Annotated in this window: 58 protein-coding genes and 1 tRNA gene; 40 read left to right on the top strand and 19 right to left on the bottom strand. The window is 64.0% G+C overall.

The genetic code is table 11. From position 1 onward, the window contains the following. Positions 1-92 precede the first annotated feature (92 nt). Positions 93-362, top strand: coding sequence for a MoaD/ThiS family protein (locus CBW66_RS18595; protein WP_086139963.1), 270 nt, complete (start codon positions 93-95; stop codon positions 360-362). Between the two features lie 2 nt (positions 363-364). Next, on the top strand, positions 365-1,474 hold the full coding sequence (locus tag CBW66_RS18590; RefSeq protein WP_086139962.1) for a sialidase: 1,110 nt from the start codon (positions 365-367) through the stop codon (positions 1,472-1,474). Here the strand turns inward: CBW66_RS18590 and CBW66_RS18585 are convergent. Next, positions 1,447-2,070, bottom strand: a complete 624-nt coding sequence (locus CBW66_RS18585) for a TetR/AcrR family transcriptional regulator (protein ID WP_086139961.1) — start codon at positions 2,068-2,070, stop codon at positions 1,447-1,449. The genes CBW66_RS18590 and CBW66_RS18585 overlap by 28 nt on opposite strands. Before the next feature lie 151 nt (positions 2,071-2,221). On the opposite strand from CBW66_RS18585, the gene CBW66_RS18580 reads away from it, so the two are divergent. Next, positions 2,222-3,265 (top strand): MBL fold metallo-hydrolase, encoded by a 1,044-nt coding sequence (locus tag CBW66_RS18580; protein ID WP_205701222.1) that lies wholly within the window; start codon positions 2,222-2,224, stop codon positions 3,263-3,265. A 1-nt stretch (position 3,266) separates the two neighbouring features. On the opposite strand, the gene CBW66_RS18575 is transcribed toward CBW66_RS18580, so the two are convergent. Then, complete coding sequence (locus CBW66_RS18575; RefSeq protein WP_139841745.1) at positions 3,267-3,599, bottom strand: hypothetical protein; 333 nt, start codon at positions 3,597-3,599, stop codon at positions 3,267-3,269. Between the two features lie 432 nt (positions 3,600-4,031). On the opposite strand from CBW66_RS18575, the gene CBW66_RS18570 reads away from it, so the two are divergent. Then, on the top strand, positions 4,032-5,042 hold the full coding sequence (locus CBW66_RS18570; RefSeq protein WP_086139958.1) for a substrate-binding domain-containing protein: 1,011 nt from the start codon (positions 4,032-4,034) through the stop codon (positions 5,040-5,042). 37 nt (positions 5,043-5,079) lie between these two features. Here CBW66_RS18570 and CBW66_RS18565 read toward each other — a convergent pair whose 3' ends face one another. Together CBW66_RS18565 and CBW66_RS18560 are read right to left on the bottom strand one after the other, a co-directional pair. Continuing rightward, a complete protein-coding gene (locus tag CBW66_RS18565) occupies positions 5,080-8,676 on the bottom strand; it encodes an indolepyruvate ferredoxin oxidoreductase family protein (RefSeq protein ID WP_086139957.1) in 3,597 nt (1,198 codons plus the stop codon). A 194-nt stretch (positions 8,677-8,870) separates the two neighbouring features. Then, positions 8,871-9,812, bottom strand: coding sequence for a LysR substrate-binding domain-containing protein (locus CBW66_RS18560; RefSeq protein ID WP_086139956.1), 942 nt, complete (start codon positions 9,810-9,812; stop codon positions 8,871-8,873). Positions 9,813-9,949: 137 nt separating this feature from the next. Between CBW66_RS18560 and CBW66_RS18555 the strand changes: the two genes are divergently transcribed. After that, positions 9,950-11,176: an HD-GYP domain-containing protein gene (locus CBW66_RS18555; RefSeq protein ID WP_070289458.1), complete on the top strand. Its 1,227-nt coding sequence runs from the start codon at positions 9,950-9,952 to the stop codon at positions 11,174-11,176. On the opposite strand, the gene CBW66_RS18550 is transcribed toward CBW66_RS18555, so the two are convergent. Further along, entirely contained in the window at positions 11,173-12,219 is a 1,047-nt protein-coding gene (locus CBW66_RS18550; RefSeq protein ID WP_086139955.1) for a GGDEF domain-containing protein, read from the bottom strand. The genes CBW66_RS18555 and CBW66_RS18550 overlap by 4 nt on opposite strands. Positions 12,220-12,700: 481 nt before the next feature. Between CBW66_RS18550 and CBW66_RS18545 the strand changes: the two genes are divergently transcribed. The 14 genes from CBW66_RS18545 to CBW66_RS18485 all read left to right on the top strand — a co-directional run bounded on the left by CBW66_RS18545 (position 12,701) and on the right by CBW66_RS18485 (position 25,740). Beyond that, complete coding sequence (locus tag CBW66_RS18545) at positions 12,701-12,883, top strand: Flp family type IVb pilin (RefSeq protein ID WP_034752975.1); 183 nt, start codon at positions 12,701-12,703, stop codon at positions 12,881-12,883. Between the two features lie 53 nt (positions 12,884-12,936). After that, positions 12,937-13,470 (top strand): prepilin peptidase, encoded by a 534-nt coding sequence (locus CBW66_RS18540; RefSeq protein ID WP_086139954.1) that lies wholly within the window; start codon positions 12,937-12,939, stop codon positions 13,468-13,470. Between the two features lie 93 nt (positions 13,471-13,563). Further along, the gene (locus CBW66_RS18535; protein ID WP_086139953.1) at positions 13,564-14,937 is read left to right on the top strand and encodes an ATP-binding protein; all 1,374 of its coding nucleotides are present in this window, start codon (positions 13,564-13,566) and stop codon (positions 14,935-14,937) included. Further along, the gene (gene cpaB / locus CBW66_RS18530; protein ID WP_086139952.1) at positions 14,934-15,800 is read left to right on the top strand and encodes a Flp pilus assembly protein CpaB; all 867 of its coding nucleotides are present in this window, start codon (positions 14,934-14,936) and stop codon (positions 15,798-15,800) included. Before CBW66_RS18535 ends, cpaB begins: the two co-directional genes overlap by 4 nt. 32 nt (positions 15,801-15,832) lie before the next feature. After that, positions 15,833-17,269, top strand: coding sequence for a type II and III secretion system protein family protein (locus tag CBW66_RS18525; protein ID WP_086139978.1), 1,437 nt, complete (start codon positions 15,833-15,835; stop codon positions 17,267-17,269). 16 nt (positions 17,270-17,285) lie between these two features. Further along, a complete protein-coding gene (locus tag CBW66_RS29045; RefSeq protein WP_086148691.1) occupies positions 17,286-17,591 on the top strand; it encodes a hypothetical protein in 306 nt (101 codons plus the stop codon). Further along, positions 17,581-19,008 (top strand): pilus assembly protein TadG-related protein, encoded by a 1,428-nt coding sequence (locus tag CBW66_RS18520; protein ID WP_172402201.1) that lies wholly within the window; start codon positions 17,581-17,583, stop codon positions 19,006-19,008. Before CBW66_RS29045 ends, CBW66_RS18520 begins: the two co-directional genes overlap by 11 nt. Then, entirely contained in the window at positions 19,005-19,487 is a 483-nt protein-coding gene (locus tag CBW66_RS18515; RefSeq protein ID WP_086139950.1) for a TadE/TadG family type IV pilus assembly protein, read from the top strand. The genes CBW66_RS18520 and CBW66_RS18515 overlap by 4 nt, the downstream gene beginning before the upstream one ends. Further along, the gene (locus CBW66_RS18510) at positions 19,477-20,085 is read left to right on the top strand and encodes a TadE/TadG family type IV pilus assembly protein (RefSeq protein WP_070219070.1); all 609 of its coding nucleotides are present in this window, start codon (positions 19,477-19,479) and stop codon (positions 20,083-20,085) included. Before CBW66_RS18515 ends, CBW66_RS18510 begins: the two co-directional genes overlap by 11 nt. 55 nt (positions 20,086-20,140) lie before the next feature. After that, on the top strand, positions 20,141-21,310 hold the full coding sequence (locus CBW66_RS18505) for an AAA family ATPase (RefSeq protein ID WP_086139949.1): 1,170 nt from the start codon (positions 20,141-20,143) through the stop codon (positions 21,308-21,310). 57 nt (positions 21,311-21,367) lie between these two features. Then, positions 21,368-22,714 (top strand): CpaF family protein, encoded by a 1,347-nt coding sequence (locus tag CBW66_RS18500; RefSeq protein WP_086139977.1) that lies wholly within the window; start codon positions 21,368-21,370, stop codon positions 22,712-22,714. A 12-nt stretch (positions 22,715-22,726) separates the two neighbouring features. After that, positions 22,727-23,704 carry a type II secretion system F family protein gene (locus CBW66_RS18495; protein WP_086139948.1) on the top strand — a complete coding sequence of 326 codons (978 nt, stop codon included), beginning with the start codon at positions 22,727-22,729 and terminating at the stop codon, positions 23,702-23,704. A 15-nt stretch (positions 23,705-23,719) separates the two neighbouring features. Then, the gene (locus CBW66_RS18490; protein ID WP_086139947.1) at positions 23,720-24,658 is read left to right on the top strand and encodes a type II secretion system F family protein; all 939 of its coding nucleotides are present in this window, start codon (positions 23,720-23,722) and stop codon (positions 24,656-24,658) included. 11 nt (positions 24,659-24,669) lie between these two features. Next, entirely contained in the window at positions 24,670-25,740 is a 1,071-nt protein-coding gene (locus CBW66_RS18485; RefSeq protein WP_086139946.1) for a LytR C-terminal domain-containing protein, read from the top strand. 70 nt (positions 25,741-25,810) lie between these two features. Here the strand turns inward: CBW66_RS18485 and CBW66_RS18480 are convergent, their stop codons facing one another. Beyond that, a complete protein-coding gene (locus CBW66_RS18480; protein ID WP_086139945.1) occupies positions 25,811-26,803 on the bottom strand; it encodes an EDSAP-1 family PEP-CTERM protein in 993 nt (330 codons plus the stop codon). A 211-nt stretch (positions 26,804-27,014) separates the two neighbouring features. Continuing rightward, positions 27,015-27,389 (bottom strand): hypothetical protein, encoded by a 375-nt coding sequence (locus CBW66_RS18475; protein WP_086139944.1) that lies wholly within the window; start codon positions 27,387-27,389, stop codon positions 27,015-27,017. A 150-nt stretch (positions 27,390-27,539) separates the two neighbouring features. Between CBW66_RS18475 and CBW66_RS18470 the strand changes: the two genes are divergently transcribed. Beyond that, entirely contained in the window at positions 27,540-27,851 is a 312-nt protein-coding gene (locus CBW66_RS18470; protein ID WP_086139943.1) for a hypothetical protein, read from the top strand. A gap of 15 nt (positions 27,852-27,866) precedes the next feature. Here the strand turns inward: CBW66_RS18470 and CBW66_RS18465 are convergent, their stop codons facing one another. The 7 genes from CBW66_RS18465 to petA form a co-directional block, all read right to left on the bottom strand. Next, positions 27,867-28,073: a dodecin gene (locus CBW66_RS18465; RefSeq protein WP_086139976.1), complete on the bottom strand. Its 207-nt coding sequence runs from the start codon at positions 28,071-28,073 to the stop codon at positions 27,867-27,869. Positions 28,074-28,275: 202 nt separating this feature from the next. Further along, positions 28,276-28,351: transfer RNA gene (locus tag CBW66_RS18455), tRNA-Thr, on the bottom strand. Between the two features lie 26 nt (positions 28,352-28,377). Further along, the gene (locus tag CBW66_RS18450) at positions 28,378-28,890 is read right to left on the bottom strand and encodes a ClpXP protease specificity-enhancing factor (RefSeq protein WP_070223748.1); all 513 of its coding nucleotides are present in this window, start codon (positions 28,888-28,890) and stop codon (positions 28,378-28,380) included. A gap of 236 nt (positions 28,891-29,126) precedes the next feature. Beyond that, on the bottom strand, positions 29,127-29,738 hold the full coding sequence (locus tag CBW66_RS18445) for a glutathione S-transferase N-terminal domain-containing protein (RefSeq protein ID WP_010394154.1): 612 nt from the start codon (positions 29,736-29,738) through the stop codon (positions 29,127-29,129). A gap of 120 nt (positions 29,739-29,858) precedes the next feature. Beyond that, positions 29,859-30,623 carry a cytochrome c1 gene (locus CBW66_RS18440; protein ID WP_086139941.1) on the bottom strand — a complete coding sequence of 255 codons (765 nt, stop codon included), beginning with the start codon at positions 30,621-30,623 and terminating at the stop codon, positions 29,859-29,861. A 36-nt stretch (positions 30,624-30,659) separates the two neighbouring features. Further along, positions 30,660-32,072 carry a cytochrome bc complex cytochrome b subunit gene (locus CBW66_RS18435; RefSeq protein ID WP_086139940.1) on the bottom strand — a complete coding sequence of 471 codons (1,413 nt, stop codon included), beginning with the start codon at positions 32,070-32,072 and terminating at the stop codon, positions 30,660-30,662. 2 nt (positions 32,073-32,074) lie between these two features. After that, positions 32,075-32,683 (bottom strand): ubiquinol-cytochrome c reductase iron-sulfur subunit, encoded by a 609-nt coding sequence (gene petA / locus CBW66_RS18430; RefSeq protein ID WP_086139939.1) that lies wholly within the window; start codon positions 32,681-32,683, stop codon positions 32,075-32,077. Between the two features lie 412 nt (positions 32,684-33,095). Between petA and mscL the strand changes: the two genes are divergently transcribed. The 4 genes from mscL to CBW66_RS18410 are packed head-to-tail and all read left to right on the top strand — an operon-like array spanning position 33,096 to position 35,821. Beyond that, positions 33,096-33,545: a large conductance mechanosensitive channel protein MscL gene (mscL, locus tag CBW66_RS18425; RefSeq protein WP_086139938.1), complete on the top strand. Its 450-nt coding sequence runs from the start codon at positions 33,096-33,098 to the stop codon at positions 33,543-33,545. 41 nt (positions 33,546-33,586) lie between these two features. Further along, positions 33,587-34,747, top strand: a complete 1,161-nt coding sequence (locus CBW66_RS18420; RefSeq protein WP_086139937.1) for a Do family serine endopeptidase — start codon at positions 33,587-33,589, stop codon at positions 34,745-34,747. A gap of 21 nt (positions 34,748-34,768) precedes the next feature. Continuing rightward, positions 34,769-35,461 (top strand): DUF2461 domain-containing protein, encoded by a 693-nt coding sequence (locus CBW66_RS18415; protein WP_086139936.1) that lies wholly within the window; start codon positions 34,769-34,771, stop codon positions 35,459-35,461. Between the two features lie 15 nt (positions 35,462-35,476). Next, positions 35,477-35,821, top strand: a complete 345-nt coding sequence (locus CBW66_RS18410; RefSeq protein WP_230492280.1) for a cupin domain-containing protein — start codon at positions 35,477-35,479, stop codon at positions 35,819-35,821. A gap of 26 nt (positions 35,822-35,847) precedes the next feature. Here CBW66_RS18410 and CBW66_RS18405 read toward each other — a convergent pair whose 3' ends face one another. The 5 genes from CBW66_RS18405 to CBW66_RS18385 form a co-directional block, all read right to left on the bottom strand. Next, entirely contained in the window at positions 35,848-36,888 is a 1,041-nt protein-coding gene (locus CBW66_RS18405) for an NAD(P)H-dependent glycerol-3-phosphate dehydrogenase (protein ID WP_086139935.1), read from the bottom strand. A gap of 68 nt (positions 36,889-36,956) precedes the next feature. Further along, entirely contained in the window at positions 36,957-37,418 is a 462-nt protein-coding gene (locus tag CBW66_RS18400) for an SH3 domain-containing protein (RefSeq protein WP_086139934.1), read from the bottom strand. A gap of 85 nt (positions 37,419-37,503) precedes the next feature. Next, positions 37,504-37,980, bottom strand: a complete 477-nt coding sequence (gene secB / locus CBW66_RS18395; RefSeq protein ID WP_086139933.1) for a protein-export chaperone SecB — start codon at positions 37,978-37,980, stop codon at positions 37,504-37,506. Between the two features lie 160 nt (positions 37,981-38,140). Next, positions 38,141-38,407: a glutaredoxin 3 gene (gene grxC, locus CBW66_RS18390; protein WP_070220900.1), complete on the bottom strand. Its 267-nt coding sequence runs from the start codon at positions 38,405-38,407 to the stop codon at positions 38,141-38,143. A 27-nt stretch (positions 38,408-38,434) separates the two neighbouring features. Continuing rightward, entirely contained in the window at positions 38,435-38,851 is a 417-nt protein-coding gene (locus CBW66_RS18385; RefSeq protein ID WP_086139932.1) for a rhodanese-like domain-containing protein, read from the bottom strand. A 106-nt stretch (positions 38,852-38,957) separates the two neighbouring features. Here CBW66_RS18385 and gpmA point away from each other — a divergent pair, with 106 nt between their 5' ends. The 16 genes from gpmA (at position 38,958) to CBW66_RS18305 (ending at position 54,635) form a co-directional block, all read left to right on the top strand. Continuing rightward, on the top strand, positions 38,958-39,704 hold the full coding sequence (gene gpmA / locus CBW66_RS18380) for a 2,3-diphosphoglycerate-dependent phosphoglycerate mutase (RefSeq protein ID WP_070313039.1): 747 nt from the start codon (positions 38,958-38,960) through the stop codon (positions 39,702-39,704). Positions 39,705-39,780: 76 nt separating this feature from the next. Then, a complete protein-coding gene (locus CBW66_RS18375) occupies positions 39,781-41,244 on the top strand; it encodes a murein hydrolase activator EnvC (protein WP_086139931.1) in 1,464 nt (487 codons plus the stop codon). 47 nt (positions 41,245-41,291) lie between these two features. Next, entirely contained in the window at positions 41,292-42,785 is a 1,494-nt protein-coding gene (locus CBW66_RS18370; RefSeq protein WP_086139930.1) for a S41 family peptidase, read from the top strand. An 8-nt stretch (positions 42,786-42,793) separates the two neighbouring features. After that, positions 42,794-43,555, top strand: coding sequence for a molybdopterin-synthase adenylyltransferase MoeB (locus CBW66_RS18365; protein ID WP_086139929.1), 762 nt, complete (start codon positions 42,794-42,796; stop codon positions 43,553-43,555). A 93-nt stretch (positions 43,556-43,648) separates the two neighbouring features. Continuing rightward, the gene (gene gspG / locus CBW66_RS18360) at positions 43,649-44,101 is read left to right on the top strand and encodes a type II secretion system major pseudopilin GspG (protein WP_070220887.1); all 453 of its coding nucleotides are present in this window, start codon (positions 43,649-43,651) and stop codon (positions 44,099-44,101) included. Between the two features lie 12 nt (positions 44,102-44,113). After that, entirely contained in the window at positions 44,114-44,608 is a 495-nt protein-coding gene (gspH, locus tag CBW66_RS18355) for a type II secretion system minor pseudopilin GspH (protein WP_086139928.1), read from the top strand. Next, complete coding sequence (gene gspI, locus CBW66_RS18350; RefSeq protein WP_086139974.1) at positions 44,608-44,985, top strand: type II secretion system minor pseudopilin GspI; 378 nt, start codon at positions 44,608-44,610, stop codon at positions 44,983-44,985. The genes gspH and gspI overlap by 1 nt, the downstream gene beginning before the upstream one ends. Continuing rightward, complete coding sequence (locus CBW66_RS18345; RefSeq protein WP_086139927.1) at positions 44,985-45,608, top strand: prepilin-type N-terminal cleavage/methylation domain-containing protein; 624 nt, start codon at positions 44,985-44,987, stop codon at positions 45,606-45,608. Before gspI ends, CBW66_RS18345 begins: the two co-directional genes overlap by 1 nt. Then, a complete protein-coding gene (gene gspK, locus CBW66_RS18340) occupies positions 45,605-46,591 on the top strand; it encodes a type II secretion system minor pseudopilin GspK (protein ID WP_086139926.1) in 987 nt (328 codons plus the stop codon). The genes CBW66_RS18345 and gspK overlap by 4 nt, the downstream gene beginning before the upstream one ends. 19 nt (positions 46,592-46,610) lie before the next feature. Beyond that, positions 46,611-47,840, top strand: a complete 1,230-nt coding sequence (gspL, locus tag CBW66_RS18335) for a type II secretion system protein GspL (RefSeq protein WP_230492281.1) — start codon at positions 46,611-46,613, stop codon at positions 47,838-47,840. Then, the gene (gspM, locus tag CBW66_RS18330) at positions 47,837-48,382 is read left to right on the top strand and encodes a type II secretion system protein GspM (protein WP_086139924.1); all 546 of its coding nucleotides are present in this window, start codon (positions 47,837-47,839) and stop codon (positions 48,380-48,382) included. The genes gspL and gspM overlap by 4 nt, the downstream gene beginning before the upstream one ends. Continuing rightward, positions 48,379-49,155, top strand: a complete 777-nt coding sequence (locus CBW66_RS18325; RefSeq protein ID WP_086139923.1) for a type II secretion system protein N — start codon at positions 48,379-48,381, stop codon at positions 49,153-49,155. The genes gspM and CBW66_RS18325 overlap by 4 nt, the downstream gene beginning before the upstream one ends. Beyond that, the gene (gene gspD, locus CBW66_RS18320; RefSeq protein WP_086139922.1) at positions 49,152-51,389 is read left to right on the top strand and encodes a type II secretion system secretin GspD; all 2,238 of its coding nucleotides are present in this window, start codon (positions 49,152-49,154) and stop codon (positions 51,387-51,389) included. The genes CBW66_RS18325 and gspD overlap by 4 nt, the downstream gene beginning before the upstream one ends. Positions 51,390-51,399: 10 nt before the next feature. Then, positions 51,400-52,821, top strand: a complete 1,422-nt coding sequence (gspE, locus tag CBW66_RS18315; RefSeq protein ID WP_086139921.1) for a type II secretion system ATPase GspE — start codon at positions 51,400-51,402, stop codon at positions 52,819-52,821. A gap of 10 nt (positions 52,822-52,831) precedes the next feature. Continuing rightward, entirely contained in the window at positions 52,832-54,052 is a 1,221-nt protein-coding gene (gene gspF, locus CBW66_RS18310) for a type II secretion system inner membrane protein GspF (protein WP_086139920.1), read from the top strand. Between the two features lie 16 nt (positions 54,053-54,068). Further along, positions 54,069-54,635, top strand: a complete 567-nt coding sequence (locus tag CBW66_RS18305) for a type II secretion system protein N (RefSeq protein ID WP_086139919.1) — start codon at positions 54,069-54,071, stop codon at positions 54,633-54,635. Positions 54,636-54,793 lie beyond the last annotated feature (158 nt).

Raw genomic sequence — 54,793 nt, 5'->3', positions numbered from 1 at the left:
GCCTGGCCTCCTTGTGTGCTTGCTCCTATTTTAATTGTATTGGCTGCAAAGCGGACTAGAATGAGTCGAGGCCGACGACGTCGAAGGGCAGCATGGCGCACTTGCATTTTACGCAACAACTGGCACGCTTCCTCCACGTCCCCACGGTGGAGGTCGCCGCGCCGCGCCTGCGCGCCGCCCTCGATGCCGCGTTTGCGCAGCAGCCGCGTCTGCGCGGCTACGTGCTCGACGAGCAGGGCGCGTTGCGCCCGAATGTGGTGATCTTCATCGATGGTGTGCGCTGCCGCGAACGCCGCTACCTTGACGACGCCTTGCTGCCCGACAGTCAAGTGTATATCTTGCAGGCACTTTCCGGAGGTTGATCATGACACCAGGCAAGGCGCAGCGCGCATATCTCGGCACCCGCAAGGGCTTGTTCCAGTTCGATGTCGATGCGGCCGGCGCCTGGCAGCTGGCGCTGGTGCAATTCGCCGGCGACCCCGTCTCCATGCTGCTGCACGATGGCCGCGACGGCAGCCTGTACGCGGCCCTGAACCTGGGCCATTTCGGCGCCAAGCTGCACCGCCGCGACGCGGACAGCGGGGAGTGGCGCGAAATCGCCGTGCCCGCCTATCCCGCCAAACCGGCGGACAGCAGCGATACCATCGACTGGACTTTGCGGCAAATCTGGTCGCTGGCGGCCGGCGGCGCGGACCAGCCCGGCGTACTGTGGGCGGGCACCCTGCCTGGCGGCCTGTTCCGTTCCAGCGACCGCGGCGACAGCTGGCAGCTGGTGGAAGCGTTGTGGAACGTGCCGCAGCGGGCGCAGTGGTTTGGCGGCGGCTATGATGTGCCCGGTATCCACAGCATCTGCGTCGACCCGCGCGACAGCAATACCGTGCTGGTCGGCGTGTCCTGCGGCGGCGTGTGGCAAACGGCTGACGGCGGCGCCAGCTGGGCCTTGAGCGCGACGGGCATGCGCGCCGACTACATGCCGCCCGAGCTCGATGAAAACGAAGCCGTGCAAGACCCGCACCGCATCGTGCGCAGCGCCGGCACGCCGGATGCGCTGTGGTGCCAGCACCATAACGGCATCTGGCGCTCGCAGGACGCCGGCTGGCACTGGCAGGAAGTGACGACGGCGCCGTTGTCGCATTTCGGCTTTGCCGTGGCTGTGCATCCGCGCGATGGCGACACGGCCTGGTTCGTGCCGGCACAGGCGGACGTGCTGCGCATACCCATCGATGGCGCGCTGGCCGTGACGCGCACGCGCGATGGCGGGAAAACGTTCGAGGTTTTGCGCGGGGGATTGCCGCAGCAGCATTGCTACGACCTCATCTACCGCCACGGGCTGGCGCTGGCCGACGACGGGCGCAGTTTAGTGATGGCGTCAACGACGGGCGGCGCCTGGTATTCGGACGACGAGGGCGAGCACTGGCAGACGCTGTCCGCCCACCTGCCGCCCGTTTATGCTGTCTGCTTTGCCACGCCGTAATAGCACAGGAAGATATCGACGGCCAGGTCCGTCACTTCGCGCCGGCGTGCCGGGCTCAGCAGCGGTTCACCGAGGGTGATCTGCGGCCAGAAGGCAAAGGTTTTCAGCGGCGCCATCAGCAGATGCCCCACTTCCAGCGTCTCGCCCGCCTTGATGCGCCCATCCTGCTGCGCCGCGCGGATCCAGATATTCAGGCCCGTTTCCTTTTCATTCAGGCGCGCCACCATCGCTTGCGCGCGCGCGGGCGAGTGGATGGTTTCGCCAAAGATCACGCGCGCCAGGTCGATGAAGGCCGGATCGCACAGCAAGACCATCTTCTGCTCGACCAGGGCCAGCACCTGCGGGCGCAGGGGCTGGTCGGCCACATAGGGCACGGCGGGTTGGGCCACGCTGCTTTCCCACATGCGTTGCAGGATTTCCGCGAACAGCTCGTCCTTGCTGGGGAAATGGTTGTACACGGTGCGCTTGGAAACGGCGGCCGTGGCGGCGATCCTGTCCATGCTGGTCGCATCGAAACCGTGCTCGCGGAACTCGGCGATGGCGGCATCGACGATGGCGACGCGCTTGCGGTCGGTGAGGCGTTGCGGTGCGGCCATGGCGGGAAATCTCCTTTGAAAACAATATTTTACACCTCTTGGTTTACTTTGCTTAAAATAGGAACTACACTGTGTAGTGTAATTTAATCCTTGTATTTTATTGACCGGACCGCACATGCACCGCATCTTATTCCTGGGAGTCCTGATCATCATGAGTTCTTGCACCTTGCGCACCGCGCCTGCCGCGCCAGTTGAATCACCACAACGCCACGAAGGCAAGTTCCGCAACCCCGTGCAAATGCACAAGCTGGGCACGGCGGCAACGCTCAAGCTGATGTGGACCTTCGTCTTCGACAAGCCCGACAGCACGGTGCCGGCTGCTGCTGTGCCCGTGCAAGCGCTGACCCGGGCGCAACTGCTGGCCGCGCCCGACAATAGCCTGTTTCGCCTCGGCCATTCGACCCTGCTGTTGAAACTGAATAATGAATTCTTCCTCACCGACCCCGTGTTTTCCGAGCGCGCCTCGCCCGTGCAATGGGCGGGCCCGAAGCGCTTTCACCAGCCGCCCATCAGCATCGCCGACTTGCCGCCGATCAAGGCCATCATCCTGTCGCACAACCATTACGACCACCTCGACCATGCCGCCGTGCTGGAACTGGCCGCCAAGACCGACCACTTCGTCGCGCCGCTGGGCGTGGGCGACACCCTGATCGAATGGGGCGTGCCGCAGGACAAGGTGCAGCAGTTCGACTGGTGGCAAGGCACAAGGATTGCCGGCGTGAAGCTGGTGGCGACGCCGTCGCAGCATTTCTCGGGACGGGGCTTGTTTGACAGCAATCAAACCCTGTGGGCGTCGTGGGTCATCGACGCGCCGGACGTGCGCGTGTTTTTCAGCGGCGACTCCGGCTATTTCGACGGTTTCAAGCAGATCGGCGACAAGCACGGTCCGTTCGACGTGACCATGATCGAAACGGGCGCCTACGACAAGCTGTGGCCGGACGTGCACATGCAGCCGGAGGAAACCCTGCAAGCGCACCTGGACTTGCGCGGCAAGTGGTTGATGCCCGTGCATAACGGCACCTTCGACCTGGGTCTGCATGCCTGGCACGAACCGTTCGACCGCATCACGGGCCTGGCGGCCAAGCGGGGCGTCAACCTGGCCACGCCGCAGATGGGCGAGGCGGTCGACCTGGCGCAGCCGAAGAAGGGGGAGAAGTGGTGGCTGGCGATGCTGGAAGAAGAGATGGTGCGGTAATTCACGCCATCACGTTGATCAGGCGGCCCAGGGTCTGGCCATAGCCGTTCAGCTGGGGTGTGCTTTTCGATGCGGCAGTGGCCGCTGGCTGCGGCACGGCCACTTTGATCGCCCGGTCCAGTTGCGGCGCCTTGATGGCGGCCGGGGCATCGGCCTGCGCTCGCTGGCTGCTTTGCTGCGTCTGGCTCAGCGATTCCTGTTCCCGCGCCAGCAGCTGGCGGCTTTGCGCCAGCTGTTCGCTGTCGCGCTGCACTTGGTTCTGGCCTTGTTCGACCCGGCGCTGCGCCGTGGCCAGCGAGGCTTGCAGATTGTTGACGGACGTTAGCGATACCACATTGTTCACCTTTGAAAGTATGCCCAGGCGTGCGCGGCAGTGGACGAATGCAGGGCGGCGCGCGACATGACTGCAGGTAATCTTTACCTGAATCAAGAGTAGGACAAATTCTCGCACAGTTCCAGTAAATTATGTTTTCTTGATAATCTTATCGTGCGCGCTTTGCCGTGCCGCAGCCGCATGCCGAACGTGGCGAGATATGGATTGGAGTGAGTGCACGCTGTCGCCAAAGAGTATTGTTTGTGTGCGATGCATCATGTCATGTTGCTGACGCGGCAAACACGCTTGCTTTTCAAAAGTCCCTTTCTAAAGTCTAATATGTTGTTGTTTTTCTACCATGTTGGCACACGGTCATGTGCCGCCTGTTAGGCGCTCTGGGCTATAATGGACGGTCAGAGTTGGTTTCTTTTGCCATACAGACAGGTAGTTAACATGAATCTCAAGAGCCTCGCAATTGCCCTCGGCATGTCGAAAACGACAGTCAGCAGGGCGTTGAACGGCTATCCGGAAGTCAATTCCCGCACCCGTGAAATCGTCCTGGCCGCCGCCAAGAAAGTCGGCTACCGGCCCAACCCCCTGGCGCGCAGCCTGGCGGTCGGCCGCACGAATGTGCTCGGCATGATCTATCCCCTGCTGCCCAGCGACCTGGGCGACAGCGTCTTCCTTTCCGTCGTGAATGGCATGTCGGACGCCGTCGAAGCGTCGAAGATGAGCCTGATCATCGCTCCCGTGTCGCCGCAGAACGAACAGCCGTCATATGAAAACATGGTGCGCGGGCGCCAGGTCGATGGCCTCGTGGTGGGCCGCACCAAGGTGGTCGACGAGCGCATTGCCTACCTGACGAAGGTCGACTTCCCGTTTGTCGCGAACGGCCGCACGCGCATCGACGCGCCCTATGCGTATTTTGACTACGATAACGACACGGGCATCGACCTGGCCGTGTCTTTCCTGGCGGCCCATGGCCACCAGCGCATCGCCTTGCTGAGCGCGCCGCTGGACTTGCACTTTGCTTACGAGCGTAAGGAAAGCTTTATCCGCTGCATGGCGCAGGCGGGCTTGCAGGCCGACCCCCGCTATCTGCTCGACAATAGTCTCGATCGCCGCAGCGGTTACCAGGCCATGCAGCAATTGCTGGCCTGCTCGCCGCGCCCGACGGCCGTCATCGTCGACAACCACCTGTCCGGCGTGGGCGTGGTGCGCGCCCTGATGGATGCGGGCATCGAGATCGGCAAGGAGATCTCCGTCATCGTCTGGGGCAATGTGGAAGATACCTTGATCGGCATCAACGTCACCACCATCGACCAGCCCGACCTGCGCCGCGCCGGCGCCAAGATGGTGGAAATGCTGCAATCGCTGCTGGCCGGCACGCCGCCGGAACGGCTGCAGGAAATCTGGCAGCCCGTGCTGTTGCCGGGGGCGACGGTGGGGCGCTGCCCCGAGTGATGAAAAAAAACGCAGAGCCGAAGCTCTGCGTTGTCTTTTATGCCGCGTGCTTGCTGCCATCGGCCAGCTTGGCCAGCAATCTCGCCTTGTCCTGGCGGTACGTGGCGACGGCCGCTTCCTTGACGTGGCCGAAGCCGCGGATTTTTTCGGGCAGCGACGCCAGTTCCACGCAGGTGCCCAGGTTGTCCGCCGTCAGGTTGACCAGCATGCCAGCCAGCAGTTCGCGGTATTCCACGATCAGCGCGCGCTCCATCTTGCGCTCGGCCGTGTAGCCGAAGACGTCGAAGGTGCCGCCGCGCAAGCCCTTGGCTTTCGCCAGCAATTTAAACGCGCGCCACATCCAGGAACCGAACTCCGCTTTCACCAAATGCCCCTTCGCATCTTTTTTCGCGAACAGCGGCGGCGCCAGGTTGAATTTCACGGAGAAATTACCCTCGAACTGCTGCTGCAACTGCTCCACGAAACGGCCGTCCGTGTACAAACGCGCCACTTCATACTCGTCCTTGTAAGCGAGCAACTTGAAATAGTTCCTGGCGACAGCCGTCGACAGCTTCTGGCCCAGCCCCAAGGTATTTTCGCGGTCGCGCACCTGTTTGACCAGGGTCAAGTAACCATCCGCATACGCGGCGTTTTGATACGCGGTGAGGAACTCCACGCGTTTTTTGATGACGCTATCGAGGCTTTGCGGCATTTGCACGATGATCGCTTGCGATGGCGTGGCGATCTGCGTTACCTTGCGCACGTCGACGGCGGCGCGGCGGCCCCACAAAAAGCTTTTCTTGTTCGATTCGATGCCCACGCCATTGAGCTCGATGGCGCGCAGCAAGGCTGCTTCCGTCAACGGAATGCGGCCCTTTTGCCAGGCGTAGCCGAGCATGAACAGGTTGGCGGCAATCGAGTCGCCCATCAGCGCGGTGGCCAGTTTGGTCGCGTCGATAAAGTCGGCCGCGTCCGCGCCGCCCACGGATTCCTCGATCAGCTGGCGCACTTCCGCCGTTGGATATTGCCAGTCGGCGTTTTGCGCAAACGTGCCCGGCGGCTGCTCGTGCAGGTTGACGACGGCCAGGCTGCGGCCAGGGCGCATTTTCGACACGGCATCCTGCGCGCCGGCCGTCAGCATGTCGCAGCCCAGGATCAGGTCCGCTTCGCCCGTGGCGATGCGCTGCGCGCGGATGTGCGCCGGGGACCTGGCGATTTTCACGTGCGAGGTGACGGAACCGTTCTTTTGCGACATGCCCGTCATGTCCAGCACGGACGCTCCCTTGCCTTCCAGGTGCGCCGCCATGCCCATCAGGGCGCCCACGGTGATGACGCCCGTGCCGCCGATGCCGTTGATCAGGATGTTGTACGGCGCCTCGCAGGCGGGTAATACAGGTTCCGGCAGAGGACCGAAGTCGTCCGTATCGCCCGGCTTGCCCGCGCCCGTCTTGGTCTTCTTCAGGTTGCCGCCTTCGACGGTGACGAAGCTGGGGCAGAAACCCTTGGCGCACGAGTAATCCTTGTTGCACGAGGATTGGTCGATGGTGCGCTTGCGGCCAAATTCCGTCTCTTTCGGCAGGATCGACACGCAGTTCGACTGCACGCCGCAGTCGCCGCAGCCTTCGCAGACGGCGTCGTTGATGACCATGCGTTTGGCCAGGTCCGGATACTCGCCTTTTTTGCGGCGCCGGCGTTTCTCGGCGGCACAGGTCTGGTCGTAGATCAGCACGGACACGCCCGGTACCTCGCGCAATTCGCGCTGCACCGCATCCATATCCTTGCGGTCGTGCAAGGTCAGGTGGGCGGGCAGGTTGCTGCGGTCGCTGTAGCGTGACAGATCTTCCGTGACCAGGGCGATGCGGGCGATGCCTTCGGCCGCCACCTGTTGCGCCATCATGGGCACGGTGATCAGGCCGTCCACCGGTTGGCCGCCCGTCATGGCGACGGCGTGGTTGTACAGAATCTTGTAGGTGATGTTGACCTTGGCCGCCTGTGCGGCGCGGATGGCCAGGTAGCCCGAATGGAAATAGGTGCCGTCGCCGAGGTTCTGGAACACGTGCGGCAATTCGGAAAACGCGGCTTGCCCGATCCATGGCGCGCCTTCGCCGCCCATGTGCGTGGTCAGCTTGTTCATTTCCGGGTAGATCGAGGTGGCCATCACGTGGCAGCCGATGCCGGCCAGCGCCAGGCTGCCATCGGGCACCTTGGTCGAGGTGTTGTGCGGGCAGCCGGAGCAGTAAAACGCGGGGCGGAACGGGGTATTCACGGCTTTCTTTAATACCGCATCCTTGGCGTCGAGGAAGCTCAGGCGCGCCTTGATCAGGTCGCAGGTGACGGGGTCGGAAATCAGGCGCGCGATGCGGCTGGCGATAACACGCGCCACTTGCGAGACGGAAAAATCCGCCTTCGAGGTGAGCAGCCATTCGCCGCGCGGCGCCACCCATTCGCCTTTTTCGTCGAACTTGCCGATGACGCGCGGGCGCACGTCGTCGCGCCAGTTGTACAGCTGCTCTTTTAATTGGTATTCGACGATCTGGCGCTTTTCTTCGACGACGAGAATCTCATCGAGACCTTGCGCAAACTCACGCACGCTGTCCGGTTCCAGCGGCCACGGCATGGCTACCTTGAACAGCCGCATGCCCACGTCGGCCGCCATCTGCTCGTCGATGCCCAGCTCTTCCAGCGCTTCGAGCACATCCAGATACGATTTGCCGGAGGCAATGATGCCCAGCTTGGCGTTCGGGCTGTTGATGGTGGTGTGGTTGAGCTTGTTTTCGCGCGCGTAGGCCAGGGCCGCATAGATCTTGTAATCCTGCATCAGCGCTTCCTGGTTGCGCGCCTGCTGGCCCAGCGGGATGCTCGACAGGCGCGCGTTCAGGCCGCCTTCGGGCATGACGAAGTCCTGCGGAATCTTGACTTCCACGCGGAACGGGTCGGCATCGATGGAGGCCGACGATTCGACCGTGTCGGCCAGCGCCTTGAAGGCCACGGTGCAGCCGGAAAAGCGCGACATGGCCCAGCCGTGGATGCCCAGGTCCAGGTATTCCTGCACATTGCATGGATACAGGACGGGGATCATCGAGGCGGAGAACAGATGGTCGGACTGGTGCGGCAGGGTCGATGAGTATGCGCCATGGTCGTCGCCGGCCACCAGCAGCACGCCGCCCAGTTTGGACGTGCCCGCATGGTTCATGTGCTTGAAGACATCGCCGCAGCGGTCCACGCCCGGGCCCTTGCCGTACCACATGGCGAACACGCCGTCGTACTTGGCCGGGCCGATCAGGTCCACCTGCTGCGAACCCCAGACGGCCGTGGCGGCCAAGTCTTCGTTGACGCCGGGCACGAACTGCACGTGGTGCGCTTCCAGCTGTTTTTTCGCTTTCCACAGGTTTTCATCGAGGCCGCCCAGGGGCGAGCCGCGGTAGCCGGAAATGAAACCGGCCGTGTTGAGGCCTGCAGCCTGGTCGCGCAAGCGCTGCATCATGGGCAGGCGCACGAGGGCCTGGATGCCGGACAGGAAGATGGCACCGGAAGTGGCCGTGTATTTGTCGTCGAGGCTGACGGTGGTCAAACGGGATGTGTCGGGGGGCGTCGATGGCGCGGCACCGGCGTTTCTAGCGAACGCTGCGGAGCCGTTTTCCGTGGTCACGGACATGGCTGTCTCCAAAAGGGTGTTTCAGATGACGGCTGTACAAGCGACGCGCCCGGTAAGGCGCGCACTGTGCAGACGGGATTGCCGCGTGTGGGCGGCACATAACTAGTTTAAATTTAAAATAGTTAATGTCGTCAGTGTAGAACGACCGCGGGGAAGGGGCAAATACGCTTTGACGATGGGGGTATAAGAAATACTTATGCCATAGGTGGCAGCACATGCGCCCCCACCCAGCGTCCGCTGCCGCACAGTTCGGCGGCCACTTGCAGCACGAGGTTTTTCACGGCGTTGCCGGCATTGGTGAGGGGAATGTTTTTCGAGGCGCACAGGGCCACTGTGCGCGATAGCACGGGGCTGTGGAGGGTGTAGCTGCGCATGGCGCCGCTGTCCAGTTCGGCCAGCAGCGGGGCTGCCGGCAGGATGGTGGCACCCATGCCGGCCAGGATGGCCGATTTCAGGATGGCGATTGAGTTGATCTCGATCACGTTCGCCGTCTCCAGGCCCAGTTCGCGGGCGCGGCTGTCGATGCGGGGGCGCACGCCATGCTGCAGGCCCGGCAGGATCAGGGTGGCGCTCAATGCCTGCGCGAATGACAGCGCCGTGCCCGGGGGCGCGAACGGCGAATCGCTGCGGCAGATAAAACGCATCTCTTCCTCCACCAGGGGGCAGCAGGAAAACGGCGTCAGCTGGCCATCGTCGAACAGCACGGCCAGGTTGATGCGGCCCGATTTGAGCTGTGCATTGAGGTTGCCCGTGATTTCTTCCGTCAGTTGCAGGGTGATCTCGGGATAGCGTTCGCGCGCGGCCAGCAGCAGCGGCAGGGCCAGGGCGCCGGAGATACTGTGCGGCAAGCCCAAGGTGACATTGCCGGACGGCCGCGTGGCGCTTTGCGTGACGGCCGAGCGGGCGTCCGCCACCTGTTTCAGGATCGCTTGCGCATGTTCGTAAAACACCTTGCCCGCATCCGTGCTGAGCACGCCCTGGGCCGAGCGGTGCAGCAGCTGCACGCCCAGTTCCTCTTCCAGCTGGCGCAACTGCTGCGTCAGGGCCGGCTGCGCCACGTGCAGGATCAGGGCCGCGCGCGACAGCGAGCCGTGGTCGACGATGGCGACAAAGTAGCGTAATTGGCGCAGTTCCATGGGTCCCAATAGCGATGCGGTGAGCGGAAAAAACAGGGTGTTGCGCCGCAGCGCCGAACGCGGCCAGCAGAATAATAGTTTGTTATACTCATTCTAGCGCCTTCGGTGCTCCAGCCGCGTATTTGTGGGATGACAGCATGCTCAAGAAAGTTGATTCGTCTCAATTAAAAGTGGGCATGTACATTCATGACCTCAGCTGCGACTGGATGACGCATCCGTTCGTGCGCAACCGTTTTCTGTTGCGCAGCGACGATGAAATCCGCAAGATCGTGCAGGCCGGCATCCACGACGTGGTGATCGACAGCGGCAAGGGCCTCGACGTGCAGGATGCGCCCACCGTGGCGCAGGCGCGCGCCGAGACCGAGCGCGAACTGGTGCAGATCGCCGCGGCGCCGCAGGTGGTCACGCGCGTGTCGTTGGGCATGGAACTGGCGCGCGCCGCGCAGGTGCGGCGCCAGGCCGCGAGCCTGGTACGCACGGTGATGGCCGACGTGCGCCTGGGCAAGGCGGTCGAGCTCGACCGCGTGCAGCACACGGTGCAAGATATTACCGAATCGATCCTGCGCAATCCCGGCGCCCTCGTCGGCTTGTTGCGCATCAAGACCAAGGATGATTACACCTTCCTGCATTCCGTCAGCGTGTGCGCGCTGCTGGTGGCGTTTTGCCGCTCGCGCGGCATCGATGCGGCCACCACGCACCAGGCCGGCCTCGGTGGCTTGCTGCACGACACGGGCAAGGCGCTGGTGCCCGACAGCGTGCTGAACAAGCCGGGCCCCCTCACGTCCGAGGAATTTGCCCTGATCAAGCGCCATCCGCGCGATGGCTACGAGATTCTGCTGCAGTCGCCCGAGCTGGGCGCCATTCCGCTCGACATCGCCTTGCACCACCACGAGCGGCGCGACGGCAGCGGCTATCCGGACCAGCTGGCCGGCGACGCCATCAGCGAGCTGGCGCAGATGGCCGCCATCGTCGACGTGTACGACGCGCTGACGTCGGACCGCAGCTATCACAAGGGCATTCCCGCCGCCGAAGCCCTGCGCAAGATTTATGAATGGAGCAAATTCCATTTCAACCCCGTGTTCGCGCAGGATTTCATGCGCTGCGTGGGCATCTATCCGGTGGGCACCATGGTGATGCTGGAATCGGGCCGCCTGGCCGTCGTCGTCGAGGCGCACGAAAGCAATCTGCTGGCGCCGAAAGTGAATGTGTTTTTCAGTACGAAGAGCAAGACCTACATCAAGCCCGAGACGGTGGACCTGTCGCGCGGCTTCGGCTTCGGCGGCGCCGACAAGATCGTCGGCCATGAGTCGGCGGCCAAGTGGCAGGTCGATCCCATGCGTTTTATTTCGCTGGCGGATGCCTAGAAAAATTCTGCGGTGTCGTTCGAGGTAATGGTCGTTAATAAACCTTTCGCTACCAGCTCATCGTAGTGGCAAGCCAGGTTGCGGCCATGGCTCTTGGCGTAATACAAGGCCTGGTCGGCGCGGCCGAGGATGATGACGGGCGCCTCGTAGGCGTTGATGCTGACGAAGCCCACGCTGACGGTCACTCTGCCCACTTGCGGGAAGTCGTGCGCCTCGACATTGGTGCGGAAGCGGTCGATGATTTTCTGCGCATTTTCCAGGGTGATCGAGCGCAGCAGCACGACGAATTCCTCGCCGCCGAAGCGGAAGATGCGGTCTTGCGAGCGAAACGACGATTGCAGCTGGTTGGCGATCAGGATCAGCACTTCATCGCCATACAGGTGGCCAAACTTATCGTTGACCAATTTAAAATGATCGACGTCGATCACGGCCAGCCATTGCCGTTCCGTGTCCGTATGGTGGCGCCGCTCTTCGTCGGCGGGACGCGGCTTGTCCGCTTCCGGTTCGCCGCGGCTGTGCAGGATTTTCGCCAGCTGGTCGTCGAAGGTCTTGCGGTTCAACAGACCGGTGAGCGAATCGCGTTCGCTGTAGTCGAGCAGGTTCTGGAAATTGCGGTACACGCTGACGATGCCGCCGATCACCTGGATGGTGGCACCCGTGTATGGCGTGGGGTTGGTGATTTCCAGGCAGGTGGTGACCTGGTCGCCGATCCAGATGGGCAGCCACAGCAGGTGGCGGCCATCGGCGCACAGGGTGTCGGCGCTCGCTTCATGGCGCTTGATGCAGGCGGCCAGGGCCGGGTAGTCGGACAGCGGTTCGCCCGGCAGGGTCGGGTCGGTATGCTCTTCCATGCGGGCCACGCTGCCCGCCACGATGATGGCCCGCGACCGCACGAACACCTGGCCACGCACGGTGGTCAGGGCCAGCACACGGGTCTGCGACGCGGCAGCGAGTTCCTGGACCGCCGAGATCACGGAAATGTCGAGCATCGTGTGGTCGCGGTGCCCGGTCATGTCCACCATGTGTTTCAGTAGGGAATCCATTGTCGTTCTCTGGAAAGTAGTCACACAAGTGTCGTCATACCAGCATTGCATCAAGCAAGAGCATGTTCGCGTCCGTCTACAAGAAGCCAAGATTTATTTGGTGGCATGACGCTCTGTACCGCCGGGCGAGAGGCCTTTCCAAAGAAGAGCTAAGCAGGATAATGTCTTTTTGCCTAATAGGCAATTAACGTATGCAATATTTCATGTAAATACATGAGATTCAAGCACTACATTGCAAAAAACTTGCCCTGACGAAGGCTTTCAATCCGGATCGCAACATTTGTTTGCGCCAGCCGCCATGTCGACAAGGTTTGATAATTTCCATGTGGAAACTTGTGGCGCGTCAATTTGCCAAAATGTGGACGCTTTATAGTCAATGCAATGGCGCAGAAATTTACGGCAGGAAACATATTAGCAGGAAAGGGCAATGTTTCACACCCGATTGCGCCAGGGACTTGTGATTCACTTTTGGGAGCTTGTCATGCATACCTTCCTGTCGGCAGTACAGCAGTTTGTCAAGGATGAGGATGGCATTACGGCAATCGAATACGGCCTGATTGCGGCCTTGATGGCCACCGCCATCACGGCCGGATTCTTGCTGATCAAGACCAACTTGCTGGCCGTCCTCACCGACATCTCGTCGAACCTGGTGTTGACGCCCTAAGCGGGTGCCCGCTGCTGGCCGGCCGGCAGCGGGTTTTCTTCGGGAGGTGTGCCATGCCTGCGACTGCCTTGTGCGACCTGCTGTTGCTGTGCTTCGTGACGGGGGCCGCCGTCAGTGATCTGATCCAACGCAAGATTCCGAATTGGCTGGTGCTGGCCGGCATGCTCGCCGCGCTGGCGCTGCATTTGTGGCTGTGGCCACACCGCGTGCCGCAGCTGGTGCTGGGCGGCATGGCGACGGGCTTCTTCCTGTTCCTGCCTCTCTATGTGCTGCGCGGCATGGCCGCCGGCGACGTCAAGCTGATCGCCATGGTGGGCACCTTTGCCGGTCCCTGGCCCGTGCTGCAGATCTGTTTCGCCACGTTTGTCCTGGGCGGCCTGATGGCCGTGCTGATGATCACGTACCAGGGCAAGTGGCGCGCCTGCCTCGGCAATCTGCGCCAGCTGCTGTGGCCGATGATCGCGCGCATGGCTGGCATTCCCCTGGCGCCGATCGCACTGGGCAGCCATACCAGCGTGGGCAACATGCCGTACGGACTGGCCATTGCCCTGGGCTGCCTGGTGGTGCAAGGGCAGCATTATTTCTGATTGGCATTCATTGCTCTGAATCAATGGGCGCCAGAGCCCGCTCGCTAGAATGAATTCTGTTCAATGCAGTCTTAACCGGCTAGGAGACGCAGCATGACCGAGGTCGACTATTCCATGAGCACCGACAGCGTTCCGCGCCCCGCCGATGCGAACCTGATGCCGCCCTTGCCGCCGCAGCCGAAGAGCTTGCGTGAAACGGGGCTGGAACGGCCGCTGGTCGTCGAACTGATTGCCAAGTTGATGTTTGTGGGCGGCAAGACGCATCTGTCCGTGCTGACGACGCGCTTGCGCCTGTCGATCAATGTCTTGCGCGAAGTGCTCGATTTCATGGTGACGGAGCAGATGGCCGAAGTGGCCTGGCGCGGCGAATCCGACATCGACGTGCAGTACCAGCTGACGGGCGCCGGCAAGCAGCGCGCCAGCGCTTTTCTTGAACGCTGCGCGTATATCGGCGCCGCCCCCGTCACCCTGGAAGCGTACCGCGCCATGGTGGCGCGCCAGTCGTGGCTGGCGCAGGAACAGCGTGTCGGCAGCGATGACCTGGCCGCCGTGCTCGGCGGCGCCCATGCGGGGCCGGGCATGCTCGATGTGGTCGGCGCGGCCCTGCATTCGGGGCGCTCGCTGCTGCTGTACGGTCCGCCCGGCAGCGGCAAGTCGACCTTGGCGCTGCAGCTGGGACAATTGCTGCACGGGCTGGTCGCCGTGCCCTACGCCATCGTCGTCGGCCATGACATCATCCAGTTGTACGATCCGGCGCAGCACCTGCCGCCCGCGCCGCAGCACGTCAGCCACGCGCGCCAGGCGCTGGAGCGGCGTAGCACGGATATCCGCTGGGTGCTGTGCCAGCGTCCCGTGATCCATGTGGGCGCCGAGCTCGACGCCGGCACGCTGGAGCTGCGCCTCGACGCCAGCGGCGGCTGCTACCAGGCGCCGCCCCATGTACGGGCCAACAACGGCATGCTGATCATCGACGACCTGGGCCGCCAGCGCCTGGGCGCGCAAGAACTGCTGACGCGGCTGATGCAGCCGCTGGCACGGGGCAGCGACCAGCTGGGCTTGCCCGGCGGCGTGCAGATCAGCGTGCCCTTCGATAACGCCCTCGTGCTGGCCACGAATGTGCCGCCGGGCGAGCTGTTCGATCCTGCCTTGCTGCGCCGCATCGGCTACAAGGTGCAGGTGGGGCCGCTGGCCGAGAACGCCTATCGCGCCTTGTTCCGCCAGCAATGCCGCCTGGCCGGCATGACTATTGATGAGTTGGCCCTGAACCATCTGCTGCAGCTGCATGGCGCGCAGGGGCGGCCCTTGCTGGCCAGCTATCCGCAGGAATTGCTGGCGCGCATAGGCGACTTCGCCGGCTTTGCCGGCAGCGAGGCGCGCCTGACGGTGGGCGCCCTGGAGCAGGCCTGGAGCAGCCTGTTTGCCAGTTGCGATATGCCGGCCGCCAGCCTGTGCGAGCGCATCGCATGAAAAACCGTCGCGCCCTGCTGATGATGGGCCTGGCCGTGGTGCTGGGGCTGCTGGCCGTGCTGCTGGCCTCGCACTGGCTGCTGCGCCAGACGCCGGCCGGCAAGGGCAAGATCGTCGTCGCCTCCAGCGATGTCAACCTGGGCCAGCGCCTGACGCCAGAGATGCTGCGCCTGGCCGAATGGCCGGCGGAAAGCTTGCCGCAAGGCGCGTTGCAAGACCCGGCGAAACTGGCGGGGCGGGTGCTGAAAACCAGCGTGCTGCGCGGCGAGCCGCTGAGCGAAGCCAAGCTGGCGCCCGTGGGGACGTTGGGCGGCCTGTCGGCCCTGATCACGGAAGGGCGGCGCGCCATCACCGTGCGTGTCAACGACGTGATCGGCGTGGCCGGCTTCGCCTTGCCGGGCAATTATGTCGACATCATCGTGAGTACCCAGCAGGATGCTGGCGACCGCGCGTTTCCGCAAAGCCGCAATATTTCCAAGATCGTGCTCGAACGCATCCTCGTGCTGGCCGTGGCGCAGGAAGTGGGACGCGACGAGACCAAGCCGCGCGTGGTCAATGCCGTAACCCTGGAAGTGACGCCGGAACAGGCGGAAAACCTGGACCTGGCGCGCAGCGTGGGCAGCCTGTCGCTGGTGCTGCGCAACCAGGTCGACCCGCAGCCGGGCGTGACGGCGGGTGCCACCAAGCTGACCCTGCTGGGCGGCCCGCATGAAGCCGAGCCTGTTCCTGCGGACGCCTCCGCCGCCGCGCCCGTGTTGGCCGTGGCGCCGCGTCGCGTGCGCGTGGCGAAGGCGCCGCCGGAACCGAAGCGCCAGTGCAGCGGCGTCATCGATGGGACGCGCCAGTCGCGCGAATGTTTTTAGCCTTGTTGCCTTGATCAACCATGGACACGCTCATGAACCGCGCCCTGCTGACACTGTGCTGCCTGCTGTTGCCGCTTGCCGGCGCGGCAGCCGATCCTGGCCCCCGCTGCGGCGGCGAAGCGGCGACACCGGGCAACTTGCAGCTGCAGGTGGGCAAGTCGAGCATGTTGCACCTGCCCGAGGCGGTGCTGGCCCGCAGCGTCGGCAATCCGGCCATGCTGCAAGCCATGCTGGTCGCACCCGACACCTTGTATGTGGTCGGTGTTGACGTGGGCAGCACGAATATGATCATCCAGGGCAGGAGCGGCGTGTGCAGCGTGGTGAACGTCAGTGTCAGCATGGACCCGTCCGGCCTGCAAGCAACCCTGGCGGCCCTGATGCCGGAAGAAAAAGCCATCCGCGTGACGGCCGTGGCCGATACCCTGGTGCTGTCGGGCACGGTGCAGGATGCGGGCGCCGTGCTGCGCGCCGTCGAGCTGGCGCATGCGTATGTGCGCCGCGCCACCGCACCGCTGGCGCTGCCCAAGCCAGCCGATGGCGCCGCCTTGCCGCTCGCGGCCGCTGCACCCGGCGGCGCGGGCAGCGCGAACAGCCGCGTCATCAATATGCTCGACGTCAGCGCGCCGCAGCAGGTGATGCTGGCCGTGCAGATCGCCGAAGTGTCGAAGTCGCTGCTGGAACGGCTGGAAGTGGGCGCCACCCTGCGCTTCGCTTCCGGCAGCTGGGCCACCACCTTGCTGTCGAATTTCTTGAGCGGCACGGCCAACGGCTTGCTCGATGTGCGCAAGTCGAATGGCCAGCAGCTGACCATCGAGGCGCAGAAACAGGATGGCCTGGTGCGCATCCTGGCCGAGCCGACGGTGATGGCGATCAGCGGACAGGAGGGCAGTTTTCTGGCCGGCGGCAAGATCTTCATTCCCGTCGGCCAGGACAACAACAAGATTACGCTGGAAGAGCGCGAGTATGGCGTCGGCCTGCGATTTACCCCCACCGTGCTGTCGGGCGGGCGCATCAATTTGAAGGTGGCGCCGGAAGTGTCGGAACTGTCGCGCGAAGGCGTCGGCATTTCCGCCGCCGGCGTCAGTGGACGTTCTATTTTGCCCGTCATCACCACGCGGCGCGCCTCGACCACGGTGCAGCTGTATGACGGCCAGAGCTATGCCATCGGTGGCTTGATCAAGAACAACCAGGTGAGCAACATCACGGGCTTGCCCTGGCTGAGCGAACTGCCCATCCTCGGCGCGCTGTTTCGCAGCACGGATTTCCAGCATGACCGCACGGAATTGTTGTTTGTCATTACCGCGCACCTGGTGAAACCCTTGCCGGCCGATGTCGTGTTGCCGACGGCGCAGCTGGCGCCGCCTTCGCGCACGGACTTGATGTTGCGCGGCAAGATGGAAGCGACCTTGCCGCCGGTGTCGCCGTCCGTGCCGCCACCGCGCGCGGCCAACGGCTTCGAGTTGAAATGAGACGGGGAGACACGCCATGCCGAATTCGCTCCTGATATGGCTGCGCCGCCTGGCCGCGCTGACCCTGGCGCTGCAACTGGCAGCCTGCGCGCACAGCAGCAGCACGCCGCGGCTGGACCCGCGCTTCGGCGACGCCGTGCGCCTGGCCATGGCGCAGCAGGTGCGCGATCCGGCCAGCGCGGACAATCGCACGCCGGCCGATGGCCTCGACGGCCCCAGCGCGCACGCCGTCATGCAGCGCTACCGCGCCTCGTTCGCCGAACCGAACGGCCAGACGCCGCAGCCGGTGCAGTTCATGCTGGGAGGCGCCAATGGCAAATAGACGCCAGCGCGAACACGGGGCGATGCTGATCGCCTTTTCTATCCTGCTTATCCTGGTGCTGGGCTTTATCGGCCTGGCGCTCGACGTGGGACAGGTCATCGGCCGCAAGACGGAATTGCAGAACCTGGCCGACAACGCGGCGCTGGCGGCGGCGGCCGAACTGGTGGGCACGCCCGAAGGCTTGCTCGCTGCCGTGGACAAAGCCCAGCACAGTGCGGCCGACAAGAGCGCGTGGCGGCGCCGCATGCAGGGCGCGATCCTGTCGGACGCCAGCATCCGCTTCGCCAGCGCGCCCGGCGCGCCCGCCAGCGAATGGCATGCGGCGGGCGCCGTGCCCGACGCCGCCACGGCGCTGTTCGTGCGCGTCGATACGCAGGCCAATGCACCGTCGCTGGGGCGGGTGGCGACGGCGTTCCTGGGCGCCTTGTCGCCGGCGCTGCGCACCCTGGACACGGGGGCGCGCGCCGTGGCGGGACGTACCAGCCTGAACCTGACGCCGCTGGCCGTGTGCGCGCTGTCGGCCAGCGCGGCCAGCCCGCGCACGAATGCGGCGCTGCTGCCGGCCGTCGAGCTGCTGGAATATGGTTTTCGCCGTGGCGTGGCGTATAACCTGTTGAAACTCAATCCGCACGGTCCGGCGGCCGAACATTTCGTGCTCAATCCCTTGGGCCAGCCCGGTGTGGTGGGCTCGTCGCTGCAGGTCGGCGAGTCCAGCGTGCTGCCGTTTGTGTGCAGCGGCACGGTGCTGTACCCGCGCATCGGCGGCGCGCAAGTGCATGTGCACCGGCCGTTTCCCGCCGCCTTGTGGCCGGCATTCAACGCGCGCTTCAACCTGCATGCGGGCAGCGGCTGTCATCCCGTCACGGCGCCGCCCGACACGAATATCCGCGCCTATCCGAATACGGCCACGAACTGGTGGATGACGAACACGCCCGACGCGCCGAGCGCCCTGAGCACCGGCAATCCGCTGCTGTCCGTGGCCGATCCGGAATCGAACGCGACGCCGCCTGCCGTTGGCAGTTACGGCCCGCTGTGGTCGTTTGGCAAGGCGGTCAAGTACAGCAGTGTGAAGCCGGCCGGCGGCTACGTGCCGTTTGCCACCAGCGACTGGACCAAGCTGTATCCGGCCAGCCCTGCCGCGCCTGCCGCCAAGCCCGGCTATCCTGCCACGCCGCCCTACCAGACGCTGGCTTACCAGATGGCGCCGACCGGCAATACGGGCGTGGCGCAGCGGCGCCTGCTGCATATCGCCCTGCTGGCCTGCCCTGTGCCGGCCGGCAGCGATGTCCTGGCGCAGGTGCGGGGCATCGGCCGCTTCTTCATGACGGCGCCGGCCAGCAATGGCGTGTTGAGCGCCGAATTTGACGGCCTCGTGGCCGAGGGCGCGTTGGCGGGCCCTGCGGAGCTGCTGCAATGAGGCCGCCCTGCCGCGCGCCCCGCCGCCAGGAGGGTGTCGCCGCCATCGAGCTGGCGCTGATCCTGCTGTTTTTCATGGCGCTGCTGCCTTTCGTGCTGCTGTTCGGCCGCGCGCTGCTGGTGTACACGGCCCTGCAAAAAAGTACGCACGATGCGGCGCGCTACCTGGCCACCATGCCGCTGTCGCAGATGGCCAGGGGCGACACGGCGAACCAGGGTGCCGTGTTTGCCCGGCAGATGGTGGTCGATGCCATGGCGGAAAGCTGGCCGGCCATGCAGCCATACCTGATCAGCGTGGAATGCGTGTATGCCGACGATTCTTACAGCTGCGGCACGTATGCGGCGGCGCCGCTGCAGGTGCGCATCAAGTTGTCCGTCGACATGCCGGTGGATTTCCTGCCCGAACTGACCCGCAAGTGGCTGCCGCAGCTGGCACCGATCCCGCTGCGCGCCAATGCGACATTACGCTATGTTAATTAACCTGCGCCCCCGCCGGCAGCGCCAGGGCGGCGTCTTCGCCGTTGAGTTCGCCATGCTGGCGCTGTTGTTCTTTCTCTTCCTGTTCGCCATGCTGGAAGTGGCGCGCGCCGTGTATCTATGGAATATGGTGCACGAGATTACCCGGCGTGCCGCGCGCGGCGCCGCCGTTACCGATTTCAGCAATGCAAGTGCGCTGCAGGCCGTGCGCGCGCAAGCCGTGCTGCGCGCCGCGCCTGGCGTGCTGCCGCTGGGCGGCGGCATCAGCGACGCGTATGTGCGCATCGATTACCTGTCGCAGTCCAGCGGCGGCGCCGCGCTGGCGGCATTGCCGGTGACGGTGATGCCCGGTTGTCCGCAGCGCAACCGCATCAATTGCCTGGACGATCCGCATGGCGCCAGCTGCATCCGTTTCGTGCGCGCGCGCCTGTGCGTGCCCGGCGATGGCGGACGCTGCGAGAGCGTGCCGTACCGGCCCATCCTGCCGCTGCTGGCAGTGATGTTTCCTTCCGGCGCAGGCGCCGTGCGCCTGCCCAACGGCGCCACCATGGCGGTGGCCGAGTCGCTGGGTTATCCGGACAATCCCGGTTTTTGTCCTTGAGCGCCACTTGGCGGCGCAGCCGACTGTGTAGACCTGAAAGAAGCGAGGAAGTGCGATGAAAGCCCTGATGATTAGCCGCGACGCCAGCTTGCACGATGAAATTGCCGCGCAGGGGGCGGCCCGCATGCCCGTGCTGCGGCTGTTGGAACGGCGCAGCGGCCTGCGCGACGCCGTCGAGCGCATGCTGCCGGAAGCGCCGGAACTGGTGATCGTCGACGCCAGCGGTATCGATGCCGATGAAGCCGACCTGCTCGAGCGCCTGGCGCGCCAGTATCCGCTGGCGGTGCTGATGCTGCTCACGCGCGGACAGCAGCAGGATGTGCTCATCCGCGCCATGCGCGCCGGCATGCGCGAAGTGCTGCAGCTGCCGCTGGTGCACAAGGCCTTTCACGAGGCGATGGACAGGGTGGATATCCAGGCCGGCGTGACGCAGATGCGCGACGGTAAAGTGCTCGCCTTCATCTCGTGCAAGGGCGGCAGCGGCGCCACTTTTTTGTCGACGAATTTTTCTTACGCGCTAGCCAGCCTGGCCGGCTGCAAGGTGCTGCTGATCGACCTGCACGGCCAGTTCGGCGACGCCACCCTGTATGTTTCGGACCAGAAGCCGGCGATGACACTGTCCGACATCTGCGCCCAGATCGCGCGCATGGACGGCGCCTTCCTCGCCTCGTGCCTGGTGCACGTGACGCCGAACTTCGGCGTGCTGGCGGCGGCCGACGACCCCGCGCACCAGGTCGACATGCAGCCCGAGCACATGGACCGCATCCTGGCCGTGGCACGCCAGCACTACGACTACATCGTGCTCGACGTGGGACGCCAGATCGATGCGCAGTCGCTGCGCGCGCTCGATAACGCCGACGCCATCTATCCGGTGCTGCAGCTGGCCTTGCCCGACATCCGCGACGGGCGGCGCCTGCTCGACATTTTCCGCTCGCTCGGCTATCCGGGCGAGCGTCTGCGCCTGATCGTCAACCGCTATGAAAAGGGCGGGCGCCTGCGCCTGGCGGACCTGGAGCAGGCGCTGGGCGCGGAAGTGGTGCACACGGTGCCCAACGATTACATTGCCGCCACCGATTCCGTCAATCAGGGCATCCCGCTGCTGCAGCTGTCGCGCACCAGCGCCGTGGCGCGCAGCCTGGCCGAGCTGGTGGAACTGGTGACGGCGCGCCGCGTGACGGAAAGCCGCGGCCTGTTCGACCGCCTGTTCAGCCGCAGCGAGGCGTGACGGGGCGGCAGGTGGAGTACGACAAGGCTCCCGCCGGGAGCCATCATGGGAGCCGAGATGACTTTACGCGAACGCTTGGCGGCAAATGAAACGGTGCGCCCCGCCAGCAATGGACAAGGCGCGCTGGCGCTGCACGCCTACCAGGAACTGAAAAAAACCATGCACCAGACGATACTCGACCGTATCGACCTGGAACGCTTGAAACGCCTGACGGCGGAGCAGTTCAAGCACGAGCTGGCGCTGCTGGTGCAGCGCGTGATCGAGGAAGAGCGCATCGTCCTCAACCAGCACGAGCGGCACAGCCTGGTGCTCGACATCCAGCATGAGATGCTGGGCTTTGGTCCGCTCGAACCCCTGCTGGCCGATGCCAGCGTATCCGACATCCTCGTCAATACCTGCGACAAGGTGTACGTGGAGCGGGGCGGGCGGCTGCAGCTGACGGACGTGACCTTCCACGACAATGCGCACCTGATGAAGATCATCGAAAAGATCGTCTCGCGCGTGGGACGGCGCGTCGATGAATCGAGCCCGATGGTCGACGCGCGCCTGCCCGACGGTTCGCGCGTAAATGCCATCATTCCGCCGCTGGCCGTCGATGGTCCGATTTTATCGATCCGGCGCTTCGCCGTGCAGCCCCTGACGATCGCCAACCTGCTCGACTACAAAAGCCTGACGCCGCCCATGGTGCAGGTGCTGCAGGCGCTGGGCCAGGCCAAGATCAATATCCTGATCTCGGGCGGCACGGGCAGCGGCAAGACGACCCTGCTCAACGTGCTGTCCGGTTTCATTCCCGGCAGCGAGCGCATCGTCACCATCGAGGATGCGGCCGAACTGGCACTGCGCCAGCCGCACGTGGTACGGCTGGAAACGCGCCCGCCGAATATCGAAGGCAAGGGGGAAGTGAGCCAGCGCGCGCTGGTGCGCAATGCGCTGCGCATGCGGCCCGACCGCATCATCCTGGGCGAGGTGCGTGGCGCGGAGGCGCTCGACATGCTGCAGGCGATGAACACGGGCCATGAAGGTTCGCTGGCGACCATCCATTCGAACACGGCGCGCGACGCGCTGGCGCGGCTGGAAAACATGGTCGGCATGGCCAACGTGAACCTGACGCCGCGCGCCACGCGCCAGCAGATCTGTTCCGCCGTGACGGTGGTGATGCAAGTGTCGCGCCTGACGGATGGTGCGCGCAAGCTGGTCAGCCTGCAGGAGGTGACGGGGATGGAAGGCGACATCATCGCCATGCATGAAATCTTTCGCTTCGAGCAGACGGGCGTCGATGCCGATGGCAAGGTGCAGGGCCACTTTTGCGCCACGGGCGTGCGGCCCCGCTTTACGGAGCGCCTGCGCATGTTCGGTGCGCCGGTGCCGGACACGGTGTTCGACCCGGACCGAATTTATGAGTAAGGGGGAGGGATCATGGACCTGGTGTTCTACGGCTTTGCCGTGCTGCTGTTCGCCGCCTGCATTCTGATGGTGGAAGGGGCCTGGCTGTGGTGGTCGGGCACGCATGGCAGCGCGGCGCGGCGCATCAACCGGCGCTTGCGGCTGATGGCGGCGCGCGGTGAGGCGGGCGGCGAGCGCGTCTCCATCCTCAAGCAGCGCCGCTATGCGCGTTCGCCCGGCCTGGAGCGGCTGCTGCGGCGCATGCCGCAGGCGGCGCGGCTGGACCATTTGCTGCTGCAATCGGGCTTGTCCTGGTCGGTGGCGCAATTCCTGGGCGGCAGCGGCGCCTTGCTGCTGGCGGCCTTGCTGCTGTTGGCGGCCTGGTCCATGCCCTTGCCCGGCGCCTTGCTGCTGCTGTCCTGTGCCGTGAGCGCACCGTGTTTGCTCGTGCTGCGCGCGCGCGCCGCGCGGCTGAAAAAGATCGAGGCGCAACTGCCGGAAGCGGCCGATTTCCTGGCCCGCGCGCTGCGCGCCGGGCACTCGTTTTCGAACGTGCTGCAGATGGTGGGGGATGAACTCAATGAGCCGATCAGCGGCGAATTCAGGACGGCGCACGAAGAGATCAATTACGGCGTGCCGATGAACGAGGCGCTGCAAAATCTGGCCGCGCGCATACCGCTGACGGACTTGCGCTACCTCGTCATCGCCGTGCTGGTGCAGCGCGAATCGGGCGGCAACCTGGCCGAGGTGCTGGTCAGCATCGCGCGCATCATCCGCGCCCGTTTGAAATTGCTGGGGCAGGTGCGCGTGCTGTCGGCCGAGGGGCGCATGTCGGCCTGGGTGCTGGGCCTGATGCCGGTGGTGATGATCGGTGTCATGGCCCTGGTCAACCCGCAATACATCCGCCTGCTGTGGACCGATCCCAGCGGCATCAAACTGTTGTGGTACGCGGCCGGCATGGTGGCGCTGGGCGTGGTCTGGATGCGCAATGTGATCCGCATCCGCATATAACGTGGAGAAAACGCCATGACCGGCCCACAACTGCTGTTTTTGTTGATCGTCTTTGCCGTGGTGGTGGCGCTGGCCCTGCTGGCGTGGCTGATCTTCTGTCCCGGTACCTTGCGCCAGCGTCTGTTCGGCGCCACGGCGTCGGCTGCCAGCGAGGCGGTGGCCGATACTGGCTGGGTCGAGCGCGTGGTGCGCGTGGCGCAGCCGTTCAGCAAGCTGTCGCTGCCGGAAGAGGGCTGGGAGCGCTCGCCGCTGCGCACGCGTTTCATGAACGCGGGCTGGCGCCAGGCGAGCGCGCCGGCCCTGTACTTTGCGGCGAAAAGCTTGCTGGCCCTGCTGTTTCCCACCGTGCTGGGCCTGTATGCGGCCAGCGCCATGGCGGCGCAGCTGCGCAGCGTGCTGCTGTTGCTGCTGTGCGTCAGCGCCACCATCGGCTATTACCTGCCCAACCTGGTGCTGGCCAGCACGGCCAAGCGGCGCCAGCGTGACATTTTCGAAAACATCCCCGATGCGCTCGACTTGCTGACCGTGTGCGTGGAAGCGGGTCTGAGCCTGGAGCGCGCGCTGGTGAAGGTGTCGGGCGAGATCCACATCAAAAGCGTGGTACTGGCGCAGGAATTGCAGCTGGTGCTGATGGAAATGCGCGCCGGTTTTTCCAAGGAAAAGGCGCTGCGCAACCTGGCCTTGCGCAGCGGCGTGGAAGACGTCGATACCCTGGTCGCCATGCTGATCCAGTCGGAACGCTTCGGCACCAGCATGGGCGATTCGCTGCGCGTGCATTCGGAAAACCTGCGCGGCAAGCGCAGCCTGCTGGCCGAGGAGGCGGCGGCGAAGATCGCGTTAAAACTGCTGTTCCCGCTGATTTTTTGCGTCTTTCCCACCCTGATGCTGGTGCTGATGGGGCCGGCCGTGATCGAAGTCTATCGCGTGCTCGTGCCGGCCATGGCCAGCCGCTGAAAGGAGTCACCATGCGCTTGACGATATCCCGCCTGGCCGCCGCCTGCGCCTGTCTGGGCCTGGCCGCCTGTACTACGCAGCTGGCCCATGCACCGGCGCCGCAGTGGCCTGATGCCGATGCCGCCTATGCGGCGGGGCGCCAGCATGTCGAGCGGGGCGACCTGCCCGCGGCGCAAGCGGCTTATGAACAAGCCTTGCGCCATGCGCCGCGCCACGTGAACGCGCGCAACGGACTGGCCGTGCTGCACGCGCAGCGGGGCGAGCATGACGCGGCGATCGCCCATTGGCTGGCCTTGACGCAGGAAGCGGGTGCACGGCAGCCGCAGCAGGCCTATCTGTTCAGCAATCTCGGCCACGCCTATTATTTAAGCGGACGCGACGCGCAAGCCTTGCCCGTGCTGGAACAGGCGTGCCTGCTCGATCCGCTCAATGCGCTGGCCTGGCAGCACCTGGCACAGGTACTGGAACGGCTGGGACAGTATGAGCGCGCCGCCGTCATGCGGCGCCAGGCGGCCAGCTTGCAGGAGCACGACGTGCGGCGCGATCTGGCCTTGTTGCGCGGCGAGGCAGCGCCGCAGGGCGTGCCCGCGCCGGTGCCCGATGTGCCCGCCATGGCGCGCGTGGAGATCACGCAGAGCGATGGCATGGCCCGCCTGAGACGCGTGCCGGCGGCGGTGCGCAGCCTGACCGTTAGCCCATTGGTGCCGGCTGCGCCTGTGGCTGGCACGCCGCGTCCGCGCCTGGAAATTGTCAACGGCAACGGCGTGCCGGGCCTGGCCGCCGCGCTGGCGCGCAGTCTGGCCGGTGCGCCCGTGCAGGTGGTGCGCCTGGCCAATGAAGCCAGCTTCCAGGTGGCGCGCACGCGCGTCGAATACCGGCCCGCGCAGGAACAGGCGGCGCGCCAGCTGGCCCGCCAACTCGGAACTCAGGTGCAGACCCAGGTGCAGACCCAGGCCGCCGACTGTCCCGCCAGCGAGCTGCGCCTGGTACTGGGGCGCGACTTGAGCGACCCCGCCATGCTGCACCGCTATTATCTGCAGCAATTGCAGCTGGCCCGCCAGGCGCTGGCACGGCTCGGTTAACACACATCGGCTGGCATAAAAACACGCGGCGCCTTTTGCGGGCGCCGCGTGTTTTTGAGCGTGCCAATGCTTATTTCGGCTGGCGGCGGCGCGTAAAGGCGAGGGCGGCCAATCCCGTCCCCAGCAGGAACAGGGTGCCGGGCTCCGGCACTTGCAAGGGATCGATGACGACGATATCGGTGCGCGTGGACTTGGAAAAATTCAAGGTGTAGCTGCCGGCGGGCAGGGCGAAATTTGAGGTCAGGGAAAACATCGCGAAGCCGTTCGTGAAGGCGCGCCCGGTGGCGGGGTCGTTGGTGCCGGCCGTCATGTTCAGGCTGAACGGGTCCAGGCTGCCAACCGTATGGTTGCCGTTGATGTCGCTGCCATTGCTGGCGTCGCCATCAGGCGCGAACTGGAAGATCACGCCGTCGGCGTTCGCATGCGACAGGCAGCCGGCGGGGCTGGCGGCATTGCACGAAATATTGAAGATATCCATGATCGACACGTTCGACTTGTCGCCCATGGTCGTCACATTGGCCAGCAGGTCGCGCCGTCCCATGAAGCTGAAGGTGATGAAGCCGGCGCTCGACAGGGTCAGGTTGACGGAACCGGTGAGGGTGTCGCCCGCCGTGGCCGTGGCGGCGCCGACCGTGTTGCGCTGCGCTTCCGACACGGCGCTCACGGTGGAGCCGCCCGCCGTGAGCATATTACCGAAAGCGTGTGCATCGCCGCGGGCGAACTCCAGGGTGGTACTGGGACTCGGTGCGTAGTGATTTTGCGGCAAGCCGCTGCAGCCGCCGCCCGAACACACTTGCAGCACATCGGCGTTGGCGGCCGGGCCCGTATTGACGGCGCGCGGATTGACGGCCACGCCGCCCTCGAAGAAGGCGCTGTCGCTTGCATTGCGGTTGGCGCCGGCCAGCGACAGCGCGCCGGCGCTGGTGGTGATGCGGAAATTGTTCAATTCGTTGACGGCCAGGCCGTACGCACCCGCCTGCGCCTGACCACTGGCCAGCAGACTTGCCGCCGCCAGTGCGCCCAGCCAACCCAGGGTCTTGTTTCGTGTGTGATCGACGTTCATCGCAGCCTCTTATCGTAGTCAGTCTCGGAAAATCCGGGGGATAAGGAGTCCAGAATGGCTTGCTTGGACTCATCTCGTAGACAGTGATAAGCAGCTTGCGTGCCACACAAAAAAAGCATATTGAATCAAACACTTGCGCAAAGCGGGCTGAGCTGGAGAGGGTAAAGTGTAAGAAAGGCCGACGCCACCTGGCGGGCAGCGCCGGCCAGCCTCAGGTAGCGCGATGATAGCCGAGGTGGCCACCGGAATTGCGCGCGCAACCGCAACCGATGCGCGCCACTTCCTCGCCTTCCGTCAATTTCCAATTGGTAATCGTCGTGTGCTGCCAGTCGATGTCGCTTTTCTTGACAGGCTTCACCGTCAACGTGCGGGCGGCCGCATCCGTGTACTCCATCAGCTCTTCGTCGTCTGCGATGTCGAAATGGCGGTGGATCAGGGAAATGCCGAAGCGGTCGAGCGCGCCATAGCGCTGCAGCACGTCGCGCAGTTCGCGAAAACAGGCCAGGTCGTCCGGCAGCAGCGGATGGACGGCGGAAATATCGGCGACGGGCTGCCATTGCATGGCGTGGATGTTCAGGCTGTGCATGATGTTCTCCTGTGCCCCTTGTCGCTAGCCCAGGCTGCCGGAGGGGCGCCGGCACGCCTGGCGAAATGCTCATCGTGGCCGCAACGCCGTTGCGGCGCTTGCGCCAGATCAAAGGTGCGGCACATCATGGCTTGCCCGGTAAAATAGGCCATGGCAAACAAAACCCCCACCTTCCCCGGCGCACGCACGGGCCGCGGCCAGGTCCTGGCCGTGCTGCTGTCGAACCGCGACCAGTCCGGCGCCGAACCGCTGCAAGGCCGCGTTTCGCTGGCCGCCATCGTGAAAGCGCTGAAACGCAAATACCACTGGCCGATCGAAACGCACAGTTTCCCCGCCAACACGCAGGACGGCCGCGCCAGCTGGGCGACCGTCTACAGCTTGCCGGACAAGGTGATTCAAGCCGCGCTGGACAACGGCGGGCGGGAGTGGCTGGAGAGCCGGGGAACGGTTGGGCGGCGGTGAATGCGCCGCGGTACGCTATTCGAGCCGGAAGCCGACCTTCAGCGTAACCTGGAAGTGCCCCACCTTGCCATCGACAATGTGCCCGCGCGACTCCGTCACTTCATACCAGTCCATATGTTTCACCGTCAGCGCCGCCTTGGCAATGGCATCGCGTATCGCCTGATCGCTGCTCTCGGTGGACGTGCCCACCAGTTCGATCAGCTTGTAAGTGTGTGCGGACATGATATTCCCCCAGGTAGGCAAGCCAGACATCGGGAGCCTGCATTGCGCAAGCACGTGCTCATCTTGCGCTTAAATGTGTTGGACGTCATTGCGCGGTGCAGCAATGAGGTACGAAAGCGGCTTACCTGGACAGTGACGCCTTTCGGAAAGAAAAAAGGGCTACCAGCCGAAGCGGGTAACCCTTTGATTTCCTACAAAATTCTGGTGCCGACTGCCGGTTTCGAACTGGCCACCTGATGATTACAAATCAACTGCTCTACCAAATGAGCTAAGTCGGCAAAAACTGCGCGTTGCAAATTATACGCTATTTAATGCGCGTCAGGGTCGGGCGGCCGCCTTTTTTTGGTGGCTCGTCGTCGCCGGGCGTGGCGTTGTCGCGTTGTTCGGGGGAGCTGGCCGGCACGGACGACAGGGTCGGGCCGCTGGCAGCGGGGGCGAGTACTGGCGGCGGCACGTCGGCCGAGGCGGGGCTGTCCGTCGGTTGCGCGTCGGGATCATCGTTGCCCAGCACGGGTTCGAAAGCCATGCCCTGGCCGTTTTCGTTGGCGTAGATGGCCATCACGTTGTCGACCGGCACGTAGATTTCGCGCGAGACGCCGCCAAAGCGGGCGTGGAAGCGGATGGCGTCGTTGTCCATCTTCAGGCCGCTGGTGGCGCCGAAGCTGATATTGAGCACGATTTCGCCCTTTTTCACGTATTCCATCGGTACCGTGGTGCGCGAATCGACTTTGACCGCGAGATAAGGCGTGTAGCCGCTGTCGGTGCACCACTCGTAGATGGCGCGCAGCATATAAGGTTTGGTTGAGATTTCAGACATGGTAGGCACGGTGAGGCGGGAGCGCCCCCGTCAGCATGAGGCGGGCGCACCGGTAATTCAATGAAACGATGGGACAACTCATTCGATAAAAGAACACAGAATACAGTTGGCCCAAGATGCCCCAGAAAGCGTCGCGAGCAAGCCCGATATCGGCTTGCGTAACGCAGCCGTACTTGAGTACGGCGAGTCACGCCAAGTCGAGAGCGGGCTGCGCAGCAGCTTTATGGGGATATCTTTTAGCGGCGCATGACTTTCTCGGAAGGCGTCAGCGCTTCGATGTAGGCAGGACGCGAGAAGATGCGTTCGGCGTATTTCATCAGCGGCGCAGCCGTCTTCGACAGTTCGATGCCGTAGTGGTCCAGGCGCCACAGCAGCGGCGCGACAGCCACGTCGAGCATCGAGAATTCGTCGCCCAGCATGTACTTGTTTTTCAGGAACAGCGGCGCCAGGGTCGTCAGGCGGTCGCGGATTTCCGCGCGGGCCTTATCGTGGGCCTTGTCGTTGCTCTTGGCGCGTTCGCTTTCCAGCACGTGCACGTGCACGAACAGTTCTTTTTCGAAATTGAACAGCATCAGGCGCGCGCGGGCACGCATCAGCGGATCGGCCGGCATCAGTTGCGGATGCGGGAAGCGCTCATCGATGTACTCGTTGATGATGTTCGATTCATACAGGATCAGTTCGCGCTCGACCAGGATAGGCACCTGGCCGTACGGGTTCATGGTCGAAATGTCTTCCGGCTTGTTGAACAGGTCGACGTCGCGCACTTCGAAGTCCATGCCTTTTTCAAACAGGACCAGGCGGCAGCGTTGCGAAAATGGGCAGGTTGTACCCGAATAGAGAACCATCATTTTTTATAGTTCCTTAGAAACAAAGGGGGTGAAGCCGCGAACGGCTCACCCCAGGTCGCTTGTCCACTCATGCGGACAACGCAGAAACAGGCATAAACCGGCCTATGGCCGGCGCCTCACTTATTTGACTTCCTTCCAGAACGACGCGTTAAGGCGCCATGCCAGCAGAGCAAAGACCGACAGGAACAACAGCACCCATACGCCCAGGCGTTTGCGTGTTTGCTGTGCCGGTTCGGCCATCCACTCCATGTAGCCGACCAGGTCGGCTACCGCATTGTCATACTCGATCTTGTTCAAGGTACCTGGCTTGACCTGCTCGAAGCCGGTAAATTTGTGGATTTTCTTGCCAGCTTCGTGCGGATCATTCTCTTCCACGAACTTGGCAGTCTGGACACCTTGCAATTCCCATAATACATGCGGCATGGCAACATTCGGCACGACCATGTTGTTCCAGCCGGTCGGACGAGTGTCGTCTTTATAGAACGTACGCAGGTAAGTATACAGGTAGTCGCCGCCTGTGCCAGCGGAAGATGATTTCGCGCGCGAAATTACCGACAAATCCGGCGGGACGACGCCAAAGAAGGCCTTGGCATCCTGCGGTGCCAGGCTGGTCGTCATCAGGTCGCCGACTTTATCGCCGGAGAACAACAGATTCTTCTTGATCTGGTCTTCCGTCAAGCCCAGGTCTTTCAGGCGGTTGTAGCGCATCGACACGGCGGCGTGGCAATTGAGACAATAATTGACGAACAATTTGGCGCCATGCTGCAGCGCTGCCATGTTGGTCTGGCGGTCAGGTGCCTTGTCCAGCGGAAAGCCGCCTTCGCTGGCGAGAGCCATGGCGGGCACGAGTGCCAGGATGGCGAGCAGTTTTTTTGCAATCTTCATATGATGTATGTCCTTTGAGCGTGGCGTGAGAGCGGCTTAGTGCGGGTGGAACGTCACACGCGACGGCACGGTCTTGAACTTGCCCATGGCACTCCACCATGGCATCAGCAGGAAGAAGCTGAAGTAAATCAGGGTGCACACTTGCGACACGATGGTTTTCGCATCCGTTGGCGCCTGGGTGCCGAGGTAGCCGAGTACCAGGAACGACAGGCCGAAGATGGCATAGATGTATTTGTGCCAGGTCGGACGGTAGCGGATCGATTTCACGGGAGAATGGTCGAGCCATGGCAGGAAGGCCAGGATCACGACGGAACCGCCGAAGAACACCACGCCCCAGAATTTCGCATCGAGCACCTGCGGCAGCATGCCGACGATGGCGACCAGTGCAATGCCGGCAATGGCGGACTTGACCGTCGTCGACAGGCGCGACTTGAGCCAGATGAACACGACATACGCGGCCACGGCGCCCATCAGCACGTACATGAAGTCGGCCGTGGTGGCGCGCAGCACCGAGTAGAACGGCGTGAAGTACCAGGTTGGCGCGATGTGCAGCGGGGTTTTCAGCGAATCGCCCGGCAGGAAGTTGTTATATTCCAGGAAGTAACCGCCCATTTCCGGCGCGAAGAAGACGACGGCGCTGAAAATGACGAGGAAGATCGATACGCCGAACAGGTCGTGCACGGTGTAGTAAGGATGCGAAGGAATCGAATCGACGGGGTGGCCATCGGCGCCCAGGTTTTCTTTCACTTCGATGCCGTCCGGGTTGCTCGAGCCCACTTCATGCAGGGCGATCAAGTGCGCTGCAACCAAGCCCAGCAGTACCAGCGGGATGGCGATCACGTGGAAGGCGAAGAAGCGGTTCAGGGTCGCGTCGGACACCACATAGTCGCCGCGGATCCACAGCGACAGGTCAGGGCCGATGAAGGGGATGGCGCCGAACAGGTTGACGATCACTTGTGCGCCCCAGTACGACATCTGGCCCCATGGCAGCAGGTAGCCGAAGAACGCTTCGGCCATCAGGCACAGGAAGATGGCGAAACCGAACAGCCAGATCAATTCACGTGGCTTGCGGTACGAACCGTACAGCAGGCCGCGCGTCATGTGCAGGTAGACGATGATGAAGAAGGCCGAGGCGCCCGTCGAGTGCATGTAGCGCACCAGCCAGCCCCACGGTACTTCGCGCATGATGTACTCGACGGAATTGAAGGCCAGGGCCGCATCCGGTTTGTAGTGCATGGTCAGGAAGATGCCGGTGACGATCTGCAAGACCAGCACCAGCATGGCCAGCGAGCCGAAGATGTACCAGAAATTGAAGTTTTTCGGGGCGTAGTACTTGCCCCATTGGTCGTTCCACAGCTTGGTCAGGGGAAAGCGGTCATCGACCCAGCCCAGCGCTTTTTCGGCGACGGGAGCGTCTGCCGGGAATTTCGTTTCTTTGAAAGCAGCCATGATCAAGCCTCGCCTTTCTCGTCTTTACCTATCAGCAATTTGGTGTCGCTCAGGTACATATGGCGCGGCACTTGCAGGTTGTCCGGCGCCGGCTTGTTCTTGAACACGCGGCCTGCCATGTCGAAGGTGGAGCCGTGGCAAGGGCAGAGGAAGCCGCCTTCCCAGTCATCGGGCAGCGACGGTTGCGGGCCGGGGGCAAATTTCGAGGAAGGGGAGCAGCCCAGGTGGGTGCAGATGCCGACGGCGACGAGAATTTCAGGCTTGATCGAGCGCGCCTCGTTCATGCAGTACGGCGGCGTGAATTCGGCGGGATTGCGCTGGGAATTGGCATCGGCGACTTTGCCGTCGGTTTTTTTCAGCGACGCGATCATTTCCGGCGTGCGCTTCAGGATCCAGACCGGCTTGCCGCGCCATTCGACCGTGCGCATTTCGCCGGGTTGCAAGGTGGTGATGTCTACTTCGACCGGCGCGCCAGCCGCTTTCGCGCGCTCCGACGGCTGGAAGGTGCTTACCAAGGCTCCCGCGGTTGCCAATCCAACTACACTGCCCGCCGCGCACGTGGCGACGAGCAAGCCGCGACGGCCTGAATCGACCTGCTTTTCGTTACTCATGCAAACCCCAATCAGTCAAAATGCGAATCTTTATTATGAGTGGCAGCCGCGAAAAACCGTCGCCGAAGCTCTTTCCCACCGATTGCCGCAACCCGCATCTTTGTACGGTAAAGTGGCAACATCCCTGCGGAACTTCGGTCAATGGCGCAGCCCGTGCCAGTTTCTTGTTGATTATCCGGAAGTGAAAAAGCCACTTCTGGCAACCGCAAATTATAAGTGAAGCAAACAACGAATAAAACAAAAACGTTGCTTGTACCATAATTTATATACTTTTGCAGAAGGTGGCTAGTTCTTTCGAACTAGATGCGCGCGGCTGTGCACGAATTGGTCCTGCCGGCAACCACAAGTTGGTGGCACTGGGAATCAATAGTATGATCGGCATGTTTTTTATACCTATCCGAAGGAGAAATTCATGGCAATGATGCAAGAATTTAAAGAATTTGCAATGAAGGGTAACGTCGTCGATCTGGCGGTCGGTGTCATTATCGGTGGCGCCTTCGGCAAGATTGTCGATTCCCTGGTGCAAGACGTGATCATGCCACCCATCGGCCGCATTTTCGGCGGCCTCGATTTCGCCAATTACTATCTGCCCCTGAATGGGCAAGCCACGACGATGACCCTGGTGGAGGCGAAGAAGGCGGGCGCCGTGCTGGCCTACGGTAATTTCCTCACCATCCTGCTGAACTTCATCATCCTTGCCTTCATCATCTTCCAGATGGTGCGCCTGATGAACAAGGCCCGCCGCAGCGAACCGGCCGCGCCGGCGCCGGCACCGGCCACGCCGGAAGATATCGTGCTGCTGCGTGAAATCCGCGACTCCCTGCAGCAGAACGCACGCAACAGCAACAATCTGGCAAAATAAGTCGTTCCGGCACCGGCCGGCTGACCTGGGCAGAGAACTGTATGCGACGATTCTGGTTATTGTTTGCGCAAACCGTGACGATCGCGTTGGCGCTGTACTTTGTGTACGGCGCGCTGCGCCCGGCCAGCCGGGTACAGCAGCTGGGTTCTCCCGCCAAGCCGGTGCCCGTGGTGGAAACGGCGTCGAGCAGCCTGGCGCCCGGTTCCTACCGCGACGCGGCGGCGCGCGCCATGCCCGCCGTCGTCAACATCCTCACCCTGCAAGTGCCCAAGCGCGGCGCCCATCCGCTGGCGCGCGATCCCTTCTTTAAACGTTTCTTCGGCGACCGCGACCCGGACGGCGACGATGACGACGATTTGAAAAACAGCCTCGGCTCGGGCGTCATCGTCAGCCATGAAGGCTATGTGCTGACGAACAACCACGTGGTCGAAGGCGCCGATGAAATCGAAGTGGTGCTCACCGATGGTCGCAAGGCGCCCGCCAAGGTGGTGGGCCTGGACCCGGAAACGGACCTGGCCGTGATCAAGATCAAGCTCGACAAGCTGCCCGTCATCGTGCTGGGCCAGTCGGAACTGGCGCGCGTGGGCGACGTGGTGCTGGCCATCGGCAATCCGTTCGGCGTGGGCCAGACGGTGACCATGGGCATCATCTCCGCCCTGGGCCGCAACAACCTGCACATCAACAGCTTTGAAAACTTCATCCAGACGGATGCGGCGATTAATTTCGGCAACTCGGGCGGCGCCCTGGTCGATACGCGCGGCAACCTGATTGGCATCAATACGGCGATTTACTCGCAAAGCGGCGGCTCCGTCGGCATCGGTTTCGCCATTCCCGTTTCGACGGCCAAGACGGTGATGGAAGCCATCATCAAGGATGGCCACGTGGTGCGCGGCTGGATCGGCGTGGAAACGCAGGACATCACGCCCGAGCTGGCGCAAAGCTTCAACTTGCAGCGCACCAGCGGCGCCATCATCGCCGGCGTGGTGCGCAACGGCCCGGCCGACAAGGCGGGCATCGTGCCAGGCGACATCCTGCTGACGGTGCAAGGCAAGCCCGTGGGCGACACGACGGAAATGCTCAACCTGATCGCCCAGCTGCCGCCCGGCGAAAAAGCTAAAATGACGGTGCTGCGCAAGAATCGCGAAGCGGCACTCGACGTGATGGTGGGCAAGCGCCCCATCCCGAAAGGGCTTTCCAAATAGTTGCTGATCGGAATTTGACACATGCATGTGCGTGATTTGACCCAATTTTTACGTGAACTGAGCGACAACAACAACCGTCCCTGGTTTGTCATGAACAAGCCCCGCTATGACATCCTGCGCGAGGAATTCCTCGCCCTGGTGACTGCACTCATTGCTGAACTCGGCAAGTTCGATCCGGCCGTGAAATACTGCAATCCGAAGAAGGCCTTGTTCCGCATCAACCGCGACGTGCGTTTCGCGCATGACAAGAGTCCATATAAAACGCGTTTTTCGGCCGCCATCGCGCCAAACGACATGCGCCGTCCCAGCAAGGCGGGCGGACCCACGTATTATCTGCAGATCGATGGCCAGGGCAATCTGCTGTTCGGCGCCGGCGAATACATGCCGCCGCCCGGTCGCCTGAAGGCGCTGCGCGAGCACATGGTCAACGATGCGCCAGGTTTTTCCAAAGTGCTGAAAAATAAGCGTTTGAAGGCCCGCTTTGGCACCATCCAGAACGAGGGCAAGTTGCAGCGCCCGCCGAAAGGCTTTGACGCGGATGCCGAACATATCGAATTCATCAAGCTGAAGAGCTTTTTTGTCTGGACCGAAGTGCCGCTGCCCGTGAATGCGCCCGAGAAACTGCTGCCGACCCTGGCGGAAGGCTTGCAGGATGCTTGGCCGCTGGTCGAATGGATGCGCGGCGCGAAAGAGCCGGAGGAAGTCACCGAGTAATTGCCGAAGGAGCACATGATGGCACTGGAGCACGCAAGTTCAGGACAGGTGATCGAGGTATTGCGCCGGGACGGCGACGACCTGTCGCAGTTTTCCGCCATCGCGCTGGCCAAAACGGATGAACTGGAATTGATCCGCATGTGCATGCCCAAGGGCAAGACCATGCCCGAGCATCACGTGCTCGGCGAGATCACCTTGCTGTGCCTGCAAGGGCAGGTGGCGGTGACGGCGCATGGCGCAGAGCACCTGCTGGGGCCGGGGCAGATGCTGTACCTGCTCGGCGGCCAGGCGCACGCGCTGGAAGCGCGCGCAGACAGTCTCTTATTACTGACTATACTCATGCACAAGGCGGGGCGCTAGCTTCCCCCTGGCGCGGGCTGGCCGCCTTAGGCCGCTTCGGCGCGCGGATCGCGCGACAGCAACTGCTGCACCATCACGTGCGGCAAATCGCCATCGAACAGCACGCCGGCCACGGCATTCGTGATCGGCATGTCGACGCCCAGGCGGCGCGCCAGTTCGCGCACGGCCTTGGCGCACGGTACCCCTTCAGCCACGTGACCCAGCTCGGCCACGATGGTGTCCAGCGCCTTGCCTTGCGCCAGGCCCAGGCCGACGCGGCGGTTGCGCGACAGGTCGCCGGTGCAGGTGAGAATCAGATCGCCCATGCCCGTCAAGCCCATGAACGTTTCCGTCTGGCCACCCAGCGCCGTGCCCAGGCGCGTGATTTCCGCCAGGCCACGCGTGATCAGCGCGGCGCGCGCATTCAAGCCCAGGCCCAGGCCGTCGGCCACGCCGGTGGCGATCGCCAGCACGTTCTTGACGGCGCCGCCCACTTCCACGCCCACCAGGTCGTCGCTCGCATACACGCGGATGGTGCCGCCGTGCAAGGCCGAGACGACGGCGCCGCGCAAGGTGGCGCTGTGCGAGGCGATGGTCAGCGCGCACGGCAGGCCGCGCGCCACTTCCTGCGCGAACGAGGGACCGGACAGGGCGCCGCCGGGGATATTGTCGCCCAGCACTTCCTGCACGATCTGGTGCGGCAGCAAGCCCGTGCCCCCTTCAAACCCCTTGCATAGCCACACCAGGTTGGCGATGGCCTTGTCTTTCAATTGCAGCAGCATGGGCCGCAGGCCGGCCACGGGGCAGGCGGCGATCAAGAGGCCCTGTTCGCCGCTGGCATGCGCGACGGCGGCGTCGAAATCGGCGCCGATGCGCAATTGCGGCGGCAAAGGGAAACCCGGCAAATAACTGTTTTCGCCGCTGGCGGCCATGGCGGCCATGGCTTCACCGTTGCGGCCCCACAGCAGCACGTCATGGCGGCCGGCCAGGGCCATGGCCACGGCCGTGCCCCAGGCGCCGGCGCCGAGGATGGTGATCTTGCGGGGCAGGGCCTTGGCGGCGGGAGATGTATCTGGAGAAACTTGCATGCAACCTCAGTGGGGCGGAAGAAACGGGTGCGGCGCCCGGGCCGGTCGCCCGGTGCGCAGGGCGGGGCTTACAGGCCCCACACTTCGCTGGTCTTGACGTAGCCGCTCTGGCCATCCTTGTGGCGCACCTTGACCCAGCCGGAGCTTGCTTGCTCGCTCATTTCCAGCAGCACACCCTTGTCGACGAGGATGATGGCGGAGGCGGTGTCGTCGGGGCTGGCGCGCACCTTGAGGTTCGCGGCGCGCGCCACGACGTTGCGCTTGGCGGACAAGCCCTTGGCTTCCGTCCAGGCCATTTCGCCGCTGGCGTCGCGCACCTTGACCCAGTCGCCGTAGCTGAGCACGACTTCCAGCGGCATGCCGCGCGGCGCCACGTACAGCTTGCCGCCCTTGCTGGACGGCGCGTCGTACAGGATCACGGGGTTGGCTCCCACCGTTTTGAAATCGACGGCGTGGCTGGCGGCGGTCGCCAGCAACAGCACGGCGCCGGCTATCCAGCGGAACTTGCTCAAGAGCGCACTTTTCAACATGATATTTTTGAACCTTAACGAAACACGGCGGCCAGGCCGCCGTGTCAGGCCAGCCCCAGGGGGCCGGCGGGGTCTTGCCTGCAGCTTAGTGCGTCGTCGCGTCGCCTGCTGGAGCAGCGGCGGCAGCGTCGGCGATGGCTTGCAGACGTTGTTGGTAGAACACTTCGAAGTTGATCTCGGCCAGGTGCACTGGCGGGAAGCCAGCACGGGTGATCACGTCGGCGATGTTGGCGCGCAGGTAAGGGTAGATGATGTTCGGGCAGCCGATTCCCAGCAGCGGATCGAGTTGATCGGCAGGAATATTGCGTGCTTCGAAGATACCGGCTTGCTTGCCTTCGACCAGGAAAGCGACTTTATCGCCGACTTTGGCGGTGACGGTGATGGTCACGGTGGCTTCGAAGATGCCGTCGGCCAGAGGTGCGGCGCCCACGTCCAGAGCCACTTCGATCGCTGGTGCTTCTTGTTCCAGGAAAATAGCTGGGGAATTTGGTTGTTCCAGCGACATGTCTTTCAGGTAGACGCGTTGGATTTGGAAGACTGGTTGCAGGTTTTCGTCAGACATGGAACGCTTTCGTTGTAAAGGACAAGAACGGCACACCGTTCAAATATGGTGCTTGCGGTATGTACGCCGCGCCGGATAGGCGCGGCCGGATCAGGTGCGAGGGCAATTGTATCAAAACAATACGACAAAAAACCAAGCAATTTCTCGAACCCGCTTTATATCAGGCTGCCGTGCCGTTTAACAAGGGGTCGAGCTTGCCAGCTTGATCGAGCGCATACAAATCGTCGAAACCGCCCACGTGGGTATCGCCCACATAGATTTGCGGCACCGTGCGGCGGCCCGTGCGTTCCATCATCTTGATGCGCTCTTCCGGGTCGAGGTCGACGCGGATCTTTTGCACGGCGACGCCCTTGGCTTCCAACAGGCGCTCGGCGCGCACGCAATACGGGCACACGGCGGTGCTATACACAATTACGGGGACGGTCATGATGATTCCTTCTAGTTAAATGCCGGCTTACTTCGCCAGCGACAGGGTTTTCAATGGCAAACCCTGCTTTTTCCATTCGTCGAGGCCGCCTTCCAGGCTTGTTGCCTCAGCGAAACTGGCTTTGCCCAGCAGGCCGACGGCGGTTGCCGAACGCGAACCTTTCTGGCAAACCACTACAATGGGGCGCGTTTTGAATTTTTCCAGCTCGCCCAGGCGTTTTGCCAGTTCCGGCAGCGGAATATTTTTTGCGTCAGGCAAGTGGCCCGTGGCGAATTCTTCCGCGCTGCGCACGTCGACGATGATGGTCTTGCCACGGTTGATCAGTTGCGTGACTTCCAGCACGGTCGCGCGCTTGCCGCGCATCGACAGCAGTGGCCAGAGGAGGGCGCCGCCGGAAATAATGACGATGGCAAACAGAAAAATGTGGTCGATAATGAATTTCACGTAGGGTCCAATGGTTTAAGTCAATCCGCGCATTATAAAATAGAAGCTGGACGAGGTCTTTTTACGTTTTGCTTTTTTGATTTGAACCCCTTGAGAAGATAGAACTATGTACAAAATCGTTTTCATGCGTCACGGCGAGTCCACCTGGAACCTCGATAACCGCTTCACCGGCTGGACCGACGTCGATCTGACGGAAAAGGGCGTCAACGAAGCCAAGGCCGCCGGCCAGATCCTCAAGCAGGAAGGTTTTACGTTCGACGTGGCCTACACTTCCGTCCTGAAGCGCGCCATCCGCACCCTGTGGCTGGCGCTCGACGAGATGGACATGATGTATTTGCCGATCAAGAACGACTGGCGCTTGAACGAGCGTCACTACGGCGCCCTGCAAGGCCTGGACAAGGGCGAGACAGCCGCCAAGTATGGCGACGAGCAAGTCCTCGTATGGCGCCGCAGCTACGACACGCCGCCGCCGCCGCTGGAAGCGAACGACGACCGCGCCTCGTACAATGACCCGCGCTATGCCGGCTTGCCGAAAGCGGCTATCCCGCTGACCGAATGCCTGAAAGACACCGTGGCGCGCGTGATGCCAGCCTGGGATGAAGAAATCGCCCCGGCCATCCGCGCCGGCAAGAAAATCATCATCTCGGCCCACGGCAACAGCCTGCGCGCGCTGATCAAAATGCTCGATGGCATCAGCGACAGCGATATCGTCGGCCTGAACATCCCGAACGGCCAGCCGCTCGTGTATGAACTGGACGCCGACCTGAAACCGATCCGTCATTACTACCTGGGCGACCCGGCAGCGATTGCGGCAGCGCAAGCGGCCGTGGCGAACCAAGGGAAGGCCAAGTAACTTGTTGTCTTTCTTCCGCGGCACAGCGATCGCCCCCTCTGCTGAACGACCCCTGCCGGCGTGGCGCGCCGGCGCCATGCTGTGTGCAGCGCTGCTCTTCTCGAGCGGTGCCGCACAGGGTGCCAAGCCCACCGAACGCAGCAAGCAGAAAGCGGCCGCGGAAGCACAACGTGCTGGATTGCAACAAAAGCTGACGGCGCTCAAGCGCGACATCAGCCGCACGGAAAGCGCCAAGGATGACGCGGCCGATACCCTGGCCGAGTCGGAAGAAGCCATTTCCAACGCCAACCGCGCCTTGCGCGACCTGGCGCAGGAGCAAAGCGAGACGGGCGTGAAGCTGACGGCGCTGGGGCAGGAGCACCAGCAACTGACGGCCACCGTCGAGAAACAAAAGACGCAGCTGTCGAAGTTGCTGCGTGAACAATATGTCGCCGGCAACGAAGACCGCATCAAGTTGCTCTTGTCGGGCGACAATCCGAACCGCATCAACCGCGACCTGCAATTGATGGCGTATGTGTCGCAGGCGCAGGCGCGCCTGCTGGAAGCCTTGCGCGCCAACTTGCTGGCCGTGGAGAAAAACCAGGCGGACGTGCAGAACGCCAAGGACGAGCTGGAAGAAATCGCGCAGGAAGAGCGCGACCAGAAGGCCCTGCTGGTGCAGGAGAAGGCGCGCCGTGCCGCCTTGCTGACGAGCTTGTCGCAGCGCCTGGTGGCGCAGCGCAAGGAGGTGGGCAATGTCGAGCGCGACGAACAGCGCATGGGCAACCTGGTCGACAAGCTGGCGAAACTGATCGAAGAGCAGGCCGCCGCCGCCGCGGCCGAAAAGAAACGCCAGCAATTGCTGGCCGAGCAGCGCGCCGCCGCGAAAGCGGCCGCCGACGCCAAGGTCGCCGCGGAAAAGCGCGAACGCCTGCTGGCCGCGCGCGCCAAGGCCGCCCAGGCGCAGGCCGAACGCGAACGTATTGCGAAAGAGCAACAAAACAAATCGGGCAAGATCAAGCCGCAGACGCCGCCACCGCCGCCCGTGAAGCTGGAACCGATCGATGACGACGAGCCGCCGCAAGTGGCCAAGGTGGCGCCGAAACCCGAACCGAAGCCGGAACCGGAGCCGGAGCGCCCGAGCCTGGGCCCGGCCGCGCCGGCAGGCGCCTTTGCCAGCATGAAAGGGCAGTTGCGCGCGCCCGTGGCGGGCAAGATCGCCGCCCGCTTCGGCAGCAAGCGCGGTGACGGCCCCAGCTGGAAGGGCGTGTTCATCCGCACGGGCGAGGGCAGCGAGATCCACGCCATCGCCGGCGGCCGGGTCGTGTTTTCCGACTGGCTGCGCGGCTTCGGCAATTTGATCATCGTCGACCATGGCGGCCAGTACATGAGTATTTATGGCAATAACCAATCCCTGCTGAAAAGGGTGGGCGACGCCGTCAAGGGCGGCGACGCCATTGCCAGCGCGGGCAACAGCGGCGGCAACGAGGAATCAGGGCTATACTTTGAATTGCGTCATCAGGGCCGCGCCTTCGACCCCGCCACCTGGGTGAAGTTTTAAGTTCCCACCATTGCTGCGGCAGCGAATTTGTAGATTGCGAAGAATACATGGGTATCAAAGTCAAAAGTATCGGCCTGATCGGTCTGGGCGTCCTGGCCGGCATCGGCATGTCGCTGCAGTTCCCGGCCGTGGCGCAAAAAATCACGAATGCCCCGCTGCCGCTCGACGAGTTGCGCCAGCTGTCCGACGTCTTTGGCCTGATCAAGTCCGATTATGTCGAGAAGGTGGAAGACAAGAAACTCTTAACGGAAGCCATTTCCGGCATGGTCTCGTCGCTGGACCCGCACTCCGTCTACCTCGATAAAAATGCCTTCAAGGAAATGCGCGAAAGCGTGCAGGGCAAGTTCGTCGGCATCGGCATCGAAGTGAGCATGGAAGACGGCTACGTGAAAGTGGTCTCGCCCATCGAGGACAGCCCTGCCGCCAAGGCCGGCATCCTGGCGGGCGATTTCATCACCCGCCTCGACAATCTGCCGCTGAAGGGCATGCAGCTGGAAGAGGTGATCAAGAAGATGCGCGGCCAGCCGGGCACCAAGCTGGTGCTGACGATGTCGCGCAAGGGCGAAAGCCGCCCGCTGGTCTTCCCCATCGTGCGCGAGGAAATCCGCGTGCAGAGCGTGAAGGCCAAGATGGTCGCGCCCGGCTATGCCTGGCTGCGCATCGCCCAGTTCCAGGAACCGACCGTCGATGACATGGTCAAAAAGATCAACGCGCTGTATGCGCAAGACCCCAAGCTCAAAGGCCTGGTGCTGGACTTGCGCAACGATCCCGGCGGCGTTGTGCCGGGTGCCATCGGTGTGGCGACGGCATTTCTTCCGGGGAATTCCGTGATCGTGTCCACCAAGGGCCAGTTGCCGGAATCGAAGCAGGTGTTTTATGGCCGCCGCGAATTCTATGCGCCGCCGGGCGCCAAGGCCGACCCGCTGGCCAAGCTGCCGGCCGCGCTGAAAACTGTGCCGCTGGTGGTGCTGGTCAATGCGGGCTCCGCTTCCGCCTCGGAAATCGTCGCCGGCGCCTTGCAGGATTACCAGCGCGCCACCGTCATCGGCACGCAGACCTTCGGCAAGGGTTCCGTGCAAACCTTGCGCCAGATCACGGCCGATACGGCCGTCAAGCTGACGACGGCCCGCTACTACACGCCGAAAGGCCGGGCCATCCAGGCGCGCGGCATCGTGCCCGACTTGCTGGTCGATGAAACGGCCGAGGGTGACGGCTGGAACAGCCTGCGCGTGCGCGAAGCGGACCTGGAAAAACATTTGAGCAGCAACGATGGCAAGCCGGAAGCGGCCAAGCCGACCATGGAAGGCATGCAGGATCAATTGGAAGAAGAACAGCGCCTGATCGCCACGGCGAAAAAGCGCAAGCCGCTCGAGTACGGCGCCAAGGATGATTTCCAGCTGCAGCAAGCCTTGAACCACTTCCAGGGCTTGCCGGTGCAACTGGCCAAGACTGACGCCAAGGTTGAAAAGATCGGCGCCAAGCCGGAAATCGCTTCCGACATCAAGGCCGACGACAAGAAGATTCCTGTGCAAAAGCCGTAGTCGCCGCCATGAACGACGCCCAATTGCTGCGCTATTCGCGCCACATCCTGTTAGACGAGATCGGCATCGAAGGCCAGCAAGCCTTGCTCGACGCCCACGTGCTGGTGATCGGCGCGGGCGGGCTCGGCTCGCCCGCGGCCATGTACCTGGCCGCCAGCGGCATCGGCAAGCTGACCCTGGTCGACGACGATACGGTCGACCTGACCAATCTGCAGCGCCAGATCGCCCACACCACGCAGCGCGTGGGCCAGCCGAAAGTGCTGTCGGCGCGCGAAACCTTGACCGGCATCAATCCCGAGATCGACATCATCGCCTTGCAGGAGCGTCTGGACGGCGCGCGCCTGGCCGAACTGGTCTGCTCCAGCACGGTCGTGCTCGACTGCACCGACAACTTCGCCACGCGCCACGCCGTCAACCGCGCCTGCGTGGCGGCCGGGGTGCCGCTGGTGTCGGGCGCCGTGATCCGTTTCGACGGGCAAGTGAGCGTCTTCGACCCGCGCACGGGCACCCAGCCCTGCTATTCCTGCCTGTTTCCGCAGGAGCAGCAGTTCACGGACGAGGCGTGCTCGACCATGGGCGTGTTCGCGCCGCTGGTCGGCGTGGTCGGCGCCATGCAGGCGGCCGAGGCGCTGAAACTGATCATGGGCGTGGGCGAATCGCTGGCCGGGCGGCTGCTGCTGCTCGACGGCTTGCACATGGAATGGAGCAGCATGCGCGTCGCGCGCGACCCCGGCTGCGCCGTTTGCGGCGAAGTGGTCTTGCCGGCCTGACAGCCCCCGCACAAATTTTTCCCTATATGACAGGCTTTGTCATATTTCCGCTTTATACTCTGCTCTCATTACTCACCTTCTTCTCTCTTTCATATGCAAAACGCAGCAAACCATCCGATACGCCAGCGCCGCGCGCGCGGCTTCACTTTGATCGAAATCATGGTCGTGGTGGTGATCATGGGCATCCTCGCCTCGCTGGTGGTGCCCAAGCTGATCGCCCGCACGGGCGAGTCGAAAGTGGCGGCGGCGAAAGTCGACATCGCCACCGTGATGCAAGCGTTGAAACTGTACCGCCTGGATAACCAGCGCTACCCGACCACCGAGCAGGGCTTGCAGGCGTTGATCGAAAAACCGACCACGGGACCGGCCGCGAATGGCTGGAAAGCGGGCGGCTACCTGGAAAAGATGCCGAAAGATCCATGGGGCAATCCATACCAGTACCTGTCGCCGGGCGTGAAGGGCGAAGTCGACCTGATCTCGCTGGGCGCCGACGGCCAGCCTGGCGGTAGCGGGGACGATGCCGATATCGGTTCCTGGGAACTGTAAGTTTTCCATTGCATGCCTGCCATGAGCACCGGCCGCGAACTGCCCCGGCCACGCGCCAGCGGCTTCACGCTGATCGAGCTGCTGGTGGTGATGGTCATCATCGGCGTCACCCTGGGCCTGGTGTCGCTCAACGCCATGCCGAACGGCCAGCAGGCGCTGCAAAAGGAAGCCGAGCGCATCGCCCTGCTGCTGCAGCTGGCGCGCGATGAAGCCATCGTGCGCAGCCGGCAAGTGGCGTTCGAGGCGGACGAAAATCAATACCGTTTCCTGGTCCTCAATGAAAAGCTGTGGCAACCCGTGACGCAGGACGATTTGCTGCGCGAGCGCACGTTTGCCAACACGCCCATGCTGCTCAGCGTGCAGCCGTCGAACAGCGTGGCCCAGCCGCTGCGCATCATCTTTGGCCGCGAACCGGTCGACAAGCCTTTTGTGCTGACCCTGGCCAGCGGCGAGCGCAGCGTGGCCATCCGCGCCGACGGCATCGGCCACTTCACGGTCGAGCAATGATGCGGCGCCCGTTTCGCCGCCAGCGCGGCTTTACTTTGCTGGAAGTGCTGGTCGCCCTCGTCATCGTCGGCACGGCCCTGGGCGCCTCCTTGCGCGCCGTCGGCAGCCTGACGCAAAACAGCGATGGCTTGCGCAGCGCCATGATGGCTACCTGGTCGGCGGAAAACCACCTGGTGCGCCTGCGCCTGGCGAAGACGTTCCCGCAGACGGGCAAGCGCACGGTCGACTGCCCGCAGGGCGACTTAAAACTCATCTGTGAAGAGGAAGTGGTCGCCACGCCGAATCCCCGCATCCGCCAAGTGCGCGTGAACGTGTACGACGTGCAATATCCGGCCCGGCGCATCGTGCGCCTGGTATTACTGGCGTTCAACGACTGATGGCGCGCCGTCCTCTCCCTGCCGGCGGTTTCACCCTGATCGAGCTGCTCGTGGCGATCGGTATCCTGGCCATGGTCGCCGTGCTGGGCTGGCGCGGCCTGGACAGCATCATGCGTTCGCGCGAAGTGCTGACCAGCCAGCTCGAGCAGGCGCGCGGCATGCAGCTGGCATTTGCCCAGATGCAGAGCGATTGCGATCACCTGGCCGGCGCCGGCCTGAGCGCCAGATTGCTGAATGGCCGCGTCAACCTGCTGGCCGAGAATGACCGCCTGACCCTGGTGCGCCTGGCCGCTTCCGAGCAGGAGCCGCAGCAGTTGCAAGTGGTCACTTACCGCCTGCGCGGCGGCGTGCTGACGCGGCGCGAGTCGAACGGCACGCGCGACCTGGCCGTGCTCGACACCCTGTGGCAGGCGGCGCGCGACGATACCGATACCTCCGGCGCCGACGTGGCCCTGATGCGCGGCGTCGACAGCATGGTCATGCGCGGCTGGAGCAATGGCGCCTGGAACGTGCTGACGGCGGGCGCCACCATCTCGACGCAAGTGCCGGGCCTGGAAGTGACCTTGCAGATGCCGGGCCAGGACGCGGGCCTGTCCAAAGTCTTTTTATTGGGGCCGGGATGAAGCGCTTTTCGCCCCGCATTTCCTTGCCTGCGCGCCAGCGCGGCGTGGCCGTCATCACGGCCTTGCTGCTGACGGCGCTGGCCATCACCGTCGTCGCCAGCCTGTTCTGGCAGCAGCAGGTGCAGGTGCGCTCGATGGAAAACCAGCGCCTGCGCCTGCAGACGCAGTGGGCCATGCGCGGCATGGTCGACTTCGCCCGCTTCTGGCTGCGCCAGGACAATCCTTCGCTGACGGCGCTCGATGGCGTGTGGGCCACGCCCATCGAGGAAGCGCGCCTCGACGATTACGTGGATCGCGAAAAGGTCGACACGGAAAAATTCGATGCCACCGTCTCGGGCCGCGCGCTCGACGCGCAGGCGCGCTTCAATATCACCAACCTGGTCGATGCCACGGGCAGCATCAATCCGAAGCAGGTGCTGGCTTACCAGCGATTGTTGTCAAACATGAAGCTCGATAGCGGCCTGGCGCAAGCGACGGCCGATGCCGTGCTGCGCGCGCGGCCGAAACCACGCGCGGCCGACAGCGGCACCGATGGCAAGACGCCCGCCGCCAAGCCCACCACGGGCGGCGGCAGCGAACCGGTGGCGTTCACGCAGGTCGAGGATTTGCTGGCCGTGCCCGGCTATACGCCGCAGATGATCGAGCAGCTGCGCGATGTCGTCATCATCTTGCCGGAATTGACGCCGATCAACGTGAATACGGCGCCGGCCGAGGTGCTGGCGGCCGTGACGATGATGTCGCTGTCCGAGGCCAGTGCCCTGACCTTGAGCAATCCGCGTAAAAAGTTTGTCGATAAGTTAAATTTCCAGAATAATATTAATGCTGCACTGATTGAAGGCGTGGAACTCGATGTGAAGAGCCGCTACTTCCTCACCGTCATCCGCGTGCGGCTGGACCGTGCCGCCCTCGATGCCGTGGCGCTCATCAATCGAAAAACGGATCCGCAGCGCACCACCAGCCTGGTCTGGCTGCGGGAAAATTAACAGCTGAAAGCGAGTCACTTTGACAATATTGTATATCCGTCACCCGGCCAAGGCGTCCACCGACAGCGCGCCCGCCTGCTCCTTCGTGCTGGCCGGCGACGGCGGCGCCTTGCTGCAGCAGGGCAGCGCGCCGCTGGGCGGCCTGGGCCAGCTGATCGCCGGCGCGAAGCAGGTGGTGCTGTTGCTGGCGGCGGCCGACGTGACCCTGCTGCGCCTGAAAACCCCGCCGCTGGCCGGCGCCCGCTTGCGCGCGGCCTTGCCGGGACTGGTGGAAGAACACATCCTCGGCGACGCCCAGGATTGCCTGCTGGCCGCCGGCGCGCCCGACGCGTCCGGCATGCGCACGGTGGCCGTGGCGCAGCGCGCCTGGGCCGAGGTACTCGTAAAAGCCTTGCTGGCGCAGGGCGCGCGCAAGGTGGCGCTGCTGCCATCGCAGCTGTGCCTGCCATTGCAGCCGGGCAGCGTGACGGCATCCTTGCACGCGGCCGGCGACAGCCTGGAGCTGGCCTTGCGCCAGGCGCCGCAAGAGGGGCTGGGCCTGGTCTTGCCGGCCCAGCCGCAGCAGGCGCTGCTGACGACGCGCGCGTTTGCCGGCGACGTGCCCCTGACGGTCTACGTGGCGCAGGCCGAGCTGGCGCAGTATCAACAGCTGGCCGCCGGCATGCATGGCATGACGGTGGAATCCGACCACTGGGCGCACTGGATCGCCGGCGCAAGGAATGCGGGGCTGGATCTGGCCGGCGCTCTGGGCACGCCGACGGGATCGGCCACCGAGTGGCGCCGCTGGCGCTGGCCGCTGCGCCTGGCGCTGCTGGCCGTGGTCGTCAACCTGGCCGGCATGAATATCGAATGGATGCGTTTGAAGCGCGAGGCGGCCACCGTGCGCACCTCGATGCAGCAAACCTTCAAGGCCGCATATCCGAACGAAGCGCCCGTGTATGGGCTGGAAGCGGAGCAGATGCGGCGCAATATCGCCGCCGCCCGCCTGCAAAGCGGGCAGGCCAGCATGGATGACTTCACCAGCATGAGCGCGGCCCTGGGCGAGGCGCTGGGCGGCCTGGCCGGGCGCGGCGTGGTGGCCTCGCTGGAATACCGCGAGCGCAGCCTGATCGTCAAGCTGAAGCCGGACATGGTCGACGCCAGCGCCCAGGCGCAGGTGCGCGACGGCCTGGCCGCGCGCAAGCTGGCCTTGAATGAAACGGCGCCTGGCGTGTGGAAGATCACGCCGGCCACGGGAGCAAAAGCATGAGTGCGGCAGTGAACAAGGCACGCGCCGCGTGGATGGGGCGGCAGCAGGCCGTGCAGGCCTTCTGGGCCGAGCGCACGCAGCAGGAGCGCAAGCTCTTGAGCATCGGCGCCGTGGTGGCGGGGCTGGCCCTCGTCTACGCCGTGTTTTTCGAACCGGCCTGGACGGGCCGCATCGCCTTGCAAAAGAGCTTGCCAGAGCTGCGTCAGAACGCGGCCCAGCTGCAGGCGCTGGCGCGTGAAGCGGGCGAGCTGGCGCGCCAGGCGCCCGTGCAGGTGGCGCCCATGAGTCGCGAAAGCCTCGACGCCTCGCTCAAGGCGCGCGGCCTGACGCCGCAATCGCTGTCGCTGACGGGCGAGTATGCGCGCGTGCAGCTGAACGGCGTGCCGTTCGCCAGCGTCATGCTGTGGCTCGATGGCGTGCGCCGCGAAGGCCGCATCGCCGTGCAGGAAGCGAAGATCACGGCGCAGACGGGGCAGACCAAGGCGGCAGGGCTGGTCGACGCCAGCCTGACCCTGCACCAGAGCCCGGGCGCGGCACGATGATGCGCCTGCTTGGCTGGCTGCTGGCCATCATCGTCAGCGTCTGCGTCACCCTGCTGGTGTTTTTCCCGGCCGGCTGGGTGGCCAGTATCGTGGAAAAGCAGACGGGCGGACGTTTGACCTTGGGCGACGCGCAAGGTACCCTGTGGCGCGGCTCGGCCTTTATCGGCGGGGCGGCCAGCGCGAACGGCGCCGTGACGCCGCTGCTGCCGGGGCGTTTCAGCTGGCGCATTTCGCCTTCGGTGCTGTGGGGATCGTCGGACGTGGAATTGCAAAATCCGCAGGCGCTGTCGCAGCCGGTGAACCTGCGCGGCTCGTGGTCGCACTGGCAAGTGAGCCCGGCGGCCCTGCTGCTGCCGGCCGATGGCCTGGGCGGACTCGGTGCGCCGTTAAATACCGTGGCGCCGACGGGTAGCATGCGCCTGTCGTGGAGCACCTTGCAACTGGCACTGGAGCAGCGGCAGTTTTCCGCCGTCGGCCGCACCACCCTGCAGATGACGGATATGGCCTCGCGCCTGTCGTCCTTGCGTCCGCTGGGCAGCTACGAGCTCGATTTCGATTGGCAGGGGCAGCAGGCGACGTTGACACTGCGCTCCATCAAGGGACCGCTGCTGCTCGATGGCAGCGGCAGCCTGCAACAGGGGCGCATGCAGTTTTCCGGCCAGGCCCAGGCCGCAGCAGGATATGAAGAGACCTTGGCGAGTTTGTTGAATTTGCTGGGACAGCGCCGTAGCAATAGCGAAAAAAACATCATCGCCTTAGAGTTCAGACAATGAAAAAACCATCCGTGAGCCCAATTACCTCCTCCTTCTCGCTGCGCCGCCTGTCGGCCGCCGCCTTGCTGTGCTGTTCCGTGGCCGGCATGCCGGCGCCCGTCTGGGCCGCGCCCGGCGATGAGGCGGCGCTCAATTTCGTCGGCGCCGACATCGAATCGGTGATCAAGGCGGTGGGCCATTACACCAACATCAATTTCGTCATCGACCCGCGGGTCAAGGGCACGATTACCCTGGTGTCGGAAAAGTCGATCAGCAAGTCGCAGGCCTTCGGGCTGCTGGCTTCCGCGCTGCGCCTGCAGGGCTATGCGGTGGTCTCCGGCGACGGCTATGCGAAAGTGGTGCCGGAAGCGGACGCCAAGCTTCAATCGGTGCCGACCCAGGTGGGCAACGGCAGCAGCCAGGTGAAGGGCGACCAGATCGCCACCCAGGTGTTTTACCTGAACTACGAATCGTCGGCCAACCTGCTGGCCGTGCTGCGGCCCCTGATCTCGCCGAACAATACGATCAATGCCAACCCGGGCAACAACTCGCTGGTGATCACCGATTACGCCGATAACCTCAAGCGCCTGGCGAAGATCATCGCCGCGCTCGACGTGCCCGCCTCGACGGACCTGGACGTCATCCCCGTGCGCTATGCCATTGCCTCCGACCTGGCTTCGATGGTGAACAAGCTGATGGAAGGCGGCAATGCGGGTGCCGGCGCCACCGGCGATGCGGGCAAGGTCTCCGTGCTGGCCGACCCGCGCACCAATTCGCTGGTGCTGCGCGCGCCGTCGGCGGCGCGCGCCAACCTGGCCAAGTCGCTGATCTCGAAGCTGGACCAGCCCACCACGCAGCTGGGCAATGTGCACGTGGTGTACCTGAAAAACGCGGATGCCACCAAGCTGGCGCAGACCCTGCGCTCGGTGGTGACCTCGGACGGCACGGCCGCCACGGCGCAGCAGGGCGTCGGCAATCAGAATACGAATAACCAGATCAGCCAGAACAACAGCGGCATGAACAGCACTGGCCTGGGCGGCAATACGCAAAGCGGGACCACGGGCGGCGCGTCGCTGAGCAACGGGCCGCAGCAGCTGTCGTCGGGCGGCGCGGCCGGATTCATCCAGGCCGACGCTTCCACCAACACCCTGATCCTGACCTGCAACGAAGCCGTTTACCGCAACCTGCGCGCCGTGATCGACCAGCTCGACGTGCGCCGCGCCCAGGTCTACATCGAGGCGCTGATCGTCGAAGTGACGTCGGCCAAGGCGTCCGAATTCGGCGTGCAGTGGCTAGGGCTGTCCGGCGACAGCACCAGCAATTACCGCGTGGGCGCGCTGCAGTCGTTCGCTTCGGGCACCAGCAACAACATCGCCGCCATCGCCACGGGCGGCGGCAAGGTCTTGCCGACGGGCGGCCTGACGGTCGGCATCTTCAAGCAGATCAACGGCGCGCTGGGCCTGGGCGCCGTGGCGCATGCGCTGGAATCGGACGGCAACGCGAACATCCTGTCGACGCCGAACCTGATCACCCTGGACAACGAGCTGGCGACCATCAAGGTGGGCCAGAACGTGCCTATCCTGACGGGCCAGTACACGAGCACGGCCGGCACCAACACGAACCCGTTCCAGACCATCGACCGCAAGGAAGTGGGCCTGACCCTGAAGGTGCGTCCGCAGATTTCCGAAGGCGGCACGATCAAGCTGGGCATCTATCACGAGACGTCGAGCGTGGACAAATCCACGGCGTCTGCCGTCAGCGGCATCACCATCAACAACCGCGTGATCGAAAACAATGTGCTGGCCGACGATGGCCAGATCATCGTGCTCGGCGGCCTGATCGAAGACAGCACGGGCGACAATGCGGAAAAAGTGCGCGGCCTGGGCGACATCCCCCTGATCGGCAACCTGTTCAAGTACCAGACGCGCGAGCGCAAGAAAACCAATCTGATGATCTTCCTGCGCCCCGTCATCGTGCGCAACAAGGAGCAGAGCGGCAGCCTGGCGGCCGACCGCTACGACTACATGCGCTCGGCCGAGACGGCCGCCGTGCCGGCCACGGGCAACCTGATGCTGAAAGACCTCGGTACGCCCGTGCTGCCGGCCCTGCAGGATGGCCAACCCGTGGGCGGCAACATGGTGACGCGCCCCGTGCCGCCGGCGCCGACACCGCCGCCAGGCGCGCCGGCCAACGCGGCCACCCCGCCGCAGCCGCTGCTGCAGCAGTATCAGCAACAGCAACAGCCGCAGAAGTGATCGGGTCGCCATGAGTAATCTGCTTCCCTACGCCTACGCGCGCGATTTCGGCTTGCTGGCCCGGCCCGGCGCCACTGACGGCGCCCCCGTCGAGGTGCTGGTGGCCGCGTCGACGGCGCCGGCGGCGATTGCCGAAGTGTCGCGCCGCTTCGGCCAGATCCAGTTGACGGTGCTGCCGCGCGGCGAGCTCGATGCGGCCATTGCCGGCGCCTACGCGGGCGGCGGCGGCGACGCCTCGCAGATGGCCGATGAATTCGACGCCGACCTCGATCTGACCAAGCTGCTGCAGGACGTGCCGGCCATCGAGGATTTGCTCGAGTCGTCGGACGACGCGCCCGTCATCCGCATGATCAACGCGCTGCTCACGCAGGCGCTGCGCGAAGGCGCGTCCGATATCCACATCGAGCCGTTCGAGCAGACGTCCGTCGTGCGCTTCCGCATCGACGGCAGCCTGCGCGACGTGGTGCGCCCCCGCAAAGCCATCCACGGCTCGCTCATTTCCCGCATCAAGATCATGGCGCAGCTCGACATCGCGGAAAAACGCTTGCCGCAGGACGGCCGCATCACCCTGCGCGTGGGCGGCAAGCCCGTCGACGTGCGCGTCTCGACCCTGCCAACCGGGCATGGCGAACGGGCCGTATTGCGCTTGCTGGACAAGGAAGCGGGCCGCCTCGACCTGCAGCACCTGGGCATGAGCGCGCCCATGCTGGCGCAGTTCGATGGCCTGATCACGCAGCCGCACGGCATCGTGCTCGTCACCGGTCCCACCGGCTCGGGCAAGACGACGACCTTGTATGCGGCGCTGTCGATGCTCAACGCCACGACGACGAATATCCTGACGGTGGAAGACCCGATCGAGTACGACCTGGCCGGCGTAGGCCAGACGCAGGTGAACCCCCGCATCGACATGACGTTTGCCAAGGCGCTGCGGGCGATTTTGCGGCAAGACCCGGACGTGATCATGATCGGCGAGATCCGCGACCTGGAAACGGCGCAGATCGCCGTGCAGGCGTCGCTGACGGGCCACCTGGTGCTGGCGACCCTGCACACGAACGACGCCTCGGCGGCCGTCACGCGCTTGCTCGACATGGGCATCGAACCGTTCCTGCTGTCGTCGTCCCTGCTCGGCGTGCTGGCGCAGCGGCTGGTGCGCAAGTTGTGTGGTTCATGCAAGACCTTCGATGGCCAGTACTGGCAAGCGGTCGGCTGCGAACATTGCGGCCAGACGGGCTACCAGGGCCGCGTGGGCGTGTATGAATTGCTGCGCACGACGGAGCAGATCCGCGCGCAGATCCACAACCGCGCGTCGGAAGCGGACGTGCGCGCCGTCGCCCTGCAGGACGGCATGACGGGCATGCGCGAGGACGGCGAACGCTGGCTGCGCGACGGCACCACCACGCAGGCCGAGTTGCTGCGCGTGACCAAAGACTAGGCCCGCCACCATGCCCGCATTCCGTTATGAAGCCGTCGACGCCCAGGGCGCCACCCGCAAGGGCGTGCTCAATGCCGACAGTCCCCGTTCCGCGCGCGCCGAGCTGCGCGTGCAAGGCCTGGTGCCGCTGGCTGTCGAACCGATCGCCGCGCAGGTCGACGCCGCCGGCGTGGCCAAGCGGCGCGGCTTCGGCGAGCGCCTGTCCAGCACCGAGCTGGCCTTGTTCACGCGCCAGCTGGCCAGTTTGCTTGAAGCGGGCCTGCCGCTGGAGCAGGCGTTTTCCGCGCTGCTGGAACAGGCCGAGCGGCCGTATCTGCGCGACCTGATCGCCTCGATCCGCTCGGAAGTGATCGGCGGCGCCGCGTTTTCCGACGTGCTGGCGCGCCATCCGCGCGATTTCGCGGAAATCTATCGGGCGCTGGTGGCGTCGGGCGAGCAGATCGGCCATTTGTCGCGCGTGCTCTCGCGCCTAGCCGACTATATCGAACGGCGCAATGCGCTGGTGCAGAAGGTCAAGCTGGCGTTTACGTATCCGGCCATCGTCACGGTGGTGGCGTTTTCCATCGTCATTTTCCTGCTCACCTACGTGGTGCCGCAGATCGTTTCCGTGTTCGCCAATACCAAGCAAAAGCTGCCCATGCTCACGGTGATCATGCTGGCGCTGTCGGACTTCGTGCGCAACTACGGCATCGTGGTGGCCATCGCGCTCGCCGGCGCCTGGTTCGCCTGGCGCCGCGCGCTGCAGCAGCCGGCATTGAAACGGCGCTGGCATACCTGGCTGCTGACGGCGCCTTTGTACGGCAAGTTCGAACGCAGCCTGAATACGGCGCGCTTTGCCAGCACCCTGGCCATCACCACGGGTTCCGGCGTGCCTATCCTGCGCGCGCTCGACACCAGCCGCGACACCTTGACCAATGTGGCGATGCAGGAACTGGTGGCTGACGCCAGCGGGGCCGTGCGCGAAGGCGTGAGCCTGGCGCGCGCGCTGTCGGCGCAAAAGCATTTTCCGCCCATGTTGATCCACATGATACGCGCGGGCGAAATCACGGGCGAGCTGCCGGCCATGCTGGAACGCGCGGCCAGCGCGCAGGAGCAGGACCTGGAGCGCCGCACGCTGACCATCGCCGGCCTGCTGGAGCCGGCCCTGATCCTGGCCATGGGCGTGGTGGTGCTGCTGATCGTGCTGGCCGTGCTGATGCCGATTATCGAAATCAATCAGCTCGTCAGATAAGAAAACCAAGGAAGCCATGAAGCGTTTGCCTCAATTTACAAGTTTGCTCGCCGTCGTGGCGCTGTCCGTGTCGCTGGCCTACTGGGCCATGCAGCTGTTCAAGGCGCCGCAGCGCCCCATCAATCCACCGGCTGTACCGGTGGTGCAGGATGCCAGCGTGGAGGCGGGCGCCTCGCTGTTCGGCGGCCAGGTCAGCGTGGCCACAGCCAGCAATTACCAGCTCAAGGGCGTGGTCGCCGCCGGTAATGGCCGTGGCAGCGTGGCCATCATCTCGACCGATGGCAAGCCGTCCGTGGCCTTGCCGGAAGGCGCCGAGGTGGTGCCCGGCGTGACGGTGCTGGAAGTGCATGCGCGCCATGTGCTGCTGCGCGATGGCGGCGTAAGCAAACGCATCGATCTGGTGGCCGACGACAAGGCGCTGGCCTTGCCGGGACCCGTGTCCGCCACCCCTGCACCGGCACCAGCCCCCGCACCGGTAACGAACCTGGTGCCGCCGCCGCTGCCGATGGAACAGCAGCGTCCGGCGACCGTGATGCCGGCGCCGCCGCAGGTGACGACCAGTACGCCGCCGCCGTCGAATTAACGCTAATTAACGCTGTTCTTATCGTATTTTGCCGATGGCGCCATGCCGCCGTCGCGACAGGAGTCTTCATGTTCTCGATCCGTGCCGTCCTGGCGGGCTGCGTGGCGGCGCTGTGCGTCTTGCCGCAAGCCGCCGCCGCCGCTGACCTCCCCGCCGCC

Source organism: Janthinobacterium sp. GW456P, assembly GCF_002127655.1.
In the GTDB taxonomy this organism is placed as follows: Bacteria; Pseudomonadota; Gammaproteobacteria; order Burkholderiales; family Burkholderiaceae_D; genus Janthinobacterium.
Note: the sequence above shows the minus strand (reverse complement) of the source record. Positions and strands in the feature narration are given on the sequence as shown.

Bases quoted from the DNA above. Each gene is read 5' to 3' on its own strand.
- CBW66_RS18520 (WP_172402201.1), top strand. From the start codon at position 17,581: ATGGCAAATAGACGCCAGCGCGAACACGGGGCGATGCTGATCGCCTTT.
- CBW66_RS18440 (WP_086139941.1), bottom strand. From the start codon at position 30,623: ATGAAGATTGCAAAAAAACTGCTCGCCATCCTGGCACTCGTGCCCGCC.
- CBW66_RS18550 (WP_086139955.1), bottom strand. From the start codon at position 12,219: ATGGATTCCCTACTGAAACACATGGTGGACATGACCGGGCACCGCGAC.
- CBW66_RS18480 (WP_086139945.1), bottom strand. From the start codon at position 26,803: ATGAACGTCGATCACACACGAAACAAGACCCTGGGTTGGCTGGGCGCA.
- gspG (WP_070220887.1), top strand. From the start codon at position 43,649: ATGCAAAACGCAGCAAACCATCCGATACGCCAGCGCCGCGCGCGCGGC.
- petA (WP_086139939.1), bottom strand. From the start codon at position 32,683: ATGAGTAACGAAAAGCAGGTCGATTCAGGCCGTCGCGGCTTGCTCGTC.
- CBW66_RS18485 (WP_086139946.1), top strand. From the start codon at position 24,670: ATGCGCTTGACGATATCCCGCCTGGCCGCCGCCTGCGCCTGTCTGGGC.
- CBW66_RS18545 (WP_034752975.1), top strand. From the start codon at position 12,701: ATGCATACCTTCCTGTCGGCAGTACAGCAGTTTGTCAAGGATGAGGAT.
- CBW66_RS18595 (WP_086139963.1), top strand. From the start codon at position 93: ATGGCGCACTTGCATTTTACGCAACAACTGGCACGCTTCCTCCACGTC.
- gspI (WP_086139974.1), top strand. From the start codon at position 44,608: ATGCGGCGCCCGTTTCGCCGCCAGCGCGGCTTTACTTTGCTGGAAGTG.
- CBW66_RS18560 (WP_086139956.1), bottom strand. From the start codon at position 9,812: ATGGAACTGCGCCAATTACGCTACTTTGTCGCCATCGTCGACCACGGC.
- CBW66_RS18500 (WP_086139977.1), top strand. From the start codon at position 21,368: ATGACTTTACGCGAACGCTTGGCGGCAAATGAAACGGTGCGCCCCGCC.
- CBW66_RS18570 (WP_086139958.1), top strand. From the start codon at position 4,032: ATGAATCTCAAGAGCCTCGCAATTGCCCTCGGCATGTCGAAAACGACA.
- CBW66_RS18490 (WP_086139947.1), top strand. From the start codon at position 23,720: ATGACCGGCCCACAACTGCTGTTTTTGTTGATCGTCTTTGCCGTGGTG.
- gpmA (WP_070313039.1), top strand. From the start codon at position 38,958: ATGTACAAAATCGTTTTCATGCGTCACGGCGAGTCCACCTGGAACCTC.
- gspH (WP_086139928.1), top strand. From the start codon at position 44,114: ATGCCTGCCATGAGCACCGGCCGCGAACTGCCCCGGCCACGCGCCAGC.
- CBW66_RS18420 (WP_086139937.1), top strand. From the start codon at position 33,587: ATGCGACGATTCTGGTTATTGTTTGCGCAAACCGTGACGATCGCGTTG.
- CBW66_RS18555 (WP_070289458.1), top strand. From the start codon at position 9,950: ATGCTCAAGAAAGTTGATTCGTCTCAATTAAAAGTGGGCATGTACATT.
- CBW66_RS18410 (WP_230492280.1), top strand. From the start codon at position 35,477: ATGATGGCACTGGAGCACGCAAGTTCAGGACAGGTGATCGAGGTATTG.
- CBW66_RS18325 (WP_086139923.1), top strand. From the start codon at position 48,379: ATGATGCGCCTGCTTGGCTGGCTGCTGGCCATCATCGTCAGCGTCTGC.
- gspD (WP_086139922.1), top strand. From the start codon at position 49,152: ATGAAAAAACCATCCGTGAGCCCAATTACCTCCTCCTTCTCGCTGCGC.
- CBW66_RS18495 (WP_086139948.1), top strand. From the start codon at position 22,727: ATGGACCTGGTGTTCTACGGCTTTGCCGTGCTGCTGTTCGCCGCCTGC.
- CBW66_RS18375 (WP_086139931.1), top strand. From the start codon at position 39,781: ATGCTGTGTGCAGCGCTGCTCTTCTCGAGCGGTGCCGCACAGGGTGCC.
- CBW66_RS18540 (WP_086139954.1), top strand. From the start codon at position 12,937: ATGCCTGCGACTGCCTTGTGCGACCTGCTGTTGCTGTGCTTCGTGACG.
- CBW66_RS18400 (WP_086139934.1), bottom strand. From the start codon at position 37,418: ATGTTGAAAAGTGCGCTCTTGAGCAAGTTCCGCTGGATAGCCGGCGCC.
- CBW66_RS18585 (WP_086139961.1), bottom strand. From the start codon at position 2,070: ATGGCCGCACCGCAACGCCTCACCGACCGCAAGCGCGTCGCCATCGTC.
- CBW66_RS18415 (WP_086139936.1), top strand. From the start codon at position 34,769: ATGCATGTGCGTGATTTGACCCAATTTTTACGTGAACTGAGCGACAAC.
- CBW66_RS18365 (WP_086139929.1), top strand. From the start codon at position 42,794: ATGAACGACGCCCAATTGCTGCGCTATTCGCGCCACATCCTGTTAGAC.
- gspE (WP_086139921.1), top strand. From the start codon at position 51,400: ATGAGTAATCTGCTTCCCTACGCCTACGCGCGCGATTTCGGCTTGCTG.
- CBW66_RS18405 (WP_086139935.1), bottom strand. From the start codon at position 36,888: ATGCAAGTTTCTCCAGATACATCTCCCGCCGCCAAGGCCCTGCCCCGC.
- cpaB (WP_086139952.1), top strand. From the start codon at position 14,934: ATGAAAAACCGTCGCGCCCTGCTGATGATGGGCCTGGCCGTGGTGCTG.
- CBW66_RS18580 (WP_205701222.1), top strand. From the start codon at position 2,222: ATGAGTTCTTGCACCTTGCGCACCGCGCCTGCCGCGCCAGTTGAATCA.
- CBW66_RS18470 (WP_086139943.1), top strand. From the start codon at position 27,540: ATGGCAAACAAAACCCCCACCTTCCCCGGCGCACGCACGGGCCGCGGC.
- CBW66_RS18515 (WP_086139950.1), top strand. From the start codon at position 19,005: ATGAGGCCGCCCTGCCGCGCGCCCCGCCGCCAGGAGGGTGTCGCCGCC.
- CBW66_RS29045 (WP_086148691.1), top strand. From the start codon at position 17,286: ATGCCGAATTCGCTCCTGATATGGCTGCGCCGCCTGGCCGCGCTGACC.
- mscL (WP_086139938.1), top strand. From the start codon at position 33,096: ATGGCAATGATGCAAGAATTTAAAGAATTTGCAATGAAGGGTAACGTC.
- CBW66_RS18345 (WP_086139927.1), top strand. From the start codon at position 44,985: ATGGCGCGCCGTCCTCTCCCTGCCGGCGGTTTCACCCTGATCGAGCTG.
- CBW66_RS18505 (WP_086139949.1), top strand. From the start codon at position 20,141: ATGAAAGCCCTGATGATTAGCCGCGACGCCAGCTTGCACGATGAAATT.
- gspF (WP_086139920.1), top strand. From the start codon at position 52,832: ATGCCCGCATTCCGTTATGAAGCCGTCGACGCCCAGGGCGCCACCCGC.
- CBW66_RS18450 (WP_070223748.1), bottom strand. From the start codon at position 28,890: ATGTCTGAAATCTCAACCAAACCTTATATGCTGCGCGCCATCTACGAG.
- CBW66_RS18445 (WP_010394154.1), bottom strand. From the start codon at position 29,738: ATGATGGTTCTCTATTCGGGTACAACCTGCCCATTTTCGCAACGCTGC.
- CBW66_RS18435 (WP_086139940.1), bottom strand. From the start codon at position 32,072: ATGGCTGCTTTCAAAGAAACGAAATTCCCGGCAGACGCTCCCGTCGCC.
- CBW66_RS18590 (WP_086139962.1), top strand. From the start codon at position 365: ATGACACCAGGCAAGGCGCAGCGCGCATATCTCGGCACCCGCAAGGGC.
- CBW66_RS18535 (WP_086139953.1), top strand. From the start codon at position 13,564: ATGACCGAGGTCGACTATTCCATGAGCACCGACAGCGTTCCGCGCCCC.
- CBW66_RS18370 (WP_086139930.1), top strand. From the start codon at position 41,292: ATGGGTATCAAAGTCAAAAGTATCGGCCTGATCGGTCTGGGCGTCCTG.
- CBW66_RS18475 (WP_086139944.1), bottom strand. From the start codon at position 27,389: ATGCACAGCCTGAACATCCACGCCATGCAATGGCAGCCCGTCGCCGAT.
- CBW66_RS18305 (WP_086139919.1), top strand. From the start codon at position 54,069: ATGAAGCGTTTGCCTCAATTTACAAGTTTGCTCGCCGTCGTGGCGCTG.
- CBW66_RS18525 (WP_086139978.1), top strand. From the start codon at position 15,833: ATGAACCGCGCCCTGCTGACACTGTGCTGCCTGCTGTTGCCGCTTGCC.
- CBW66_RS18465 (WP_086139976.1), bottom strand. From the start codon at position 28,073: ATGTCCGCACACACTTACAAGCTGATCGAACTGGTGGGCACGTCCACC.
- gspM (WP_086139924.1), top strand. From the start codon at position 47,837: ATGAGTGCGGCAGTGAACAAGGCACGCGCCGCGTGGATGGGGCGGCAG.
- CBW66_RS18510 (WP_070219070.1), top strand. From the start codon at position 19,477: ATGTTAATTAACCTGCGCCCCCGCCGGCAGCGCCAGGGCGGCGTCTTC.
- CBW66_RS18565 (WP_086139957.1), bottom strand. From the start codon at position 8,676: ATGTCCGTGACCACGGAAAACGGCTCCGCAGCGTTCGCTAGAAACGCC.
- secB (WP_086139933.1), bottom strand. From the start codon at position 37,980: ATGTCTGACGAAAACCTGCAACCAGTCTTCCAAATCCAACGCGTCTAC.
- grxC (WP_070220900.1), bottom strand. From the start codon at position 38,407: ATGACCGTCCCCGTAATTGTGTATAGCACCGCCGTGTGCCCGTATTGC.
- gspK (WP_086139926.1), top strand. From the start codon at position 45,605: ATGAAGCGCTTTTCGCCCCGCATTTCCTTGCCTGCGCGCCAGCGCGGC.